The organism is Mycobacterium neglectum, from assembly GCF_002591975.1.
In the GTDB taxonomy this organism is placed as follows: Bacteria; Actinomycetota; Actinomycetes; order Mycobacteriales; family Mycobacteriaceae; genus Mycobacterium; species Mycobacterium neglectum.
The window spans coordinates 56,365-112,433 of sequence record NZ_NVQE01000016.1; the positions used below are offsets into that span (position 1 = coordinate 56,365).

Sequence of the window (56,069 nt, forward strand, 5' to 3'; positions counted from 1 at the left end):
GTGATCGTGCGCAAACGCGCGGAGTCGTCGGCGTTGTTCGCCGCGTTGCTCTTTGCGCACGCCGGTGCACACGGGGCGGTGGAAAACGACCGCGTCAAGGCCGCATCGCATTTCACGGTGGGCGGGGTCGGGCAGACGATCAGCACATGGCTGTCCGGTGACGTCAAGCTCGACCACCACGAACTGGTCGATGTGCTGGCTGCGATGATCGACCAGCTGGCGGCCATGCCGCCACAGACCTAGACGGTCACCCTTGGCCGGCGATCCGCCGCGGTCTTGGGCGTGGTGACGGTGTCGCTCTCGGTGAATTCCTTGGTCCAGCAGGCGAACTCAAGCGTGATGCCGTCAGGGTCCAAGAAATAGAACGACCGCACGTATACGCCCGGGTGCACCGTCGCGGCGACCTGCTGCTTGCTCTCGTCATGATTGAGCACCGGGCCGACGCGCACGCCCTTGTCCTTCAGGCGCTGTCGATAATCGTCGAACTTCTCCGCAGGTACGTGAAACGCCAGGTGATTCATTGTGCTCACCGCGCTGACGATGTCACCGATACCCGGAATCGCCTCGGGTGACGAGATTCCCGGAACACGGTCAGGTGCATCGGCGAACCAGAAGAAGGCCACACAATCACCGTTGCCTGCGTCGAAGAAGAAGTGTTGTCCCATGCCACCAGGCAGGTCGAGCGACTTGATCAATGGCATGCCAAGGACATTGCTGTAAAAGTCGACTGTCTTCGCCATATCCGAGCACACGAGTGCGACGTGGTTGATTCCGCCCAGTTCAAACTCGGAATTCGGATTGTTCGGCTTGATCATTTCCGGCTGCTCCTCTAGTCAAGCTCGATTTCTGAATCTAACATCAGGTTCAGTTTCGATCAAGGTCAAGGAGAGGCCGTGACCGTTAGTCCACGCGTGCAGTTTCCGACGCTACGCGGTCGGCAGACACAGGCGGCGATCGACGCTGGCGCCCGATCGGTGATTGCCCGCAAAGGCATTCTCGCTACGACGATTTCGGACATCGCTGCAGAGGCCGGCAAGTCCACGGCATCGTTCTACAACTATTATGACTCCAAGGAAGCGATGGTCCGCGAATGGGCCCTGCGGTTCCGTGACGAGGCCAGGGAGCGATCCCGCGCAGCCGCCGAACCGGGCCTGTCGAACTGGGAACGCTCCTACCAGGCCACCGCCGCGCACTGGCACACGTATCGTCACCAACTTGCCGAGATCATCAGCATCTCGCAGCTGGCGATGGTCAACGAAGATTTCGCAGAGTACTGGAACGACATCTGTTCGCTGCCGACAGCACTCATCACCCGCATGGTGAAACATGCTCAGCAACAAGGCTTCTGCGCCGACGATGAACCACATCTAGTAGCTGTTGCACTGGTGTCGATGCTCAACCAGTTCTGCTACACACAGCTGGCCGGGAACAATGGCGCTGGGAGCGCCGTCGACGACGAGGCATGCATCATCACGCTTGCCAACGTCTTCTACCGGACGATCTACCACAAGGGGGCGGCATGACCAGGACACCGGCGAGCGGCGGAACTCCGGGTGTCACACGCGAATTCGTCGGATTACCGTCGCCCACCGCGCGCCGTGCAGGCGCGGGCGGGAACCCGTGTCAGGGCGTCTACTACCGCGGCGTTGGGCGCAAACCGAAGGTGGCGATGATCGCCACGCACTATCAGATCGACTTCTCCGAACACTATCTCGCTGACTACATGGCGACCCGCGGCATCGGATTCCTCGGCTGGAACACCCGCTACCGGGGATTCGAGAGCAGTTTTCTGCTCGACCACGCGCTGGTCGACATCGGGGTCGGCGTGCGCTGGCTGCGTGAGGTTCAGGGGGTCGAAACAGTGGTGCTGCTTGGCAATTCCGGTGGCGGCTCACTCATGGCGGCCTATCAGGCGCAGGCCGTCGACCCGCACGTGACCCCGCTGGACGGCATGCGGCCCGCGGCGGGTCTTGGCGATCTGCTGCCTGCCGATGGCTATATCGCGAGTGCCGCGCACCCAGGTCGGCCCGAGGTCCTCACCGCCTGGATGGATGCGGCCGTCGTCAACGAAAGCGATGCGGTCACCAGTGATCCCGCGCTCGATCTGTTCAACCCGGAGAACGGGCCACCGTTCACCGCCGACTTCGTCGCGCGCTATCGGGGAGCACAGATCGAACGCAACAACGCCATCACCGACTGGGCCGAAACCGAGCTCAAGCGCGTCCACGCCGCCGGTTTCTCGGACCGGCCGTTCACGGTGATGCGAACGTGGGCCGACCCGCGCATGGTCGACCCCACCCTGGAACCCACCAAGCGGCCCGCCAACATGTGTTACGCGGGCGTACCGATCAAAGCCAACCGATCAGCACACGGCATCGCGGCGGCGTGCACGCTGCGCAGCTGGATCGGCATGTGGAGCCTGCGGCATGCTCAGACCCGCGCCGAACCGCATTTGGCGCGCCTGACGTGTCCCGCGCTGGTCATCAATGCCGAGCAGGACACCGGCGTGTACCCATCCGACGCCAAACGCATCTACGACGCACTGGCCAGTGACGACAAGTCGCAGTGCTCGATCGACACCGATCACTACTTCGTCAGCCCGGGTGCGCGTAGCGAGAAGGCCGATACCATCGCCAAGTGGATCGCGAAGAGGTGGCGCTAAGAGTCCTCGCCCATTACGTTCCCGGCGAGAAAGTCACGCAGTTCGTTGCACCAGAAGCGGATTGGCTCGATGTTCACTACTGCGCCGAGAATGATGACGAGACGTTCTATTCCGAACTCCCCCACGCCGAGGTGATCTGGCACGTGCTGCGGCCGATATCCGGTGCCGACCTCGAAAAGGCGCAGCGGTGTCGGCTCGTGCACAAGCTCGGCGCAGGCGTCAACACCATCGACGTCGACACCGCGACGCGACTGGGGATCGCGGTGGCGAACATGCCCGGCGCCAATGCCGGATCGGTCGCCGAGGGCGCCGTGCTGCTGATGCTTGCGGCACTGCGCCGGCTCACCGAGCTCGACCGCGCCACGCGCGACGGCAAGGGCTGGCCGTCGGATCCGAGCCTTGGCGAGACCGTGCGTGACATCGGCGGCTGCACCGTGGGACTGGTCGGCTACGGCAACATCGCCAAGGCGGTGGAGCGGATCGTGGTCGCTATGGGAGCCGACGTCCTGCACACCAGCACTCGCGATGACGGCCTCCCCGGTTGGCGGCCACTAGCCGAACTGCTGTCGGCCAGCGACATCGTCTCGTTGCACATACCGCTCACCGACGCCACCGCAGGCATGCTGGACGGTGCCGCGCTGGCTGCGATGAAGGCCGACGCGGTGCTGGTGAACACCTCCCGCGGCGCGGTGGTCGACGAGATCGCACTCGTCGATGCCCTGCGGTCGGGCGGCTTGGCGGCAGCGGGCCTGGACGTCTTCGCCGTTGAACCGATTCCGGACGACAATCCCCTGCTCACCCTGGCCAATGTGGTGCTCACGCCACACGTCAGCTGGTACACCCGCGACACCATGCGGCGATACCTGGCGGTGGCTGTCGACAACTGCCGACGCATCCGGGACGGCCGGGAACTCGCCAATGTCGTGAACGGTATCGTGGTTCCCAACCGACCGGTTAATAGGGAATAACCCCCGCCCCGCAACGCCGCGACAACGAGGTGCAACCGCTATGCCTATCGCCATCAACACTGAGCACAACGACCTGGCCGATTCGGTTCGGTCCCTGGTGGCGCGGGTTGCGCCGTCGGAGGTGTTGCACGAGGCGCTGGAGACCCCGATTCCCAACCCGCCGCCTTACTGGAAGGCCGCAGCCGAGCAGGGTCTACAGGGTGTGCATCTGGCGGAATCCGTTGGTGGACAAGGGTTCGGCGTTCTCGAACTGGCGATCGTCCTCGCCGAGTTCGGCTACGGCGCGGTGCCCGGCCCCTTTGTGCCATCCGCGATCGCCAGTGCCCTGATCGCCGCCAACGATCCCGACACCAAGCTGCTTGGCGACCTGGCCTCCGGTGAGGTCATCGCGACCTACGCCATCGACTCCGGACTCACGGCCACCAGGCAGGGCGATGGCCTGGTCATTCGCGGTGAGGTACGCGCCGTGCCCGCGGCCGGGCAGGCGTCGGTGCTGGTGCTGCCGGTGGCGATCGACAGCGGCGAGGAGTGGGTGGTCCTCGACGTCAGCGAGAACCCGGCGCTGGAGATCGAGTCGGTCCAGAGCGTTGATCCGCTTCGCCCGGTGGCAGACGTGCGCGCCAATGCCGTGGAGGTCGGCGACGACCGCGTGCTGAGCAACCTGAGCCGTGGCCACGCGCGGGCTGTCATATCGACACTGCTGAGCGCGGAGTGCGTCGGCGTCGCCCGATGGGCCACGGATACCGCGACGGCGTATGCCAAGATCCGCGAGCAGTTCGGCAGGCCCATCGGTCAGTTCCAGGCGATCAAGCACAAGTGCGCCACGATGATCGCCGACACCGAGCGAGCAACCGCCGCGGTGTGGGACGCCGCCCGCGCCATCGACGAACACAGCCAGAACCCAACGGATGACACTGCTTTCGAGTTCGCCGCCGCCGTTGCTGCCACACTGGCACCCGCCGCTGTGCTGCACACCACCCAGGACTGCATCCAGGTGCACGGCGGTATCGGCTTCACCTGGGAGCATGACACCAACGTCTACTACCGTCGCGCGCTCCTGCTGTCCGCATGTTTCGGTCGCTCCAGCGACTACCCGCAGCGGGTGGTCGACATCGCGACGAGCACCGGAATGCGCAGTATCGACATCGATCTGGATCCCGAGACGGAAAAACTGCGCGACGAGATCCGCTCGGAAGTGGCTGCGCTGAAAGAGATTCCGAGCGAAGAGCGCACCACCGCGATCGCCGAGGGCGGCTGGGTGGTGCCCCACCTGCCCAAGCCGTGGGGGCGCGCCGCGAATCCGATCGAGCAGATCATCATCGCCCAGGAGTTCAGCACCGGACGGGTACGCCGCCCGACGATGGGCATCGCAACGTGGCTGATCCCGTCGGTGGTGGCGTTCGGCACCGACGAGCAGAAGCAGCGCTTCCTGCCACCGACCCTGCGCGGTGAGATGGTCTGGTGCCAGCTGTTTTCCGAGCCCGGCGCCGGATCCGATCTGGCCAGCCTGACCACGAAGGCGACCAAGGTCGACGGTGGTTGGCGGATCACCGGCCAGAAGATCTGGACCACCGGTGCGCAGTACTCCCAGTGGGGCATGCTGCTGGCCCGGACCAATCCGAGCGCTCCGAAGCACAACGGCATCACCTACTTCCTGCTCGACATGAGCAGTGACGGTGTCGAGGTGAAACCGCTGCGCGAGTTGACCGGCAACGCCATGTTCAACACCGTGTTCATCGACGACGTCTTCGTTCCCGATGACATGGTGCTCGGCGAGGTGGACCGCGGCTGGGAGGTCAGCCGCACCACCCTGACCGCCGAGCGGGTGTCCATCGGCAGCAGCGAGGCGCCGTTCCTACCCAGCCTCGACGGCTTCGTCGACTTCATCCGCGACGGTCAGTTCGATCAGATCGGGCAGCACCAGGCCGGGCACCTCATCGCCGAGGGGCACGCCGCGAAGGTGCTGAACATGCGGTCGACCCTGCTCACGCTGGCCGGCGGCGACCCGATGCCCGCGGCAGCCATCTCCAAACTGTTGTCGATGCGCACGGGGCAGAAGTACGCCGAGTTCGCGGTGTCGTCGTTCGGCACCGATGGCGCCGTCGGCAATGCGGAGACGCCGCAGGGCAAATGGGCCGAGTACCTGTTGGCCAGCCGCGCCACCACCATTTACGGCGGCACATCGGAAGTGCAGCTCAACATCATCGCCGAGCGGCTACTCGGTCTGCCCCGCGATCCATAAATCCTTCGATACCGGGTAACCCACGCTGATGACCAACGATGTCGAGAAGCGGTGGGACCGGCCCGCCACCTTCCGTGCGGCGGCCGTCTACGTCGGTGCCGTCGTCGCGGTGGCGGGCATCGCCTTCGCCGTATACGGGTTGATTGCACGTGAATCGGTCGTGGCGGCATCACTGGTGCCGGCGACCCTGTTCGCCGGTGGTGTGGGTGCTTTCGTCAAGACCTACCGGGTGTGGAAGGCCCAGGGGGCATGGCCGGCCTGGCAGGGCGCAGGCTGGTTTCTATTGCTCCTCATGCTGGTATGCCTTTCGGTCCCAGGCGCCGCGATGCAGGCGACCTAGGGGACGATCGAGTCGACGTAACCACCGTCGACACGAAGCGCACCACCGGTTGTCGCCGACGCCTGCTCCGAAGCCAGGTAGGTGACCATGTTGGCGATCTCTTCGGGCTCGATGAGCCGTTCCAGCAGCGACTGCGGTCGGTATTTGCGCATGAACTCCCGCTGCGCGGTGTCCCACGGCAACGACTCATCCACCAACTGGTAGACGAAATCGCGCACGCCCGCGGTGTGGGTCGGCCCCGCGATGACCGAATTGACGGTGACACCGGTGCCCGACGCATCCTTGGCGAATCCGCGGGACACCGCCAGCAGGGCAGTCTTGGACACCCCGTAGTGGATCATTTCCTCGGGGATCACGAGTGCAGAGTCGCTGGCGATCTGAATCACCCGACCCCAACCGCGTTCCGTCATCGCGGGTAGGTAGCTGCGGATAAGTCGCACTGCGGCAAGGACATTCACCTCGAAGTAGGTGCGCCACTGCTCGTCGGTCACCTGGCGGGCGGGGACCGCCTCGAAAATGCCGAGATTGTTCACCAGGATGTCGACGTCGGGCAACTGCGCCAAGAGTTCGGCCGTGCCGTCGTCGCTTGCCACGTCAGCGGCTACGCCGATGGCGTCACCACCGAGCAAGGCGACGGCTTCGTCGACCCGGTCGGGCGTGCGCCCGTTCACCACGACACGGGCACCGCTGGCGGCCAACCCCTTGGCGATCGCTAATCCGATGCCCTGGGTGGAGCCGGTGACAAGCGCTGTTTTTCCCGCCAGATCAATGTTCACGCTGTGCTACTACCACTGCGACACCAGAACTATTCCTTGGTCTCAGTGTCCATTTCGCGGAGTTCGCGCTTGAGGATCTTGCCGGTCGGATTGCGGGGCAACTCCTCGAGGAAGACGACCTCGCGGGGCACCTTGTAGCGGGCCAGGTTGTCCCGCACGTACGCCTTGATGGCGTCCTCGTCGATCGAGGCACCGTCCACCTTGACCACGAAGCAGCGCAGCCGGTGGCCCCATTCCTTGTCTTCCACGCCGAGCGCGGTGGCTTCGACGACCTCGGGATGGCCACTCACGAGATCTTCTATCTCCGCTGGGAACACGTTCTCGCCGCCGGACACGATCATCTCGTCATCGCGGCCGCTGACGTACAACAGGTCGTGCTCGTCGAAGTAACCGACGTCGCCCGACGACATCAACCCGTCGATGATCTGCTTGTGGCCACCGCCGGTGTAACCCTCGAAGGGAAAGGTGTTGCCGACGAAGATTCGGCCAACTTCGCCCTGGGGTAGTTCGTTGCCGTTCTCGTCGAGGATCTTCACCTTGACACCCTTGACGACAGGGCCGACCGTTCCCGGGTTGATCGACAGATCCTTGGGCCGCGCGATGGTCGCGAACGCGATCTCGGTCGAGCCGTACAAGTTGTAGATGACCGGACCGAGATCCTTGAGCGCACGCGTGGCGAGCTCCGCTCCCAGCTGTGACCCCGACACGAACACGATCCGCAGCGATGACAGGTCCGGTTTGGGCTGGGTCTTCTCGAGCTCGTCGAGCAGCCGCGAAAGCATCACCGGCACGACGACGATCGCGGTGGCCCTGTTCTTCTCGATGTCCGTCAGAACGGTCGCCGGCTTGAAGCGCCGACGCAGCACAAGCGTGGAGCCCAGCATCATCGCGATCGTGGCGTGCAGAAAACCGAGGGCGTGGAACATGGGCGCCGGGAGCGACGTCACCTCGCCTGCCTTGAACGGCACGTGGGACAGCACACCACCGATGGGAGCCAGCGACGGCGGGGTGCTGCGGTTGGCGCCCTTCGGCGTACCGGTGGTTCCACTGGTCAGGATGATGATCGACGAATGTCGGCTCACCTTGGGGGCCTGCGCCGTGCTGTTACGGGCGATCAGATCCGCGATCGTTTCGTCGGTGCTGCCGGACGGCTCGTCTTTATCCGGGTTGGTGGCCAGCGCGCGCAGCTTGCCGAAATCAGGATCCGCCTGCGAAACGGCGGCCGTGTATTCGTCGTCGTAGACGATGACCTTCGCACCCTCGCGCTCGGACACCTCCTTGACCTGGGGCCCGGAGAACTCGCTGTTGAGCAGGATGATCCGGGCACCGGTACGGGCCGCGCCGTACACCGAGACGAGGAACCACCGGTGGTTGCGTGCCAGGATCGCCACCCCGTCGCCGCCCTTGACGCCCATGGCCAGCAGTCCGTTGGCGAGGGCATGGGCCGCGTCGTCGAGTTCTTTGAACGTGAATTCACCGTCGTCGTCGACAACGGCGATGCCATCGGGGGTGCGGCGCGCATTGAGCGCCGGGATCATCCCGAACTCACCCCAGCGCCGGATATCGGCGAGGAACGCGGCGATGTTCTGCGGTGCCTCCAGCTTCAGCGCACCCGCTTCGAACATCTTCCTGGCGTAGTGCAGTTCAGCCGATCCGCGCTCGGCGTACTGCTGAATTTTGGCCGCTGCCTGCAACGGAAGATCAGTTAGCTTGGGCATGAACCCACAATATGTGACGCGGGTCGCATGTCGGGCTCGGAACCTAACATGGACTCATGCCCGCTGCGCTCCACTTGGAGGTCAACGGTCAGCAGGTGCCCATCACCAACCCCGACAAGGTCGTTTTCCCCGCATTCCAGGGCGGCCGGGGCCTGACGAAGATGGACCTGATGCGCTATTACCTGCGGGTCGCGGACGGGGCGCTGCGGGGTGTGGCCGACCGGCCGATGATTCTCAAGCGATTCGTCAAGGGGATCACCGAGGAGGCCATCTTCCAGAAGCGCGCCCCGGCGAAGCGGCCCGATTTCGTCGACGTCGCCGAACTGAAGTACGCATCGGGGACGTCGGCCAAAGAAGCGGTGATCCACGATGCCTGCGGTCTGGTCTGGGCGATCAACCTCGGCTGTATCGACCTCAATCCCCACCCGGTGCGCGCCGACGACCTGGCCCATCCCGACGAACTGCGGGTCGACCTGGACCCGATGCCCGGGGTCGACTGGCCCGAGATTGTTCAGGTGGCGCTGGTCGCGCGGGGTGTGCTGGAGGACTACGGGCTGGCGGCGTGGCCGAAGACCTCCGGTTCGCGGGGCTTTCACATCTACGCCCGCATCGAGCGGCGGTGGCCGTTCAAGCAGGTCCGCCTGGCCGCCCAAACCGTCGCCCGCGAGGTCGAGCGCCGGGCCCCCGACCTCGCGACCAGTCGATGGTGGAAGGAAGAGCGCGAGGGCGTGTTCGTCGACTTCAACCAGAACGCGTTCGACCGCACGGTGGCATCCGCGTATTCGGTGCGATCGCTGCCGGACGCGCGGGTGTCGACGCCGTTGTTGTGGGACGAGGTCGCCGACTGCCGTCCCGAAGAATTCACCGTCGCCACCGTGCCCGACCGCTTCGAGGGTCACGGCGACCCGTGGGAAGGAATTGACGACTCAGCGGGTTCACTCGATTCGCTGCTGGAGCTCGCGGACAAGCTCGGCCCGCCCGAGAAGGCGCCGCGCGGCGCGCGCAGGGGAACGGGTCGACGGGTCTCTTCGATGCCGCTGATCGAGATAGCGCGCACCAAAACCAAAGCCGAAGCGATGGCAGCACTCGACACGTGGCGCGGACGTTACCCGTCAGTAGCTGAAAAGCTCGAAGCTCCAGACGTTCTGGTGGACGGCATGCGCGGCCCCAGTTCGATTTGGTACCGCATCCGAATCAACCTGCAGCATGTGCCTGAAGATCAGCGCCCATCGCAGGAACCGTTGCTCGCCGACTACAACCCGTGGGAAAACTACTCGGGGCCACAGTGGATGCGCGGAGACTGAGCGATATCGCTTTTCGCGTCGGAATATGTTCTTACGAAAGTATTAGCGTTGACACCCCGTTGCCTTACTTTGGCTCACTACCTTGAGGGACAAGTGATCGAGAGGAGGCACACATGTACGGCAATCCAGCTTTCGAATGTGATGGCGCACAAATTCGTACCGTGTGCCGTCAGTTGGCCACCGTGGTGACCATCCAGGGCGTAATTGACGACTCCAATATCGAAAAGGTAGCCGCGCTCGCGCTGCGGTTCATCATTGCTGAGAAGCCCTTTGTGCTTGATCTCGGTGGTGTGGATTCCTTTTCAGCACATGGACTTTCGCTGCTGTCCGCGGTTGACGAGCGCTGCTTCTGCAGCGATGTGGAGTGGTCGTTGATCGCGAGCGGCCCAGTGCTTCGCGAGGCTTCCGGGCTCAACTTCCCGGTCGCCGACTCGGTACCCGATGCCCTCCACCACTTCGCGGAGAGCATCGACGAGCGTCGTCACCTGTTCCCATCGATCAATATGCAGATCGCCTAGCAGGAAAGGACGTCATCGTGCTTCTCGACATTCGTTGGCTCGGGTTCCTGCTCGGCCGCCGGCACCCGGCAAAGCGCGCCGTACGCGTCGCTCACTAGATAGCGCGCTCAGCCGTCCAGTTCGCCAGCAGTCGCAAGGCCGTCTCGGATGGCGATCCCGCCTCCGCGGTGTAGATACACAGCGTCTGATCGGAATCGCCGAGCAGCGCCACGGACTCGTATTGCAGTGTCATCTCACCAACGAACGGGTGGTGGTAGCGCTTCGTCCCGTGGGTACGTTCGCGCACATTGTGATCGGCCCACCACCGGCGAAACTGCGGGCTCTTGAGCTGAGCTGGCGAACCACGTGACCGACGCCGGGGCAGAAGAATGGATCACCAAGACCAAGGGTCAAATCGACGTGCTCGAGTCCGAGGACGTGGCAGAGGCGATCAATTTCCTGGCCGGCCAGCCGGCGCGGGTGAACTTCCAGCAGCTCACGATCATGCCGACGGCGCAGGTTTCATAGCCCCGGGCTCTAATATTCGTCCATGCCTTCTGCGGCCAGGCGTCCCGATCTCGCGGCGATGCTGGCTCCGCTGGTTCGTGAGTTGATCGCAGCGGAGCTTCCGGTGTTGAAGGAACACGATGTGTCGATGTGGGGCTACGCCGTGCTGCTCGCGCTCGACGAATCGCCGGTGCGCACCCAGGCCGCGCTCGCCGAGTCCATCGGCGCCGACAAGACGCGCATCATCCCGACGCTGGACGAGCTGCAGGCGAAGGGATACATCGAGCGGCATGCCGATCCCGGCGATCGCCGCGTACGACTGCTGGCCATCACCGAGTCGGGCCGGAACGTGAAAGACGCGGTGCAGGAGGGCATTCAGCGCGGCGAGGAACGCTGGCTCTCGGTGCTCTCGGCCGACGAGCGTCGAACGTTCCTGCGGGCGCTACAGGACATGGCGCGCGTCGGCGATGCCTCTGGGGTCGACGAGTGAACCGCCTCGATCGGTTCTTCGAGATCTCGGCACGAGGGTCCACCCTCACCAACGAGATTCGCGGCGGCGTGGTCACGTTCATCGCGATGGCCTACATCATCGTGCTGAACCCGATCATCTTGTCCGGCAACGACGATGTGACCGGCAACCAGCTCGAATTCGACCAGGTCTCGGCCGTGACGTCGCTGGCCGCGGGCATCATGACCATCCTGTTCGGCGTCGTCTCCCGGCTGCCGTTCGCGTTCGCCGCGGGGCTCGGCCTCAATTCGTTCGTCGCGACGACCCTTGTCGGCTCTCTGACCTGGCCCGAGGCGATGGGGCTGGTCGTCGTCAACGGGCTCATCATCGTCACCCTGGCGGCGACAGGTCTGCGCAAACTCGTCTTCGACGCCGTCCCCATGCAGCTGAAGATCGCCATCACCGCGGGTATCGGACTGTTCATCCTTTTCATCGGGCTCATCGATGCCGGTTTCGTCGGCTCGACGGCAGTTCCGTCGCCGCCGGTGGGCCTCGGCATCGGTGGCGCCGGAGACATCAGCACGGTCCCCACCGTCGTGTTCGTATTCACGCTGTTGTTGACGGGCATCCTCATCGTGCGGCGGGTCCGCGGCGCCATCCTCATCGGACTCGTCGCGGGAACAGTCCTGGCCGTCGTCATCGAGGCGATCTGGCACCTCGGCTCGGCAGTCGAGCGGCCCGGCGGCTGGAGCCTCTCGGTGCCTGCCCTGTCGGGATCGCCATTCGCGCTGCCGGACCTGTCACTGGTCGGCGACTTCAGCCTCTTCGGCAGCCTCGGCCGCATCGGGGCGATCGCCGTCGTCATGTTCGTCTTCACGCTGGTCTTCGCCAACTTCTTCGATGCGATGGGCAGCTTCACCGGCCTGGCCCGCGAATCCGGCCTGGCCGACGATCAAGGAACCTTCCCTCGTGTGCGTTCGGCGCTGATCGTCGAGGGTGCAGGCGCGGTCGTCGGCGGAGTGACATCGGCGTCGTCCAACACCGTTTTCGTCGAGTCCGGGGCGGGTATCGAGGAGGGCGCGCGCACCGGGTTCGCGAATCTCGTTACGGGTGTGCTCTTTCTGGCGGCCATGTTCATCTCACCGCTGGCGTCGATCGTCCCGACCGAGGTGGCCGCGGCGGCGCTGGTGGTCGTCGGCGTGATGATGGTGGCGCACCTCCGACACATCGACATCTCCGAGTTTTCCGTCGCCCTTCCCGTCGTGCTCACCGTGGCGACCATGCCGTTCTCCTACTCGATCGCCAACGGCATCGGTGTGGGCTTCATCGTGTGGGTGGTCACCCGTTCGGCCGCCGGCAAAGCCCGCGAGATCAGCCCGCTGCTGTGGGTCGTCGCCGCCGGCTTCGTGGTCTACTTCGCCCGCGGTGAGATCGAGTCGCTTCTAGGCATGTAACGCCGCAAGGTCGTGAGGACCCGCGGCCGGATATCCGTGCGCTTCCCGAACGGCGTCGGAGAACCGCCGAAGGAGGGCGACAGCCTTCTCGAAGTCGTCGCCGAGGCTGTCGAGGATCGGCGCGCACTGCTCGTCGGTGCGGACCTCGATCGCCTCACGCTCCTGCCTGCCACGCTCCGTCAGCGCTCCGCCATCGATCAGGCCGCGGTTCTGAAGGCCGGAAATACCCGCGTCGAGCTCGGCGTCCGACCAGCCCCTTGTCCTGACGTACGACTTGGATCGCAAACCCCAGTACAGCTCGGTCATCAATCCGATCTCGACGGCGCTGTATCCCGCCGACGTCCAGGCGGCCGTGTGCGCGTCGCCTCGGAATTCTCGAAGACGGTCGGCAAAGCGCCAGGCCGCGCTGAGTGGGTCGTCGGGCACATCGGCGCCCATCAAGCCCGCATAAAGCGGGCGTCCCGCCACCGGAAGCGACCCGCTGACCGGTCCCAGAAGGTCGGCCAGCTCCACGGCGCCGTCCGGGTTGTCCCCAAGAATCCTTCGCAGCTGACCGACGGCCGCCGCATCACGGGCGGCCATGATCGTCGCAGCTGTCGTCAGCGTCCAACCGTGCTCGACGGCGGGCACCACGATCGCCGGGTTGAACACCGCGAACGCCGACGCCACCACCTCACCCGGCACTTGCCCGAGGATCGCGCAGCGGCTGCAAAAGTAGGCGTGCATATCCGGCATTGCCACCCCACCGGCAACTGCGGGACTACCGGAGAAGCCAAGCTCGTGGTACCCGGCATGGGCCTCGGGAGCGAAATAGACCTGTCCGGCGAACGCTTCGACGGCACCCGCCAGAATTCGCGTTGCGCGAAACGCGCCATCAGCACCGGCCATTCGCCCACGGTAACCTCCAGACCATGGGGAAGCGATGAGCGCGGGACTGTTCGGACTTCTCGACGACGTCGCGGCACTGGCGCGGCTGGCGGCGGCATCGGTCGACGACATCGGCGCCGCGGCCGGGCGGGCGACCGCCAAGGCAGCAGGCGTCGTCATCGACGACACCGCGGTGACACCGCAGTACGTCCACGGCATCACCGCCGACCGCGAACTGCCGATGATCAAGCGGATCGCAATCGGCTCGCTACGCAACAAGCTGCTGTTCATCCTGCCTGCGGCGTTGCTCATGAGTCAGTTCGTGCCATGGCTGGTCACGCCGATCCTGATGATGGGCGCCACCTACCTCTGCTACGAGGGTGCCGAAAAAGTACTGGGCTGGTTCACCGGACACGACGCGCACGCCGCTCCGACCGCGACCGTCGGCGAGGACGCCGAGAAGCAGATGACGGCGGGCGCGATCCGGACGGACTTCATCCTGTCCGCGGAAATCATGGTGATCGCGCTCAACGAGGTGGCCAGCGAGCGATTCTGGTCGCGGTTCGCGATCCTCGTCGTGGTCGCGATTGTCATCACCGCGGCCGTGTACGGCGTGGTCGCGCTGATCGTGAAGATGGACGACATCGGCCTGCACCTCGCGCAGCGCTCGTCGAAGTTCGCGCAGAAGATCGGCCGTGGGCTGGTTGCCGCGATGCCCAAACTGCTGTCGGCCCTGTCGACCATCGGCACCGTCGCGATGCTCTGGGTCGGCGGCCACATCCTGCTGCTGGGGACGGACACGCTGGGCTGGCACACGCTCTACGGCTGGGTGCACCATCTCGAAGACCTGGTGCACCGCGCCGTCGCCGAAGGTATCGGCGGTGTGCTGGCGTGGCTGGTGAACACAGCTGCCTCTGCGCTCATCGGGTTGGTCGTCGGAGCGCTCGTCGTGGCGATCGTGCACGTGCTGCCGTTCGGTAAGAAGAAGCAGGCCGAGAAGCACTGATTCACGCCGCTCTCGTCACGAGTGGATCAGCCGGCTGGACAGGTCTCCGTCGACTTCCGCGGATATCCGCCGGTGGCCCAACCAACCCAGAAATGCCGTCATCGCCCATGTCCCAAAAGAGTCCGAGATCATGGCGGCGCGCTCCAACACCGATTGGCTCTGGGATATCTGCCGCGACGTCACCCAGGACAGGACCGTGAGCCTGCGTCGCCTGGTCTTCTCATACCACCGCAGCGCGCTCGCGAGATCGCTGTTGCCGCGGTTGGATGCCTCCCTGAAATCCGAAAGTGCCTTGCACAACACCATCGTGTCCAGCAGTGCCTGATTGGCCCCCTGCGCCAGGGCGGGCGGCATCGTGTGAGCGGCATCGCCGAGCAGCGTCATCGCACCCAACCGTGGCAAGCGGGGAATCGGATGCCGAAAATGTGGGAACGGCGAGGCCGCCAGGTCGTCGTCGGTCAACGCCGCGAGTACTTGATCGACCGACTCGGACCACCCTGCGAAGCTGGACCGGATCACGTCGATCGGGCGTTCCGGCCTGACGAAGTCGGGCGAGTGCCGCAAGTCGAACCACCACTGCAGATCGGAGCCGCCGGCGGGCCACAAGCCAAGGCTTCCGTGCTCGCCGATGATCTGCACTGCCACATCCTTTTCGGCGATGTGGGGCACGGTGGTCAGTCCCTGCCAGCTGCACCAACCGGTCGGCTTCGCGGGTTTCCCACCGGCGATATGTCGAAGGGTCGAGTGCAGACCGTCCGCACCGATCACCAGATCCCCGTCCGCGCAGGTGCCGTCTTCGAATTGGATCCGCACCCCGTCCGGTGTGTTGAACGCCGCGGCCACACGGGAGTTGCAGTGAACACGATCGGCGGGAAAGCCCTCCAGCAGACGGTCGAGCAGGACGCGGCGAGGCACCATCCGGACGGGTCCGCGCAACCTGTCAACGAGCGTGGTCACTGCGATGTTGACAAGTGGGCGACCAGTTGACGTCGCGATCCGAACAGTGGACAGCAACTGACCTGCCCCGTCCATGTCGACGCCGAGCTGCTCCAAAACCGTTGAGCCATTGGGCCAGATGGTCACCGCACCGCCACCGGGTCGCATATCTGGCCGCTGTTCGAAGACGGTGACGTCATGTCCGTCGCGCAATAAACCCCGAGCGATGGAAATGCCGCCAACGCCGGCACCGACAACGAGAATTCGGAGTGCCATTTCGTCCCCTTGGTGTCGAAGTACGAGATCTGGCGTAGACGCCGGATGGACGTGATACGACTCGCAGGGAGCTTTCGTTCATCGATGGTGGCCGACATCACAGCGGCGCAGACGGCACATCGCGGAACAGTCGAAAGTCACTCTGATAGGCGCGGTTTCATCAAAGGGCGAGGCTGTGCTCACGCAGTGATCGCATCTTGATCGCAGTATCGCTATCGGCCACCGGGATGAAGGTCACCAGGCGCAGGTGCGGATGGTCGGAGGGCGCCAGGATGTGTTGCTCCACGTGAAGGTCGCCGACCTCGGGGTGGCGGAAATGGCGCTCACGGGAGGGCATCGTGTCGATGTCGAAGCTCTCCCACGCGGATCGGAAAGCCTCGCTCGTCTTCAGTAGCCGGCCCACGAGGTCGGCGAAGGGCGGCTCTTCCAGCCGCGTACCGGCCTCGGCCCGAAACGACGCGACGTTGTACATGCTGGTGAGTTCCCAGTCCGGTATCAACGTGCGCAGGTAGGGGTCGGTGAAAAGCAGCCACAGAAAGTTGCGTTCGGCGACAGGAACTTTCGCCATGTTCGGGTACACCGCCTCGTATGCGGCATTCCATGCCAATACGGTCCAGTTGGTGGTGACCGCCATCGCCGGGAAGTCCGCGAAGGCTTCGAGCAGCCGCGCCACATCTGCGGGGACGGTGTCGGGGCTGGGGTCTGGATTAGGATGGGGCGCACCGTATCCGGCCAGCGCCAGTAGATACACATGTTCGGTGTGCGACAGCCGAAGTGTCCGTGCGAGCGAATCGAGAACCTGGCGGGACGGGGTGACGTCGCGTCCCTGTTCGAGCCAGGTGTACCACGTGATGCTCACACCGGCCAGGTAAGCCACCTCTTCACGACGCAGACCCGCGGTTGTCCGGCCAGTGGTGGGCGGAACACCGAGGTCGGCGCGCACCAGCTGCCTCCGGCGGGTTCTGAGGAACTGACCGAGCACGGCCGCGTTGTGCTTCACTTTGCGCCTTAGCGAGGTGGGTAGAACGCGGTTGGTGCGTCCCTGTGTACACAATCGCTCGTTCGGCCGATCGTTGTCGCCCCCGCTGCCATCCGTTTCACCTGCAGGCTAGCTGGAATCGGCCCATGATGTGCCCAGCTCAAAGGTGGTAGTGCCACTACTAGTGTGGGCTCTACCTGCCCTTGGAGCTCGGCCGATGCCACTCTCGGAATATGACGACAGCCGCAGCGACAACCGGGGTGCAGGGGCTCTATGACGAGCACGCACGCGCCCTGTGGCATTACGCCTGGCGGTTGACCGGCGACGCGTCCCGCGCCCAGGACGTCGTGCAGGAGACCTTGCTGCGCGCATGGCAGCACCCCGAGGTGACGAACGACAGCGAGCGCTCGGCACGGTCGTGGCTGTTCACCGTCGCCAGGAACATGATCATCGACGAGAGCCGCACGCTACGCTTCCGCCGCGAGGTGAGCGCGGCAGACGATTCGGGTGTGCCTGAGCGGGCCTGTCCGGACCAGGTCGATGCGGCACTGGATCGGATGCTGATCAATACCGCGTTGGCGCGACTGACTCCCGATCACCGTGCGGTGGTACAGCGCTCGTACGTCAAGGGTTGGTCGACGGCGGATATCGCCGCCGACCTCGGAATTGCCGAGGGCACTGTCAAATCGAGGCTGCACTACGCACTACGCACATTGCGTGACATCCTGAGCGAAATGGGCGTCACAGCATGATCTTTCCGGATGCCGACCGTACTGCCTCGGTGATGGCACCGACCAATGGGCTGTCGAGTTTCCAGCACTGCCAGAACAGCGGCACGTCGAGGTGCGCGGCGGTCACCTGAACGAACGAACCGTCCGCCAACAACGGTTCGGCCAGATTCTCCGGAAACATGCCCCACCCGAGGTTCGCCCGCACGGCGGTCCCGAATCCTTCCGCCGTCGGCACGAAGTGTTGCGGCCTCGCGATGATACGACGGAACACCTTGCGCACCAACATGTCCTGCAGGGCATCATCGCGGTTCCACGCCAGCGACGGTGCGGCCGCCACGGCGTGGGCTGTGAAGCCGTCGGGCAGATGCCGTTCGATGTACGCCGGGCTGGCGACCGGTACGTACCTCATCACGCCAAGCGGCAGCACCCGGCAACCCGGTACCGGCTTGCGCTCGGTCGTCACCGCTCCCATCACCACCCCCTCGCGAAGCAGTCTGGCCGAATGGTCTTGGTCCTCGATGCGGATGTCGAACAGCACGTCGGCCATTGTGGCGAGGACACCGGTGAACCAGGTCGCCATCGAATCAGCGTTGACCGCCAACGCAATACGAGGGGAAGACCCGTCACCGCCGCCCATCTCCGCGAGGGCCTCGGCCTCCAGAAGTGCGGTCTGCGCCGCCAACCGCAACAGCGGAGCGCCTGCCGTCGTGGCGATACACGGTTTCTCCCGCACCACCACGACCTGGCCGACCCGCTGCTCCAGCGCCTTGATGCGCTGGCTGATCGCCGACGGAGTGACGTGGAGCTGGGATGCCGCGGCATCGAACGACCCGTGCTCGATCACCGCCGCGAATGCCGCCAACTGCTGGCCGTCGATCTGCACATTAGCGATGCTAATGCATCTGCCGAAACATGAACTGTGCTGTTACTGGTTCGCTCTGTTTCGAGCGTGCGATGCGATCCCGTCGTCGAGCCATCCCCGCGCCGCCAGCGCCGCAACGAAGTCGCGGTAGCGCTCAAGCAAGGCCGGGGCTCGAGTCGGGTCAGGCGTGAGTTCGAGTTCACTTCGCACCATGGCGCGCGCCGCCTCGACGACAGATCGTCCCGCAAGTGTTGAGGCTAGGACCGCCATGCCCATTGCGGGTTCCGCTTGGGCCGGAATCGAGGCCGGTCGACCGAGCAGATCAACCCGAAGCTGCGACCAGAAACGGTTGCGGGTGCCGCCGCCGGTCATCGTCAGCGGGCCGTCAGTGGGCGTCTCAAGCAGGTCGAGGTAGTCCATGCAGAGCCGCTCTACGCATGCGACTCCCAGCAATAGCGCTGCGAACATCGCCGCATCGTCTTGAGCGTCACCGATGACGAACGCTTCCACGTTGCGCGCCACGAACGGAAATCGTTCTGCCTCGGCCACCAGCGGATACGCCACGGCACCTACAGGGATTCGCGCCGCGTGAGCGGTCAGTACGTCGAGATCCTTATCACCGAACCGCCGCGCAATGACACCGGCGCCACTATTTGACGCCGCGCCGGGTAGCCACGTGTCGTTCGGCCCTCGATGGCAGTACACAACTCCGCTAGGGTCGCGAATCAGTTGTTCCGAAACGCCCTTGAGTACCAGCGTGGTGCCCAACACCGAGTTCCACGAGCCTGTTTCGACGGCGCCCGCGCCTAATTGTGCCGCGCAGCCGTCGGTCATGCCGGCGACCACTGGTGTACCGGCGGGGATCCCCGTGAGCGACGACGCCGCCGCACTGACGACGCCGAGAACAGTTCCCGGCCTCACCACTTCCGGCAACATACGCGTCGGCACACCGAGCCGGTCGAAAACCTCACTGGGCCATCGCTCCTCGATCACGTCATAGCCTGACTTGAGAGCGTTGGTGGTGTCGGTGGCGACAGGATGTCCGATCAGCCGAGCGGCGATGAAATCAGACTGATGGAAGAGCCGCAGATTCCCTGCCTTCAGTTCCTGCCGGTGCCGCAGCAACCAGACGAGCTTGGGCAAAGCCCATGATGGCTGCATTCGAAAATAGCCCAACGAGGCCCATATCGGTCCCCCCGCCTCATCAACGAGACGTGCCTCCTCCGTCGCCCGGTCGTCGTCGTACATCAGACCGGCCGTCCGCGGACGTCCCGCTTGGTCGGCGATCAGGATGGTTCCCGATGTCGCATCGACGGCGAGCCCCGCGACGGCACCGGCATCGAGACCGTTCAGAGCCGTGATACATGCCCCGATCACCGCCTGCCACCATTTCTCGGCATCCTGTTCGTGTCGCCGACCTCGGCGTTCACCACCAAGTGTGGCCCAACCGGATCCAGCTACGTGGCCATCATCGTCGATGACAAACACACGGACGCTCTGCGTGCCGACGTCGATACCAAGCCATATCCTGTCGTACACGACTGCGGTCCTTCACTTTTCGAGCAGATCCCGGGCGTAGTGGGCCAAACAACCTGAACTTCCCCCCTCCTGGGGGATGGCGGGCCTGGTCAGTTTCTCAAGGGTTAGGTGCATGGTTGCGCAACCCGCGATGACGCATCTTTGCGCAGCCTCGACTCTAGGGATCATGAGGGGGAGGCGCTCCGAAACCATCGGAACACACCGATTGACTCCCGCCGGACAGCGAGGAAACAACTTGTGACCGCCACGCGGAAGAACGCCGCACCAACCAGCGGGAACCACTCGGACGACTGGACCAAGCTGCATTGCGCGGCGATCAGTCCTGCGCCAGTGGTGCATTCGCAGCTTCGGCACCGCTTCGTGCCGAACACCGGGAACGCGTAATCGTGATCGAAGCATCGTCGCCGCCATACCGCCAATCGATGCGGGCGCTCCCCCCCAACGATGGATCGCGGCTGCCAGTGACAGTCTCCGGTCCGGTCAGGGGCGGGGTCGTCATCATGATTGCCCAGGCGCCACACGGCGCCCAATACTGCGACATCGTGCGCGAGCGCCTGCACGTCGCGATGTTCAAAACGGTTGTTATTCCCGCGCACACCCGGCTGACCACAAAGTCGGTCATCGGATTTCTCGATCAGCTGAAGATCGCCGGTGGGCTGCTCGTGGCCGACGGAGTGAGTGGCGAGCTGGCTTGGGACCTGGTCGCCACCGCCCGCGAGCGGTTCACCGGCCTGGTCGCCATCGATAGTGGGCACGCACGGGTTCCCAACGTCAAAGGGGTGATCCGCGACAGGGACTGCCCGGCTGTGCAAGTCGACACGACAGTGCTTTTCAGCACCAAAGCGGCACGCGACGTTGCCCACGCGAGCAGACGACATGTGCACGCGGAGTTTCGGCTCGTAGAGGTTGCGGGTCCCCGAAGATCTCGCCACTTCACTGCGCAGCTGGCCACCGAGATAGTCGTGCGCGCACTTTCACGCTGAGGGCACCCGATGACCGAGCGGCCGTCAGTGCCCGAACATTTCCGAGGAGTACCGATGCGCACAGAGCGCGAGCCCCTGGTTGCCCAGTACGTCGCGGTGATCTGCGATCTGGATGGTGTCGTGTACCGCGGCGCCACACCCGTACCCGGCGCCGTGGAAACTCTGAACCGGCTATCAGCGCAAGACATTCCGGTCGTATTCGCGACCAACAACGCATCTCGCTCACCCGACGCCGTCGTCGCTCATCTCCACGACCTCGGCGTCGGGCCGGACGGGTGGACGGTGGTAACCAGCTCCCAGGCCGCCGCGGCATACCTCGCGGCGCGCCTGCCCGAGCAGACCGTCGTACTTGCCGTCGGGGGGCCGGGTGTTGTGCAAGCACTCGCTGAGGTCGGACTGGTCCCGGTTCGCGTCTCTGAGTTGGCCGGTGCAACCGTGCCGGCGGTAGTCCAGGGGCTTGGGGTCGACGTCACGTGGACTGAACTCGCGGAGGTCGGATACCACGCAGAGGCCGGCGCGACCTGGGTTGTCACCAATCTCGACATCATGCTCCCGACGTCGCGCGGCCGAGCACCGGGCAACGGCGCGTTGGTCGCAGCCGTGCAGGCGGCGACGACCGTGATCCCGCACGTGGTCGGCAAGCCGGGTCCGGAACTTTTCGACTTGGCTCGCTCCACGATGGGCACCGAGAAAGCGGACACTCTTGTGTGCGGCGACCGACTGGACACCGACATCGAGGGTGCCAACGCCGCCGGTCTGGACTCCCTGCTGGTGCTGACCGGCGCCTCAGATCTGAAGGACCTTGCGTTCGCTGCGCCGAGCGCACGTCCGACATATGTGGCCACGGCCCTGACGGGACTGCTCGAGCCGGGCGTGCGCCTGCGTGCGACTCCGGAGGACGGAGTCAGCGGCCGATCTTTGCGGTCCGTCATTACGGCGACGTGGGCAGCACGCGACGCCGGTCAGGCGGTCTCCGAAGACGCCGGTAGGTGGCGCCGCCTCGAGGACCAGCTTGGTCTGGAGCGCACCCGACCCACCTCAGAAACCGGAGGACAACGATGACCACATTCGTCTGCGCGTTCACCGACAGCCAGACCTGGATCGTCCCCGGACTGCGGGACTGCGACATCTACGGGTGCAGCCAGGAAGCTGCGATCATCGCCTACACCAGCAACTACGCCCGGTTCTGCATCGTTCACTCGCAAGAAGGAGTCGGCATCGCGCTGCGCGACCCCGATTTCGAGGGCTGGTACCGCATCACCGCCAGTCACCACGACACCCGGCACCGCCTCATCGTCACCGTGCATCCGCTCTAACCATCCAGGCGGTCGCGGAACCATTCGATGAGCGCCGGGTCGGTGAGCCCGTCTGCGACGAGCGTCGCCCCGGACAGGTCGTCTGTGCGGGTGTATGAGTTGTACGCGGCCAGGCAGCACAGGCCGGCGGCGACCGCTGCCTGCACGCCATTAGCGGAGTCCTCGACGGCGACCGCGCGCCCGGGTGGGCAACCAGTCCGGTTGAGCACCTCGAGGTACACCGCCGGGCTGGGCTTCAAGTCAGAAACCTCGGTTCCGGTGATCACGGTGTGAAACCTGTTGCCGAAGACCTGATCCAAAAGCGGTTCGACCCAGGCGCGGGTGCCTGTTGTCGCCACGTGCATTGCCACACCGTTCGCGGCAAGCGAATCGATCAACTCGCGGGCTCCGGGCCGCGCACCCACGCGCCCGTCCGCAACGAGACGACGCATGATCTCCGTCTTTCGTATGTGCAGCCGTTCTGCGAGCTGCGTTGCCTCGGCGCGTGACCGACCGCGGTCCTGGAGCCAGAACGCCAGCCGCCTCGCGCCTCCGGTGATCTTGAGCAGCTGCCCGTACGTGTCGATGTCCCAGTGATCGGGCAGCCCTGCCTCCGCGAATGCCTCGTTGAAGGCAACCCGATGACCATCTCGCTCGCTGTCGACGAGCGTGCCGTCGACGTCGAAGATCACTGCCTCCGGGCGGCTCACCCGGTCACGGGTCATCGCTGGAGCGCTCCTGGTGGGGTGCTCTCGCGGGCGCGTGCAATCAGCTCTTTGACCGCGGCCGCCTTACCATCCGGATACGCATACATCCACGAGCCGGAGATGAAGACATCGGCACCGGCGGCGGAGGCTCCCTGGATGGTTTGGTCCGTGATGCCGCCGTCGACCTCGAGTTCGATCGCCAGCCCGGATTCGTCGATCATCCGTCGCAGCCGTGCGATCTTCGGCTCCACGGCACGTATGTAGGACTGGCCGCCGAATCCCGGATTGACGGTCATGGCCAGAACGAGGTCGGTTTCGGCCAGAACGTGCTCGACGACCTCGACGGGGGTGTGCGGATTCAGCGCAACGCCACTGCGCGCGCCGAGGTCGCGAATGCGCGCCAGGGTGCGATGCAGGTGCGTGCACGCCTCGGCATGCACGATGACCAGCTCGCATCCTGCGTCGACGTAGCGCCCCAACAGCTCGTCGGGGTTGACGACCATCAGATGAGCCTCGAACTCGACGGTGCTGTGCCTGCGAGTTGCCGCGATGACGTCAGGGCCGAAGGTGAGGTTGGGGACGAAGACACCGTCCATGACATCCCACTGGATCCGGTCGACGCCCGCCTCGCACAACTCGCGCACCTCCTCGCCGAGGCGGGCGAAGTCAGCGGGCAACACCGACGGCACGATGAGCGGGTGGTTGACGCTGTCCATCCTCGTTGGCGTTGTCATGGGCGCGGCCTTTCCGATCGGGTGCGTCCATCCGATCGCATCACGCGCGCGGCGCACTCACCTACGTGGGTGGAGGACCGGGTGATATCGGCTCAGCGCCCCTTCCGTAGTAGCGGAAAGACGGCTTCGGCCAACCGGATTGGGTCGATCGGGTGTGGCACCGCGGCGTCCGCCCGTGACCACCGCGCAAGCCACGCGTCGTCGGGACGGCCGGTCAGGACCAGCACCGGCGGGCAGCAGTCCATCTCGTCCCTGAGGCGTTTGGCAATGCCCATTCCCCCTTCGGGCGTGGCTTCGCCGTCCAGGACGGCCAGATCGACGTCGCCTGCGTCTACACATGCGATGACCATCGAGCCCGTGGCCACTTCGCGGTAGTCGATCTCGGGCAGGTCGGCGGACGGACTCGGGCCCAGCGCCTGGATGACCTGCCGGCGAGTTCGGGTGTTGTCGCTGTAGACCAGGACACGCAAGCGCGCTCGGCATTCGGCTGGTGTCACCTCGGTCACCGGGCCGATGCTAGTGCGGTTTTGCCGGTGTTTCGGCGTGACGGCCGTTGTCCCCCCGTCTATCCACCCACCGGGGGGATGGTCCACGCCGCGGCCGCACCCAGCATGTGATTGGGCCTTGGGTGTCTTAGGTCTGCACGCTGGAACGAGGGAAGAGTGATGCTGACCAACCACACGACGCTGGTGCGGTTTCTCATCGAGGAGCGCCAGCATCACCCTGGCGCCAGCGGGGAATTCAACGCACTCATCCTCGACGTCGCTTTGGCATGCAAATCGATCGCCAACCGGATTGCGTTGGGCGAACTCGGCGGAGCGCTCGGCTCTGCCGATGCGGTAAATGTGCAGGGCGAAGTCCAGCAGAAGCTCGACGTCCTGGCCAACGATTACTTCCTGCGCAACAACGAGTGGGGCGGACAAGTCGCGGGGATGGCCTCCGAGGAACTCGATGAGCCCTACCGGTTGCCGATCGAATACCCAAGGGGCAAATACCTTCTGGTCTTCGACCCGCTGGATGGATCCTCCAACATCGACGTCAACGTCTCCGTCGGCAGCATCTTCTCCATCCTGCGCGCCCCCAATCCCGGTGTCGACCCCAGCCCGGAGGACTTCCTGCAGCCGGGAACGTCGCAAGTCTGCGCCGGCTACGCTCTCTACGGCCCGTCGACATTACTTGTTCTCACGGTAGGGACGGGGGTCCACTGCTTCACATTGGATCCCCGATTGGGTGAGTTCATTCTCACCCGCCAGGACCTGCAGATCCCCTCCTGTGCAAAAGAGTTCGCGATCAACGCGTCGAACCGACGATTCTGGGAACCGGCAGTGCGGCGCTACATCGACGAGTGTCTGGCCGGCCGGTCCGGGCCGCGCAAGCGGGACTTCAACATGCGCTGGGTCGCCTCGCTGGTGGCCGAGACTCACCGCATCCTCACTCGCGGAGGCGTTTTCCTCTATCCGCGTGACTCGAAGGATCCGGCCAAACCGGGCCGTCTTCGGCTGATGTACGAGACCAACCCGATGGCATTCATCATCGAGCAGGCGGGTGGCCTGGCGAGCACCGGCCGGGGGCGAATGCTCGACGTTGTACCCGATCATCTTCACCAGCGCGTGCCGTTCATCTTCGGTGTGAAAGAGGAAGTGGAACGGATCGAGGCCTACCACCTCGACAACAACGACCGCCCTGACGATTCGCCGCTCTATGGCCGCCGCGGGCTGTTCCGGTCCGCGATTGGTTGACGAAGGAGAACAATGTCCCGTCTGCACCCGATCATCTCGGTCACCGGTTCTTCGGGGGCCGGCACCACGTCAGTGATGCGCACCTTCGAACAGATCTTCCGGCGCGAGGCGATGAACGTCGCTTTCGTCGAGGGTGACAGCTTCCACCGCTTCGACCGCGCGGAGATGAAGGCCGCGATAGCGGACGCTCATGTGCGCGGCGACCACAACTTCAGCCACTTCGGGCCGGAGGCGAACCTGTTCAACGAGCTCGAGGAACTGTTCAGATCGTACGGAGAAACCGGAACCGGCAAGATTCGTCGCTACCTCCATGACGACAAGGAGGCAGAGCCGTACGGACAGCAACCGGGCACATTCACCCCGTGGGAGGCCATTCCCGACGAGACCGACATGCTGTTCTATGAGGGGCTACATGGCGCCATCGTCACCGATGACGCGAATGTCGCCCAGCATGCCGATCTGCGGATCGGGGTGGTCCCGGTGATCAACCTGGAGTGGATTCAGAAGTTGCACCGCGACAAGGTGGCCCGCGGCTACAGCTCCGAGGCGGTCACCGACACCATCCTCCGCCGGATGCCGGACTATCTGAACTACATGTGTGGTCAATTCTCGCAGACGGACGTCAATTTCCAACGGGTACCCGTCGTCGATACGTCCAATCCTTTTGTGGCAAGGTCTATCCCGACGGCGGATGAGTCAATGCTCATCATTCGGTTCCGCGATCCACATGGTATCGATTTTCCGTATCTACTCTCGATGCTGCACGATTCGTTCATGTCGCGGCCCAACACGATCGTGTGTCCCGGCGGGAAGATGGACTTGGCGATGCAACTCATTTTCACCCCGATGGTCCTGCGATTGCGGGAGCGACGGAACGCCGAACTCAGCATTCGGTGAGCCAAGGCACGGCAGCTCACCGCAGGAACGCACCGGCACTCTCCGCCAGATCCAGCATGGGCTGCGGCAAGATGCCGAACAACACCGTTGCCGCGACCGCCACCACAATTGCCGCGCCCGTAGCGGAACTGGGCGCCACCACCTGCGGCCTGTCATCCGGTGGTGGCGCGAAGAACATCAGCAGGATCACCCGCGCGTAGGCGAATGCGGCGACGGCACTGGCGATGACGCCGACGATGACCAGCGGGACCGCACCTCCTTCGGCTGCGGCCGTGAACACCGCAAACTTGCTGACAAAGCCGCCCGTGAGCGGGACCCCGGCGAACGCGAGCAGGAAAAGCGCGAACGCCGCGCCTAGAAGAGGCGCCCGTCGCCCCAGCCCGGCCCACCGGGCGATGTCGGTGTCCTCCGCACCCCCGCCCGCGCGGACGAGTGTGACGATGGTGAACGCACCAAGCGCGCTGGGGCCGTAGACAACAAGATAAAACAGCGTCGAAGAGATCCCGGCGGCGTTGGCTGCGATCACGCCCATCAGAATGAAACCGACCTGAGCGACCGCGGAGTAGGCAAGCATTCGTTTGATGTCGGTTTGGGTGACTACCAACACCGAACCCGCGACCATTGTCAGGATGGCGATTGCCCACAGGATCGGTCGCCAGTCGTCACGCAGGCCCGGCAGCGCGACGTAGAAGATGCGCAACATGGCCCCGAAAGCTGCGATCTTGGTGGCGGCGGCCATGAATGCGGTGATCGGTGTCGGTGCGCCTTGGTAGACGTCCGGGACCCAGGAATGGAACGGCACGGCGCCGACCTTGAACAGGATTCCCACCGACAGCAGACCCGCGCCGACGATCGCAAGCGATACGTTGCCGGATCCGGCGGTGATCGCGTCACCGACGCCCGTCAAACTCAGGGTGCCGCAGAACCCGTACAGCATCGCTGCGCCGTACAGGAAGAATGCAGACGAGAAGGCCCCCAGCAGAAAGTATTTCAACGCGGCCTCCTGGGAAAGCACGCGTCGATGGCGAGCCAGCCCACAGAGCAGATACAGGGGTAGCGAGAACACTTCCAACGCGATGAACATCGTCAGCAAGTCGTTGGCGGCGGGAAAGAGCAGCATCCCGCCCACCGCGAACATCGTCAACGGGAACACCTCGGTCTGGATGATCTTCGCTTCGGTAGCTTCGAGTTGCGCGACACTGCCGGGAACTGCGGAAGCCTGCGGGGTGAAGCCTTCCAAGCCGGTGGAGGGGCCACGCTCGGCGATGAGGAGCACCGCGAGTAGGCCGACCAGCAGGATGACGCCCTGCAGGAACAGGGCAGGCCCGTCCACGGCGACCGCGCCTGCCACCGCAGCATGTTTCGTCCCCGCCAGCATGATGACCGCCGCCAGGGCGGTGGCCAACGCGGCCACACTGAGCACCAACTGGACCCTATAGCGGCGGTCACGCGGCACGAACGCCTCCACGACTACCCCGGCAACCGCGATACCGAAGACGATGAGCATTGGCGAGAGCTCGCCGTATTCGACGCTCGGAGTAGGCATACTCATGGATGCGGTCCTTCGGCTGTCATCGGTGTTGTGGGCGCAGCGGCCGGATCGTGCTGGCCGATGGTTATCAAGGTGCGGTCGACCGCCGGATTGATCACATCGAGTGCGGGTTTGGGATAAATACCCAGCATCAGCAGCAAGGCGATGAGCGGTGTGACGACCGCGAGCTCACGGGGTAGCAGGTCACGCAGCTTGTCGTTCCCGTCGGTGACCGGACCTGTCATCATCCGCTGATAGAGCCACAAAATATACACAGACGACAGCACCAGCGCTATAGAGGCCAGCACCGCGAATGCCGGGTATCGGGTGAAAGTGCCTATCAGCACGAGGAATTCGCTGATGAATGGTGCCAGACCCGGTAGGGCGAGCGTCGCCAGTCCCGCGACCATGAAGGTGCCGGCCAGTACCGGCGCGACCTTCTGCACCCCGCCGTAGGCAGCGATCATCCTGGTGCCCCGCCGCGACACCAGGAATCCGGCGATCAGGAACAGCGCCGCGGTCGAAATCCCGTGGTTGACCATGTAAAGCGTGGAGCCGGACTGCCCCTGGCTGGTCATCACGAAGATGCCGAGGACGATGAATCCGAAGTGTGATATCGACGTGTAGGCGATCAGCCGCATCACGTCGGTCTGTCCGATCGCGACAATCGCCCCATAGATGATCGCAATCACGGACAGGGTGATGATGAACGGCCGAAACGTCACTGATGCGTCGGGGAACAACTGCAGGCAATAGCGAAGCATGCCGAAGGTGCCCACCTTGTCGACGATCGACATCATCAACACCGCGGCAGCCGGGGTGGCTTCCACCGCGGCGCCCGGCAACCAAGTATGAAAAGGCCAAAGCGGCGCTTTGACGGCGAAGGCGAACATGAAGCCGAGGAACATTGCGTTGAGCGCAGCGGGATTGATGCCGAGTTGGCCGGAGGACACTGCGGTGGCGATGGCGCGGAAGTCAAACGTCCCCGACCCGAAGATGCCGCTCTGAGCGGTCACCACATACAGGCCGATCACCGCGGCCAGCATGATCAACCCGCCGAAAAGGTTGTACAGCAGAAACTTCAGCGCGGCTCTCGAGCGACCCGTGTCGCCGAAGCTCCCGATGAGGAAGTACAGCGGGATGAGCATCGCCTCGAAGAACATGAAAAACAGCAGCACGTCGAGGGCGATCAGCGATATCAGCACCATGCCCTCGACAGCCAGAATCAGCGCGATGTAAGTGTGGACCAATCGCCCGCGACCGCCCGCGTCGTTCCAGCCGGCGAGCAGAATCAGCGGCACCAGCACCGCGGTGAGCAGTACCAACGCCAACGCGATGCCGTCGATACCGAGGATATAGCCGGCGCCGAATGACGGTATCCAGATATGCGATTCGACGAACTGATACTGGTTGCCCTGAGGTTGGAACTGAACAGCCAATGCAACCGCGATGGCCAGGACGGCGATCGAAGTCATCAGTGCGGTGCACTTCGCGAGATGCCGTTGTGTCGCAGGCAGCACCATGACCACGCCGGCGCCGATCAGCGGCACCGACCACAGCGCGCTCAGCCATGGAAAGTGACTCACCACATCCTCACCAGGGCCATGGCCACGACCACCAGCGTGGCGCCGACGAAGATGGATAGCGCGTATGACCGCGCGAACCCCGTCTGGAGCAGCCGGATCCGAGCCGAGGTTGCACCGATCAATCCGGCCAATCCCTCTACGAGCCCATCGATACCTTTCCTGTCGACGGCGACCAAAGAACGGCTCAAAGTGCGGCCGGGACGCATGAAGATCGCCTCGTTGATCGCATCGCCGTAGAGGTCGTCGCGGGCAGCGGCGGTCGCACCCGAAACCCATGAAGTGGCAAATGCTTTCACGGGGCGGGTGGCGTACATCCGGTAGGCGATCGCCACGCCGATGGCGACGACCGTGAGAGTGATGACGGTCATCACCCACACCGGGGTCGCGTGTTCGGCTTCGTGATGACCGACGACGGGTTCGAGCCAGTTCTGCAACGTGCCGCCGATCGCGAGCAGACCGCCGCCGGCGACCGAACCCGCCGCAAGCGCGATCATCGGCCAGGTCATCACCGCGGCGGGTTCGTGCGGATGCCTGACGGGGCCATCACCAGCTGTGTCTGCGGTACCGTCGTTCCAGCGGCGGTCCCCGAAGAACGTCATGAGCATGACACGACTCATGTAGAAGGCGGTGATCCCCGCTCCCAGCAATGTGGCACCGCCGAGGATCAGCCCTTTGAGTCCTCCTGCGGCAAAAGCTGTTTCGATGATCGCATCCTTGGAGAAGAACCCCGCGAACGGAGGCACGCCGATGATCGCCAGATAGCCGAGCCCAAAGGTGACGAAGGTGATGGGCAGGAACTTCCGCAGACCGCCGTAGCGACGCATGTCGACGTCGTCGTTCATGGCGTGCATCACCGACCCCGCCCCCAGGAAAAGGCCTGCCTTGAAGAAGCCGTGGGTCAGCAGGTGCATGATCGCCACCGCGTACCCGGCTGGGCCGAGACCGGCAGCCAGCACCATGTAGCCGATCTGGCTCATGGTCGATGCGGCGAGGGCCTTCTTGATGTCGTCCTTGGCGCAGCCGACGACAGCCCCGAACAGCAATGTGACCGCGCCGACGATCACGACGCCGAGTTGGGCGTTGGGAGCCAGGTTGAAAACGGGACCGGACCGCACGATCAGATAGACCCCGGCGGTCACCATCGTCGCGGCATGGATGAGCGCCGACACGGGTGTGGGGCCCTCCATGGCGTCGCCGAGCCATGACTGCAGCGGCACCTGCGCGGATTTGCCGCACGCGGCAAGCAGCAACAACAAACCGATGGCGGTCAAGGTGCCCTGCGACAACGCCGCGGCCGCGCCGAACACACCAGCGTAGGAAATGGACCCGATAGAAGCGAACATCACCATCATCGCAATCATCAGTCCGGCATCGCCGACCCGGTTCACGACGAACGCCTTCTTGGCCGCGGTTGCCGCCGACGGCTTGTGGGACCAGAACCCGATGAGCAGATACGACGCCAAACCGACGCCTTCCCAACCCACGTACAGGCCAAGGTAATTGTCGGCCAGCACCAGCAGAAGCATCGCCGCCACGAACAGGTTCAGGTAGGCAAAGAACCGGCGCCGCTCGGGGTCGTCGGCCATGTAGCCGATCGCGTAGATGTGAATGAGCGAGCCGACTCCGGTGATCAGCAGCACGAAGCACATCGACAGGGCGTCGAGCTGCAGGCCGAAATCAATTTGGAGGCCCGCAACCGGCACCCAAGGGGTGAACAGGCTTTCGTGAATCACCCGGTCGGCGGCGTCCCGACCGAGCAGATCGACGAACAACGCGAATCCGAGCGCGAACGCGCCCAGCGAGGTCGCGCAAGCGAGCAGATGGCCCCAGCGGTCGCTGCGCCGTCCGGCCAGAAGCAACACGACCGCACCTGCCAACGGCAGGACGACCAACGGCCACACCAGAGTCGCCATGTCAGTTCCGCAAAAGGTTGGCGCCGTCGGCCGAAACCGATCGGCGGGTGCGGAAGATCGTCATGATTATCGCGAGGCCCACCACGACCTCGCAGGCGGCGACCACCATCGTGAAGAACGCCACCACCTGACCATCCAGGTGGCCGTGCATCCGCGAGAACGCCACGAACGCCAGGTTGGCGGCATTCAGCATCAGCTCGATGCACATGAACATGACAAGCGCATTGCGCCGCAACAGCACTCCGGCCGCACCAACGGTGAACAGCAACGCCGACAAGTGGAGATAGTTGACCGGATTCACTGCACACCCTCTTCCACTGTCGAAGTCGATGTCGATGTCGTGCGAGATGATGTCGTACGAGATTCAGAGACGAGCAGCGTCAGCACGAGTCCCCTTCGCTTCAGGGTCCTGCTGACCGAGAGGTCGCAGACGCCGCCATCGGGGAGCCGGGCCGGAATGTCGACGGCGTTGTGGCGCGCGTAGACGCCGGGTGCCGGCAACGGGGTGGGGTGTCCGCCGGGCTGGAACCGTTGCCGCGCCAGGTCACGTTGACTCTTGCGTCTCGTCAAACGTTCGCGGTGGGCCAGCATCATCGCAGCCAAGGTGGCGGTGATCAGCAGTGCACCGGTGAGCTCGAAGGCCCAGAGATATCTGGTGAAGATCGATGCCGCCAGCCCCTGCACGTTACCGCCGGCGTTGGCATCGGCCAAGCCCGTGAACCCGGTGGTCGCGATGTTGCCGAATGTGCCGGTCAAGACAATTGCGAAACCCGCTCCCGCGACAATGGCGGCAATGCGTTGCCCGCGTAGGGTTTCGACCAGAGATTCGGACAGGTCGACCCCGACGAGCATGACCACGAACAGGAACAACATCATCACCGCGCCGGTGTAGACGATCACCTGCACGACACCGAGGAACAGCGCGTCCTGGGCGATGTAGAGAACGGCCAGATTGATCATCGTGGTTGCCAGGAAAATCGCGGAGTACACCGCACTTGGTGCCACGACCACGCCTAGGGCCGCGAGCGCTGTCACCGACCCCAGAATCCAGAACACCACCGCCTCGGCGGTCGAGGTCTGCGTGAGGGGCTCGGCCGCAAGGAGCGCCGTCGATGCGGCAACGTTCACGAGTCCACACCCCCGTCGGCATCGGCATCAGTGGCACCGGCGATCTTGCCGCGGTAGTAGTCCTCGTCGGTGGTGCCTTCGGCCATGGGGTGTGGTGGAGGCGCCATTCCGGGTTGCAGCGGTGTCAGGAGCTTGTCCTTGCCGTAGATGAGGTCCGCGCGATTGTCGTCGGCCATCTCGAATTCGTTGGTCATCGTCAGTGCACGGGTGGGGCACGCCTCGATGCACAGGCCACAGCCGATACAGCGCAGGTAGTTGATCTGATACACCCGGCCGTACCGTTCGCCGGGTGAAAAGCGCTCTGTCTCAGTATTTTGCGCGCCTTCTACATAGATGGCGTCGGCCGGACATGCCCACGCACACAGCTCACAGCCGATGCACTTCTCCAGCCCGTCGTCATAGCGGTTCAACTGGTGGCGGCCGTGGTAGCGCGGCGCGGTCGGCTCCTTGTGCTCCGGATACTGTTCAGTGATCGGCCTTTTGAACATCGTCGAGAACGTGACTCCGAAACCGGCGACCGCTGCGAGAAACTTAGGCATCGTGACTATTCCCCTTGCTCAGCACAGCGTCGATCGAGATCGAGTTCCCGTTGTGGATTGGCTCGACGACAGGCTCTTGTCCTGGCAGTGGCGGGACCGGGAATCTGCCGTGCATCGGATCGAACGACTGGTCTGTCGTCTCTGGCTCGTGTGTGCGTTGGACTCGGTTCCACCGCAACACAATCAGTGCCAGCGCGATTAGCACGAGGCCGGCGATAGCTGCCGAGAGTTCTCCCTCGGTGTCGAGGGTGCGCAAGGTGGCCACGGTCATGATCCAGGCCAGTGAAACCGGGATGAGCAGTTTCCAGCCCAACGCCATGAACTGGTCGTAACGCAATCGCGGCAGGGTCGCACGCAGCCAAATGAATGCGAACAGGAGGATCCAGACCTTTGCGGTGAACCAGATCAGGGTCACCCAACCGGAGTCGGCACCGTCCCACACGCTGAACGGCCACGGCGCCTGCCAGCCACCGAGGAAGATGGTCGTCGCGAGCGCGGAGACGGTGGTCATGTTGACGTACTCGGCGAGCATGAACATCGCGAACTTCAGCGACGAGTACTCGGTGTGGAAGCCGCCGACCAGTTCACCTTCGGCCTCGGGCAGATCGAATGGTGCGCGGTTGGTTTCGCCCACCATCGCTGTGACATAGATGAGAAACGACGGCAGCAACAGAAAGATGTACCAAGTCCCGCTCTGCGCCGCCACGATCTCCGAGGTCGACATGGTGCCCGCGTGCAGGAACACCGCGGCGAAGGAGAGCGCCATCGCAATCTCGTAGGACACCACCTGGGCGCTGGAGCGCAGTCCGCCCAGCAGTGGATAGGTGGAGCCGGACGCCCAGCCTGCCAGCACGATCCCGTACACCCCGATCGAGGTGACCGCGAGGACGTAGAGCACCGCGACGGCGAGATCGGTCATCTGCAGCGCAGTGCGATGTCCGAACACCGAAACCGCCCCGCCCATGGGGATCACCGCGAACGCCATGAACGCCGGGATCACCGCAATGATGGGCGCGAGCAGGTATATCGGCTTGTCGACCCCTGCGGGAACCAGTCCCTCCTTGAGGGCGAGCTTTACGCCGTCGACCAGCGACTGCAACAATCCGTAGGGGCCCACCCGGTTCGGACCGAACCGCATCTGCATCCGCCCAAGGACTTTGCGCTCCAGCAGGATCGCTACCAGGACGGTCACCAGTAGGAATGCGAACACCCCGAGTGCCTTGGCCACAACCAACCACCAAGGGTCATGGCCGAACCAGGAGAGGTCGGGTTGGTGCGTCACACTGTCCTCCGGATTCGTACCACCGCGCCGGTGGTGACTCCGAGCTGGGCGTGGACCGCCGACCCGGCCGAGTTGAGCGGCAGCCAGACGACGCGATCAGACATCTCGGTGATCGACAGCGGTAGGTGGACCGCCCCATCGACGGTGCTGATAGTCACTGAATCACCTGGGACTAGTCCGATTTCACTGGCCGTCGCCGCCGACAACCGGGCAACGGGACGCCGCGCGGTGCCGGCCAGATTCGGTTCGCCGTCCTGGAGTCGGCCACCGTCGAGCAGCATCCGCCAACCCGCCAGCACCGCCTGGCCTACATCGAGCCGCGGAGGCTCGGCGGGTGGATCTTGCGGTGCGGCGCTGCGGCGCCCTACCCACACCCCGAGCCGCGCCATCTCGGCGGCCGCCATCGCGGCGGTAGGGCAACCGAGGTCGACACCGAGCTCGTCGGACAGCCCGTGCAGGACCCGCAGGTCCGCGACCGCGTTGGTGGTCAGCGCGGCCTCGAATGACCGAAACCGGGCCTCCCAGTTCAGGAATGCTCCAGCTTTCTCGGCGGCGGGTGCCACCGGGAAAACGACGTCGGCGAGCTCGGTGACGGCGCTCTCCCGCAGTTCGAGACTCACGACGAATCGCGCAGCAGCGATGGCGGCGAGCGCGGCACCCGGGTCGGGTAGGTCCGCGGTATCGATTCCGCCAACGAGCAGGGCACTGAGTTCACCGGCACGGGCGGCGGCCAGGATCTCGGTTGTGTCCTTCCCGGGCACCGCGGGCAGGTCGGTATGGTTCCAGGCCGCGGCGGTCTGTTCGCGGGCCCGGTTATCGGCGACGGGCCGACCGCCGGGCAGCAGGTTGGGCAGGCAACCTGCCTCGAGTGCGCCACGATCGCCGGCCCGCCGCGGAATCCACGCCAGGCGTGCGCCGGTCGCGGCGGCAAGTTGAATCGCGGCGGACAGCGCCCCGGGGCTGGTCGCCAGTCTCTCGCCCACCAAAATGAGAGCACCGGGCTGGCACAACAGCGGGTCGCCCGACAGGCCGGCGAGGGCGGCGGCCTCGGCTCCTGGCGCCGTCATGACGACGCGTCTGCCCATTTTCTTCAGGCCACGGCTCGCGAACGGCGCGATCGAAACCACCTGTGTGCCGTGCTTTCGCGCGGCTTTGCGTAGCCGCAGGAACACGATCGGTGATTCCTCTTCGGGGTCGAACCCGGCGATCACCACCACCGGTGCCTGTTCGAGATCGCCGTAGCTGACCGTCATCGGTTGCCCGGCGACGTTCGCGGCAAGGAACTGTGCCTCCTCGCTCGAGTGAGGCCGGATGCGGAAGTCGATGTCGTTGGTGCCCAGCACCATCCGCGCAAACTTGCTGTAGGCGTAGGCATCCTCGACGGTGCACCGTCCGCCAACCAGGACTCCGGCATTTCCTTTCGCCGCAGCCAGCCCGGCAGCAGCCAGCCTGAGCGCTTCCGGCCAGGAAGCCGGGCGCAGCGCGCCGTCAACGCCACGGATCTGGGGCGTGGTTATGCGATCGCCGACGTCGGCATACCGGAAGGACCAACGCCCCTTGTCGCAGTTCCACTCTTCATTGACAAGTGGGTCATCACCTGCGAGGCGGCGTAACACCTTTCCGCGGCGATGGTCGGTGCGCTGCGCGCATCCGGATGCACAGTGTTCGCACGCAGTCGGCGAGGAGATGAGATCGAAGGGCCGGGCCCGGAAGCGGTAACTGCTGCCGGTCAATGCGCCGACCGGACAAATCTGAACGGTATTACCCGAAAAGTAGGAGTCGAACGGTTCATTGGCCGCGATGCCGACCTGTTGGAATGCGCCGCGTTCCAAGAGCTCGATGGTCGGATCGCCCGCGATCTGCTGCGAGAAGCGGGTGCACCGGGCGCACAACACACAGCGCTCGCGATCCAGCAGCACCTGCGTCGAGAGGTTGATCGGCTTGGGGAAGGTCCGTTTGGTGTCGGTGAAGCGGCTTTCGGACCTTCCGTTGGACATGGCCTGGTTCTGCAGTGGGCACTCCCCACCCTTGTCACACACGGGGCAGTCGAGTGGGTGGTTGATCAGCAACAGCTCCATCACGCCCAGTTGAGCCGTGCCGGCGGTCTGCGAGGTGTGCTGCGTGCGCACCACCATGTCGGGAGTCACGGCCATAGTGCACGACGCCACCGGTTTACGCTGACCCTTCACCTCAACAAGACACTGACGGCATGCTCCCACCGGCTCCAACAACGGATGGTCACAGAAGCGCGGTATCTGCACACCGATCAATTCAGCGGCCCGAATCACCAAGGTGCCCTTGGGCACGCTGAGTTCTACATCGTCGATGGTGAGGCGCACCCGCTCCGCGTCAGCTTCCTTGCGGTGGTCGGCGAGGGTCATATCAGGGCCTCGGGTGGCGCGAGCATGGAGGCCGACGGGTCGAACGGACAGCCGTCGCGCAGGTGTGCTTCGTATTCCGCCCGGAAGAATTTGACCGAGGAGATTATCGGGCTTGCGGCGCCGTCACCCAACGCACAGAACGACTTCCCGAACAGGCTGTCTGAGATGTCGAGCAACTTCTGGATATCCGACTGGGTGCCCGACCCGGTCTCCAGTCGTCGATAGATCTGTGTAAGCCAGTACGTGCCTTCCCGGCACGGAGTGCACTTGCCGCAGGACTCGTGCGCGTAGAACTGGGTCCAGCGCCGCACAGCGCGCACCACGCACGTGGTTTCGTCGAAAATCTGGAGCGCCTTTGTGCCCAGCATCGAGCCGACGCCGGCAACTCCCTCGTAATCCAACGGCACATCAAGGTGTTCGGCGGTCAGCAACGGTGTCGACGAACCACCCGGGGTCCAGAACTTCAACTCGTGCCCCTCACGTACACCGTCCGCGTATGCCAACAACTCACGCAGGGTGATACCCAGCGGTGCCTCGTACTGGCCGGGCTGTTTCACATGCCCGGACAGTGAATACAGTGTGAAACCCGGTGATTCGTCTGACCCCATGGAGGCAAACCAGTCGATGCCGTTCAGCAGGATCGGTGGGACGCTCGCGATGGTCTCGACGTTGTTGACGACCGTGGGGCAGGCATACAGGCCCGCCACCGCAGGGAACGGCGGTCGCAACCGGGGCTGGCCGCGGCCACCCTCGAGCGAATCCAGCAGAGCGGTCTCCTCTCCGCAGATGTAGGCCCCCGCGCCGGCGTGTACCACCACGTCCAGGTCAAATCCGGACCAGCCGATGTCCTTGCCCAGATAACCCGCCGCATACGCCTCGGCCACCGCGGACTGCAGTCGGCGCAGCACAGGAACGACCTCCCCGCGCACATAGATGAATGCCTGGTGTGCACGAATCGCGTAGGCGGCGATGATGGCGCCCTCTATCAGCGCATGCGGGGACATCAACATCAGCGGAATGTCCTTGCACGTACCAGGTTCGGACTCGTCGGCATTGATGACCAGAAAGTGCGGCTTGGCGCCGACCCCGGTGTCGTCCTGTGGAATGTAGGACCACTTGGTGCCGGTGCGGAAGCCCGCGCCGCCGCGGCCCCGCAATCCCGATTTCTCGACCAGGGCGATCACGTCATCGGGTTCCATACCCAGCGCCTTGTCCAGGGCGCGGTAGCCGTCGTGGCGTCGGTAGGTCGCCAACGACCAGGACTCCGGCTCATCCCAGAACCGGCTCAGCACCGGCGTCAGGGGCGTCGGCTGGGCTTGCGCAGGTACCATTACTGCCCCGAATCTGTTGTGACGTCGGGTATATCGGGCGCGGTCAGCCCCAGCTCGCGCGCCACGCGCAGCCCGGCTAGCGTCGCCACACAGGCCTGTTCGGCATCGGCGTCCGGGCGGTCGACAGGCGCCCCGGCCAGCATGCGGGAAGTGTCTCTGAAGCTGCATGGCGCTGCACCACGCGTGGGCAGCGGTGGTTGGCCGCCGCGCAGGGCGTCAACGAGTTCACATGCGCTATCTGGTGTTTGGTTGTCGAAGAACTCCCAGTTGACCATCACCACCGGCGCGTAGTCACACGCGGCATTGCATTCGACCTGCTCGAGCGTCACCCGTCCGTCATCGGTGGTCTGCCCGACATCGACACCGAGATGATCCTGGAGGGCGCCAAGAATCGCATCGCCGCCCATCACCGCGCACAACGTGTTCGTGCACACGCCGACCAGGTACTCACCGGTCGGACTGCGCCTATACATCGAGTAGAAGGTGGCGACCGCCGTCACCTCTGCATCGGTCAGATCCAATTGCTGCGCACAGAAATTGATGCCGACGGTGGTGACGTAGCCGTCCTGAGCCTGCACCAGATGCAGCAGCGGCAGGAGCGCAGAGCGGGGCTTCGGGTACTTCGCGATGATCGCAGCGGCGTCGGCGGCCAGTCGCGCCGTCACGTCGGGGGGATACGTGGCGCCATTACCAATCGGCGGGCCGGGATCATCGGGCCGTGGCCCCAGTTGCAGGTCCACCGTCATCGGTTGTGCCTCTTCGCGCGAGCGCTCATCAGCGGTCCACCCCGCCCATGACCGGGTCGATACTCGCGACGGCGGCGATGACGTCGGCGACCAAGCCGCCCTCACACATGGCGGCCACGGCTTGGAGGTTGGTGAACGAGGGGTCGCGGTAATGGATCCGGTAGGGCCGGGTGCCGCCGTCGGACACCATGTGCACACCCAGGTGGCCCCGAGGACTTTCGACGGCGACGTAGACCTGTCCGGCCGGAACCCGGATTCCCTCGGTGACGAGCTTGAAGTGGTGGATGAGCCCCTCCATGGAGCCGCCCATGATCGTGGAGATGTGCTCAGCAGAGTTGCCGAGGCCGTCGGCCCCCAGCTTCAGGTCCGCCGGCCAGGCCAGTTTCTTGTCGGTGATCATCACCGGACCGGGCTCCAGGCGCTGCACACACTGCTCGACGATCTTCAGTGATTCCTTCATTTCTTCGACCCGGATCAAGTAGCGACCGTAGGCGTCGCATCCGTCGTCGGTGACGACATCAAAGTCGAATGTCTCGTAGCCGCAATAGGGTTGGGTCTTACGAAGGTCGTGCGGAAGTCCGGTGGACCGCAGCACCGGTCCGGTGATCCCGAGTGCCATGCACCCCGTCAGATCCAGGTATCCGACGCCCTTGTTGCGGGCCTTCCAGATCGCGTTCTCGCGCAGCAGGTCCTCGAGATCGCTCAGCTGGCCCGGCAGGGTCTTGCACAGCGCTCGGATTCGGTCGATGCCGTCGTCGGGCAAGTCGGCGGCCAGCCCGCCCGGCCGGATGTAGGCGTGATTCATCCGTAGGCCGGTGATCGCCTCGAAAACCTTCAGGATGTCTTCGCGACCGAGAAATCCGAAGAACATCGCGCTCATGGCTCCCAACTCCATGCCGCCGGTCGCCAGGGCGACCAGATGACTGGAGATGCGGTTGAGTTCCATCAGGAGCACCCGAATCACGCTGGCGCGCTCAGGAATGTCATCCGTGACGTCGAGCAACTTCTCGACACCCAGGCAATAGGCGGTCTCGTTGAAGAACGGGGACAGGTAGTCCATTCGGGTAACGAACGTCACGCCCTGGGTCCAGTTGCGGTACTCGAGGTTCTTTTCGATGCCGGTATGCAGGTAGCCGATACCGCAGCGGGCCTCGGTCACCGTCTCGCCCTCGATCTCCAGGATCAGCCGCAAGACGCCGTGCGTCGACGGGTGCTGGGGTCCCATGTTGACGACGATGCGTTCCCCGGACGGTGACCCAGCCGCGGCCGCCGCCACGATCTGGTCCCAATCCTGCCCAGCCACCGTGATCACGGTCTCGGCCGTCACCGGTAGGCCCTGCGCTCGTCGGGTGGCGGAATCGAAGCGCCGCGGTACTCGACGGGGATGCCGCCCAACGGATAGTCCTTGCGTTGCGGATGGCCCTGCCAGTCATCGGGCATTTCGATACGGGTCAGCGAGGGATGCCCATCGAAGACGATCCCGAAGAAGTCATAGGTTTCGCGCTCGTGCCAGTCCGTCGTCGGATAGACCGAAAAGAGCGACGGCACATGCGGATCAGCGTCGGGGCAGCTCACCTCGAGCTGGATGCGACGGTTGTGGGTGATCGACGTCAGCGGGTACAGCGCGTGCAGCTCACGGCCGCCGTCGTCGGGGTAGTGCACCCCCGACACCCCGAGGCACAGCTCGAACCGCAACCCTGGTTCATCCCGCAGCACCTGTGCCACCGCAAGCAAGTGCTCCCTTCGTACTTCCAGTGTCAGTTCTTTGCGGAAGACGACAACGCGCTCGATGGCGTCAGCGACGCCGGACTTCGCAAGCGTGGCTGTCAGCAGGTCGACGACTTCGTCGAAGTAGCCGGAGTACGGGCGAGAGGAGCTCGGCCGCTTGGGAAGTGGCTGCAGTAGCCGCCCATAGCCGGACGTGTCGCCGCTGCCCGCAACGCCGAACATTCCGTGGCGCATGCCATTCACGCCGAATGTCCCGCTCATCGGAGCAGGCCGGTGAGTTCGATGGTGGGGGGCGATGACAGCGCGGCCTGTTCGGCCGCGGCGATGGCCTCGGCGCGGTGCACACCCAGCGGCATCTTCTGAATCTGTTCGTGCAGCATCAGGATGGCGTGTAACAGCATCTCCGGACGCGGCGGGCACCCCGGTAGGTAGATGTCCACCGGCACGATGTGGTCGACGCCCTGCACGATTGCGTAGTTGTTGAACATCCCGCCCGAGGACGCGCACACGCCCATCGCCAGAACCCATTTCGGCTCAGCCATCTGGTCGTAAACCTGACGAAGCACCGGTGCCATCTTCTGAGAGACCCGGCCGGCCACGATCATCAGATCGGCCTGCCGCGGTGTCGCCGAGAACCGCTCCATTCCGAACCGCGCGATGTCGAACCGCGGTGACGCCGTGGACATCATCTCGATGGCACAACACGCCAATCCGAACGTCGCAGGCCACAAGGAGCCCTTCCGTACGTACCCGGCCACCCTTTCCAGAGTGGATAACAAGATCCCACCCGGCAGCTGCTCTTCTAGTCCCAATTGAGGCCACCTCGCCGCCACACGTAGGCGTAGGCCACAAAGACCGTCAGCATGAAGAGCAACATCTCGACCAACGCGAATACACCCAATGAGTCGAACGACACCGCCCACGGGTACAGAAACACGATTTCGATGTCGAACACGATGAACAACATCGCGGTCAGATAGAACCTGATCGGGATCCGCGCCGACGCCGTCGGTCTCTCGGCCGGTTCGATACCGCACTCGTAGGCATCGAGCTTGGCTCGGTTATACCGGCGCGGACCGATCGCCAGCGCCATCCCCACTGAGCTGACCGCGAACGCGGCGGCGATCGCGGACAGGACGAGTATCGGCGAATAGATACCCATGCCTGCCTCCCTGCTCGCTGTAGTGCCGCAACGTAAAACGGTGTCGCCGAGGACCACTGGGTCTTACCGGTAACCGCATGTCTACTGACCTAAGGCAAGCGGGTAGACCCCGATATGGGGGATATGCCAGGTGATTGGCGAGTACGAGCTCTCAGCGCTCTATCGGCAGGGCCAGAAGCCCTGGGTCGACCGTGGCCCGCGCCGCGACCGATGCGGCGGCGGCGGTGACGATCACCGCAGCGTCGCCGTCTCTGCCCTTGGGGATTTCGATCGCCGCGCTGTCCGGCCCGTCGCGATTGGCCATCAGCCAGTCGTACAGCAGCCAGTCCAGGGCGCACGCCGTCGCTAGCGGGTCGGCTTCGGGCGCGCCGGCGGCGGTCACCACCGCCAACAGAGCGTCTCGATGCTCGTTACGCGCGGCGTCCTTGTTCACCCCGGAGCTGTCGAACAGCATCATCGACAGCGTGAGCGGGAATCGCAGTCCCGACTCGGTACGGACGATCCAGCGCCCGCCCTTCCACGGCGCATCCGAATCCGCCTGACACATCTCGCCGTATCCGCTGACCACACCGAGTGAGGGGTCGTCGAGTTCGCCGTCGAAGGGGGCGGGTCCCAGTAGGCCCAGGGGTTCTCGGGCACATATCGAGAACAACGCAGCGGTCCCGATGATCTTGCCGGCCCGCACATCGGCATCGATGCCCGTCATCTCGGTCGCCGTCGCGTATTCGTGGCAGAGTCGGTCCAGAGCGCGGTGCAGTTGGACCAGGTCGTCCCTCTCGCTTTCCGTGTCCGGTCGACGGCCGCCGCCTAGCAGGTCACCGAACCGTGCTGCGGCGATGATCAATGCATCGTCGAGGGCCTCCAGATGAGTCGCCACAAGTCGATCGGCCTCATCATCGTCGATGACCAACTCGGACAACGTCGCCGGTGTGCCCGCCGGCGTCGCCCAATGGAATCCGATCTGACCGTCGGCCTGCACGATCCGAGGTCTCATTGCGCCTGCGCAAGACGGTGATTGGTGAGCCTGAGCTGCCGGGCCGTACTGTCCTGAAGCGTCCGAACCTGATCGGCCGACAGCCGACCGCACAATCGACCCCAGTGCACGGCGACTTCGTCGCCGGCAGCGGCATCGGGCACAGCACTGTACCCGTCCTCCCAGATTTCCAGTCGCCGTACCGACGGTTCGGACATCCCCAGGGCGTGGCCGTCCCAGACCAGCTCGGGGGCTGACACCTCGACCTGATGATCGGCACGGGACAGCACGGTGGCCCACGTTATTCGGCAGCCGTCGAGAACCCGCAGCGGATGTTCGTCCATTCCGCGGCCGAGCAGCCGCGACCATGGATACACCCCGAATACGTGGAAGCAATGGTTGCCAGCCGCTTCGGCACCGAGATCCGAGGTGAGGTGCGACCAGTAGTGGCCCGCCCGCGGGCCGATCACCGCAAGCAGTTCGTCGGCGAACTCCCTCGGGTCGAGATCGGCGGCGACGCCGCCACCAAGCCAGTATGACTCGACGAGTCGATGGTCCAACGGATCTGCGATACCGGTCATCCGGGACAACACCTGCAGGTACGGCCAGGCGCCGGAAAACCCCTTCGCGACTTCTCGCACCTCGTCGGCCGAGCCGCCCCGCAAGGTGCCCGCTTCCGGCGGGCCGCAATAGCCGAGTCGGTTCGGGGCGTAGGCGTAGCGCGCGAACATCTCGACGCCCTCGGTGTCAAGGGATCGCTGGGCTGCCGACGACGGGGTCACCCCCGTGCACCGAGCCCCACGAGCTTGGCGGCGTCGCGGTGCATCCGGCCGAAGTTGTAGTACGCCGCGCAGGCGCCCTCGGCGGACACCATGCAGGTCCCGATCGGTGTCTCCGGGGTACACGCGGTGCCGAAAACCTTGCACTCCCATGGCTTCAGGACGCCCTTGAGCACCTCGCCGCACTGACACGCCTTCGGATCGGCCACGCGGACACCGGGCATCGCGTATCGCAGTTCGGCGTCGAACTGCGCGAAGTCGTCATGCAGTTTCAACGCGCTTTGGGAGATGAAACCCAGCCCGCGCCACTCGAAGTGCGGACGCAGCGCGAAGACCGTCGCCATCAGTGTGAGGGCGGCGACATTGCCCTCCTCGTGCACCACGCGCGAGTACTGGTTCTCAACCTCGCAGCGACCCTCGCGGATCTGCGTCAACAGCATTGCCACCGATGCCAAGATGTCAAGTGGCTCGAATCCCGCTACCACCAGGGGTTTACCGTAGACCTCGGGGACGAACCGGTACGGCCTGTTCCCGACGACGGTCGACACGTGGCCGGGCCCGAGGAAGCCGGACAGTCGAAGATCGGGCGAATCGAGGATGGCCTTGATCGGCGGCACGATCGTGACGTGATTGCAGAACACTGCGAAGTTCTCGACGCCCAGCTCGCGGGCGCGCACCAGGGTGACCGCGGTGGACGGCGCGGTGGTTTCGAAGCCGATCGCGAAGAACACCACCTGCTTGTCGGGATTGTCGAGAGCCAGCTTGAGCGCGTCCAGCGGGGAGTAGACGAACCGCACATCGGCCCCGCGCGCCTTCGCGTCCAAAAGGCTGCCGTTCGACCCGGGCACGCGCATCATGTCGCCGAAACAGGTGAAGATGACATCGGGCTGCTGCGCCAGCCACATCGCGTCATCGATACGGCCCATGGGGATTACGCAGACCGGACAGCCGGGGCCGTGCACCAGCTCGACGTTATCCGGCAACAGGTGCTCGATACCATGCCGGTAGATGGTGTGAGTGTGTCCGCCGCACACCTCCATGAACTTGAAGTGTTCGGCGCCGTCGCCCGCGAGCCTTTCGATGGCACCGAGGAGCTTGCGGGCGGCCGCGGGATCACGGAACTCGTCAACGAAACGCATGGCGTGTCCTCCTTTTTCAGATGATTGATGACGAATCGAAGGCTTCTATCTCTTCGACGTAACTGGTGCCGAGCTTCTGGACAGCCGCAAGCGTCAGCAACGCCTCCGTCTCGTCGATCTTGGCCATCGCGAAACCGACGTGAACCAGCACCCACTCGTCCGGTTCAGGCGGGTCCTTCTCGAGCAGCCGGATGCTGATCGTCCGCCGTACGCCACTGACATCTACCTTCGCCAGATAGTTGGCTGTGTCGGTGATCTCGACAATCCGGCCGGGAATTCCAAGGCACATTTCCCACTCCTTTATCAGCAGATGCGCGGTAAGGGGTCGCCGACGAGCATGTCCACGATCCGGGTGCCCCCGAACCCGGTGCGCACCACGACCGTCGCCGCCGGTTCCTCGGTGATTTCGCCGACCTCGGCGGCATCGACTCCCAGCGGATGGCTGCGCAACGCCGCAAGTCCGGCCTCGGCTTCCTCGGCTGCCACCACCGCAATGAACTTGCCTTCGTTGGCGACGTACAGCGGATCGATGCCGAGCATTTCGCATGCACCGTTGACCGTCGGGCGGATCGGCAGGTGTTCCTCGTCGAGCACCACGCCGAGACCACTGGACTGGGCGAGTTCGTTGCAGACGGTGCCGACGCCACCGCGGGTGGGGTCGCGCAGCCAGCGGGTGGACGGTGCTGCTGCCAGTAGGAGTTCCACCAGCGGGCTGACTGCCGCGGTGTCGGATTCGATGTCGGCCTCGAGGTCCAGATCGCCGCGCGCCAGCATCACCGCCATGCCGTGGTCGCCCATCGATCCGGACAAGAGCACCTTGTCCCCGGCACGCACCGATTCCGCGGACAGGGTCCGGCCCACCGGAATCACACCGGCGCCCGTGGTCGTGATGAACAGTCCATCGGCCGCGCCCCTTGGCACCACTTTCGTGTCGCCGGTGACGATCTGGACGCCGGCGGCGGTGGCCGCCTGTGCCATATCCGCGACGATCTCCTGCAGTTCGGCGATCGGGAAGCCCTCCTCGAGCACGAATGCCGTCGAGATCCAGGACGGCACCGCGCCGACCATGGCCAGGTCGTTGACAGTGCCGTGCACGGCGAGGTGGCCGATCGAGCCGCCCGGGAATCGCAAGGGCTGCACAACAAACGAGTCGGTGGACATCGCGAGTCGCTCCCCACTGGGCAGCGTGAGAATCGCACCATCGCCCAGCGACTCGAGTTGCGGATTACGGAAGGCCTCCAGGAACACCGCGTCGACCAGCGCCGCCGACGCCTTACCGCCCGCTCCGTGGGCGAGCGTCACCACCTCGTCGCGCAACCGGGGACGACGCCGGCGAAACAGCTCGATCCGCTCGATCACCTCACCTTCGGCGAAGCTCGGCCCGGAGGACAGGTACTCACTTGCTGCCTTGCTCATCAGATCTCAGTCCCTTGCTCGTGCACGGCCGACCACAGTTGGTATCCAAGCAGCGCCTGCGATTCCTGGATCCGATGGACGCTCTGCGAGTGAACGATGAAGCAGGTGTCGACATCCGGGCTGGTCGCAAACGTCCCGCCGTCGTATCCGGCGAAGCCGACGACATACATGCCGCGCTTGCGCGCCTCCCGTATGGCAACCGTCAGATCCGCGGAGCTGCCGCTGGTGGACATCGCGACTGCGATGTCCCCGGAATCCGCCCGCGCCATCAGCTGTCGGGCGAACACAAGCTCGAAACCGACGTCATTGCCGAGCGCGGTGAGTATCGCTTCATCGGCGGTCAACGACCAGGCCGGCAGGGCACGTCCGGCCGGTGGCCGAGCGAAGAGCGTCGCCAGCGTCGTCGCATCCGTGGAACTGCCGCCGTTGCCGAAGGCGAACAGCCGGCCGCCCGCGGCGAACCGAGCCGCCATCTCGGCCGCCGCCTTTGCCACCTTTTCCGCGCTCGACTCCACAGTGGATCGGCGCAGGGCCGCGCTTTCGGCGGCCTTGGCTTGCGCCGACGCCGCGAGATCGACAAGCAGTGAATTCAGGTCGTGTTCCTGAGCATCGATGAAGGGATAGAGAAAGTTGGTCGGCTCATGGCCCGAATCGAGACCGGGTTGGTTCCTCATAGGTCACCGACCTTGCTGATGGCCATCCCCGCATGAACGAGGACGAGTTCGCCGGCGTCAACGGGGTCGACGAGCATGGTCGACACGGTCTCCACCCCCTCCGCGGTGCGCACCCGAGCCGACCCTTGCGCCGACGCACAGAGCACTTCGCCGAGGCGGCCCTCATCGCTGCAGGTGATGCAAACCTCCTCGGTGCATTCGGTGGGCTTCAGCAGACCCGGGTGCTCGAAGCAGACATGGGTGAGTTCCCACAGCAGGTGATACAGCAGCACGAAAGCTCCGGTCGCGGGCGCTTTCGGATCGGGGTCATCGAGCCAGAGAACGTGGTCGGCCGCACCCGCGTGGGGACGCTGTCCGTTGCCGATCCAAATCGTGGTCGCGCCCCAGGCCGGCGCCCTGCGCATCACCGACCGGACGTCGGCGTCGTCGGCGTCGGCAACCGCGATCACGACGTCGCCGGCGCGAACGGACACCCGCACCACGTCGACCAGGTCTGGTCCGGCGAGCGCCACCGCGGGCAACGCCGGTTTGCCGACGATCACCGGATGCACGAACTCGACCGCAATGTGCTGGGCGTGCGGCTGCCACGACGGCGCGAGGGACCACATCGTGGCGCCGGCGGAAAATCGTCGCGCCAACGACAGTGCGGTCGTGGCGAGATCGGCAGCCAGGTCCGCCCCGAGCCCGTGTTCGACGTCAGTCGTGTTCATAGCGAAACTCCCCTTGTTTGGCCGAACGCGGCGTCACCGTCGGGATCCAGCGCGGTCAGCATGGAAACCGCCGCCTGCCCCAACGCGAGCCCACCGTCGTTGGGCGGAACGATGTGGTGGGTGAGCACCGTGAACCCGGCCGCTTCCAGGTGCCGCCGGCACGCCCGCAACAACAGGACGTTCTGGAACACGCCGCCTGTGAGTCCCACCAGCGCAACCGAACCGGCCACCAGAGAAACCACCTCGGCGACGGCGACCGCGACCGCCTCATGGAAGGCCGCCGCCAACACCGCGGCGTCGACTCCGACCCGCAGCGCCGACACGATCGCCTGCATCAACCCCGCGGAATGAATCCGGCCGTCCGAGCCCACGGCCAGCCGTAGCGCCGGATCACGCGGCGTATTGCTCGCGGACTCGGCCAGCATCTCGAGTTCGATCGCGGCCTGGCCTTCGTATTCGATCCGCTGCCGCACGCCGAGCAGCGCGGCAACCGCGTCGAACAGGCGCCCCATGCTCGAACAGGGCACACATCCCGTTCCGCTGCGGAACTGGGAGCGGAGCATCCGCAGTTCCGTGGGCGAGGCCGCGGCAACGGGAGCCAGGTCCTGGTCCCAGTCGATGCCGGCCGCCCACAGTTGTGACAGCGCCATTCGCCACGGATTCCGGACCGCCGCGTCGCCACCGGGCAGCGGCACGGGCACCAGGTGGCCTACGCGCGTGAAGCGGTGCGTGTCGGGTCCGATTGCGAGAATTTCGCCGCCCCATACAGTTCCGTCGCAGCCGTAACCGGTGCCGTCGAAGGCGACCCCGATGATCGGTTCGCATAATCTGCCGTGCTCGGCAAGTAGCGACACCACATGTGCATGGTGGTGCTGGACGAGGTCCAACGGGCGCCCGTCGGCGTGACGCTCGGCCCATGCCCGCGTGTGATAGCCGGGATGCAGGTCTGCGGCCAACCGCTGCGGCTTCCGACGGATTCCGCAGAGCTGGTCGACGGCGTGTTCGAATGCACGCAGCGTGTCGAGGGTGGCCATGTCGCCGATGTGACCCGAGCAGAAGGCACGATTCTCCTCGACGAGGCAGAAGGTGTTCTTCAGCTCACCGCCGACGGCCAGCACCGTGGCAGTGCTTCGCCCGGCCGGCGTCGGGATCTCAACGGGCAGTGGCGCATAGCCGCGGGACCTGCGTATCGGCAGTTCCCTGCTGTCGACAATGCGGACCACCGAGTCATCGCACGGTACATGAATCGGCCGGTCGTGGTCGAGCACCGCGTCAGCGAGCGCCGAAGAACCCGAAAGTCGCTGTGCAGCATCTTCATCGGTGAAGCAGATCGGTTCGTCCGAGCGGTTGGCGCTTGTCATCACCAACGCATCCGGCACCGGCGTCTGGACACCCGGGATGGGCGCGAAGAGCAGATGGTGAACAGGAGAATACGGCAGCATCAGCCCGATCAGCGCACTGCGCGGTGCAACCAGCTCAGAGATCCGGGTGCCGGATCTGCGGCGCAACAGCACGATCGGGCGCGCAGGGCTGGACAACACCGCGGCCGCGGCGTCGTCAATTTCCGCGAATCGACGCGCGACCTCGAGATCGCGGACCAGGATCGCGAACGGCTTGCCGCCCCTAGCCTTTCGGGCACGCAGTGCGGCGAGCGCATCGTCGTCGTCGACAGCACAACTCAGGTGATACCCGCCGATCCCCTTGATCGCGACGACGGCGCCCCCACCAAGTGCTCGCTGGGTTGCCTCCAGCGCGGGGTCCGATCCGCGGACGAGTTGGTTGCCGGACCGGAACCACATCGAAGGGCCACAGTCCGGGCATGCGACCGGCTGAGCATGAAATCGCCGGTTCGCCGGGTCCTCGTATTCGGCGGCGCACCTGGCGCACATCTGGAAGCCGGCCATCGTGGTGGTTGGGCGGTCATATGGCAGCTCGCGGATGATCGTAAACCTCGGCCCGCAGTTCGTACACGTGACGAACGGGTGCCGGTAACGCCGGTCGCGGGGGTCGAACAACTCGGCGACGCATTCGTCACACACCGCGATGTCAGGTGGAATCGCGGATGCGGCACCGTCGACCATCTCGCTGTCCACGATCCGGAAATCAGGCGCACCTGGGTCGGCAGCCATTTGAACCGCCGATACCGTGCTGATCGTCGCAAGGGGCGGCGCCTCGGCGCGAAGCAGTCGGGCGAACACATCAACGGTGGCCGTCGGTCCCTGCACCTCGATGAATACGGCCCTGGAATCGTTGCCGACGAATCCGGCCAGCCCCAGCGCGGTGGCAGTCCGATGCACAAACGGGCGGAAGCCGACGCCCTGGACCACACCGGTCACCGTGAATCGATATCGGACGTCCTCGGATTTCAGGATCAGCGATGTCTGGGTCACCGACACCGCCAGACCACGACCCTGTTGTTGCCCGAATCCGCCACCGCCAGCCGATCGCCACGAAGAGAGATGCCGTACGGCCAGCACAGGGTGTCTCGTTGAACCGACGTCCACCGGTTCTCACCGTTGGATGCGAAATTCGGCTGCCCCAACACATGGTCAGCGGCGCGACCGTCGCGGGGCATGCCGTCCCACAACAGGATTCGGTTGTTCGCGGTGTCAGCCACCGCCAGCCGCTCGTTCGGGCCGCCGCAGCCGTCGAATTGAGCCGCGTAGGGGAAGCGAAATCGGTCCCCGGTGTGCGGACCGTAGGGCCATTCGTCGGCCGACGTGAAATCGACCTGTCCGAGAACGATATCCGCATCGCGGTCCGAGTCGGGTTCAGGCGACCAGCCCAGCAGTCGATGGTCCCCCGCGTCTGCGATCAGCAGCAGGCCATCGGTGCCGGTGATGTCATGGGGCCAGCGAAAGCTGGCGGGGCCAACAGCACCACCGCGGTTCTCGTCGCGGTGGGCCGCGTCGGGTTGACCCAGGATGATGTCGGCCGGCTGCCCGGGGTCGGGGATACCGTTGTCCCAGCCGAGGACTCGTCGATTGCCGGTGTCGGCGACCCAGAATCGGGAGCCCACGACCGCGATGCCGAACGGCCAGTAGAACGTCGATGCCGAGCAGTCGCCACCGCGATTGGGCTCTACGGCTGCCGCATCATCCTGTCCGAGGATGATGTCCGGCGCGACATCGCTGACCTCGGGGACCGAGTTCCACACCAGGATCCGGTGGTGCCAGGCGTCGGCGACGACAAGCCGCCCGTCATGCACGAGCACACCGGTGGGCAGGTTCATTCCCCGTTCTGGTCCGCGGCCGGCGGCGGCCCTTCCTTCGGTATGGCCGTCCGGCTGACCGAGGACGATGTCGGCGGGCTGCTCATCGTGGTCCGGAACTCTGTGCCACACGAGCACCCGGTGGTTGCCGGAATCGGCGACCACGAGATGGTCATCGCCGAGGAAGACTCCTCGCGGCGAATACATCCACGCCATCGACGGACTGGCGGACGGCAAGGCCAATCCGCCGGGTGCCGGAGCACCGAGCCACACATCGGGTGACCACCCTGCGGTCAGGTCGTCCCCCGGTTCGGGATCGGCCCGACCCCGGAACGTGCCGATGTTGTGGCGGACGGTGAACTGGGTCATGTCCCGACTCGAACCCAGACGTCACCGGAATCGACCCTCAGTGGCACCTGCTCCAGCTGCGCCCCTGGGGCGCTCAGGCACTCCCCCGATGTCGCGTCGTAACAGAAGCCGTGCCATGGGCACGTCAGCGTGCCGTTGGCGATGTCGAGCACAGCATTGTCCAAAGGCAAGCCCTCATGGGCACATTCGTTACGGTAGGCCGAAAGCCGTCGACCGGCGCTCACCACAATGATGTCGACAAGGTCACCGGACGCCGAGGACAGGCTCAACGTGGTGAGGTCGTCGTCGGGCAGGCTGGCGGTGGGACCCACCTTCACCCAACCCTCACTGGCGGGGTCCGGCCCGATGCGCAGCGACTCCAGCGGGATCAGCGTGGGTGACGGCTCATTCGGCAGCACCTCCACACCGGTGATCGACGGCACACCCTCCACAAGTGCGCTTTCGACGAGATTTCGAAGCGTTACCGAGGACATCGAGCAGCCGTTGCAGGCGCCGTCGAGCCGCACGAAAGCGGTGCCATCTTCGATCCGCACCAGGACGACATCCCCACCGTGGCTCTGCAATTGGGGCCGCACCGTGACCAGTACGCGATTGGCGTGTGTCATCGGATCGGGCCGCACGATCCCGTGCAGCGACAGGAGCATGTGCACGACCGGGTCGTCGACGAGTTCGAACAACACCGCCCGGGCGGCGTCGTCGGACCGCAGCCGCTGGACGATCGTCACCAGCCCGGCGCGGTGAATGGCCTCGACGGCAGCCTTGACCTCGTCTGCGACCGCCCGCGACGACTCATCCAACCCCTCAAGAGCGGCCATCGCGTCATCGACGCGCCTGGCGAGGTTCTCGAAGTCGGCGTCGCCATCGGTGGCCGGCACTTGGCCTGCCGGCGCTTCCACGGCCGTGGTTGACATGTCGGCTCCCTAATCGGCTTCGGGTGCGGTTCGGGCCAAAGCGTGCTCGCGGGCGATCTCGTCGAGGACGCCGCGCACGGCGCGCACCGAATCGACATCGCCGAGATCCTCGAACAGGAACCGGGATTCGTACAGTTTCGCCTTGGCCTGATCGAACATCCCAAGATGGGCCAGCGCGTTGCCCTGGTTGGCCAGCACCCTGGCCCTGCCCAACGGATCGGTGTCGCGATCCCTGGCCTCGAGCACACCCTCGTAGAGTTCGACCGCCTCGACCAGGTTGTCTGCTTGATGTTTGGATGGGGTGTAGACCAGCGAGTTCGCCAGATTGAGTTGAACGCTCGCCCATTGCTCGGGATACGTTTCACGGGTGTAGACCTTCAACGCCGACCGCAACGATTGTGCGGCGACCCCGAGCCGCAGCTGCCCCGAGGCCTCCACCATCGGCATCGTCAGGTAGGCGGTGGCGAGATTTGCGTGTGTGGCCGCCCACAGCAGCGGCGCCTCATCGCGCAGCACCAGCTGCAGGGCGGAGTGATAGTGCGGAATCGCCTGGGCAAGTAGATCGGGACGGTCCTCGGCCTGCTCGTGCAGCAATCCGGCAAGGTTCAGATGCAGTTCGGCGCGTCCGATGCGGAGACCGTCCGCGCCGTCCAGAAGGCGCAAGGCCTGCTCGAGTCGCTGGGTCGCGTCCGGTTCGCCAAGATCCCGGCAGATCGACGCCGCTGCGCCCACGAGGACACCCTGCAACCGCCCCGAATGTGGGCCTGCGGCGGCGGCGGCGCGCTCGAGCAATGCGACGGCGCCCGACGGGTCTCCATCGTCGAGTGCCTGACTTGCCTGTGCCGAGAGAGCGACCGCAGCCAGCTCACCGTCGGTGTCACCAGGTTCGGGCGGGGTGTCGGACCGACCGAGGACGAACAGGACGAGGTCGACGAGCGTGCCGAATTCCCCGAGGCTCGACCGTAACTCGTCGACGTCCTCGCTGTCGGGGTCGAGGACGAACCGGTTGTAGCGAGTCACCGGATCGGTCCCAACCAACGCCGCCAGCGCCGCTGTACGGTCCCCTGCGAGGGCGAGTTCGTGTGCCGCCATGCCGTCGGGCCAGTCCTGCGGCAGGTTGCCGGCCAGCAGCGCCAGGCGCACTGCTTCGGTGTCCGCACCCGTTGTCGACACTGCGGGTATCAGCATGTAGCCCAAGGGAAGCGGAAAGGTGCCAAGGGGTTGCGGACGGACCGCGGCCGCGGTCGAAGCGGTGATTTCGGCATCGGTGGGAAGTGCGGTCATCGGTTCACGATCCTCTGTTCGTCGGGGCGGGCACGCATCCGGCGGTCATGGCCGCGGACCCTCACGTTCTGCGGCTCGCTTGATCAATTGCGCCGCGAGCTCGGCGCGGGCCTTGGTCGGGTAGGTGTCGATGCGGGTCCGCACGACGCCGTCGGCGAACACGACGACGACCTCGACCGCCCAGCGGCCACGTTCGGAGACCACGACGGTCTGGACGTCGTCCGCGTGTTCGGTCGAGCTGTCGTTGGGAGCCGTGAATTTCGGCCGGGCCGGCGGGTCGTCACACATGACAGTCACTCGCCAGGCCCCAGCGGAATCCGTAGGGCCGCTTCGTCATCGTCCCAGAATGCACGCTGGACGCCTGTCGGAATGTGGTCTTCGAGGACTTCGCGCACCAGTGTGGCCCGGTCACCGGCCGGGTTGCGTTGCTTGAGCAGCAGACCGCCGCTGCGTGGCCCACGCAGTGGCATCAGCCAGAGTGCGTCGGCACGCACAAGGGCGACGACCGCATCGGATGGGAACCGGCTGGCCGCCAATGCTGCGTCCAGGCGGATATAGCCGTCTGCGGTGAATTCGACCTGTAGATCCGCCGATGCCGCAGGGCGCAGGGCAGCGAGATAGTCACGTTCGATGATCTCGATCACCTGGTTCATCGACGCCTCGACCGCCTCCGTGAGGTCAGCATCGAGCTCGACTCCCGCCACCTCGATGAGGAAAACCGTGATGTCGGTGGGACAGTCCTCACCAAGTGCCCAGCGCGCGAACGCAATTGCGTGATCCCAACGAAACGAGTGCGTATGCAGCCCCTGAAGGGGCGGCAGGTCCTCGAGCTCGGCACCCGGCACCCGGTATACGGTGCCGGGCGCCGCCCCGGTGGCTGCGGCATCGACGATCACGACCCGCGCAGCGCCGCGCATCTGGAACGCCACATCCATCCCTGCGGTGCCGCCGTCAACCAGTCGGGCACCGTCGGGTACGCCGCGCTCCCACAGATGACGAACCAGGATCGGGCCGACGCCGTCATCGCCGCGCAACAGATTCCCGCACCCGACGACGAGCACCGCACAACCCGGCGGCTCGATGTCGACATCGGCTCCGTCGCTGTCAGGGCGCGCTTGAGAAGTCGTGGCGATCACACCATTCCGTTGATCACAAACTTGGACAGTTCGCGGCCGGACTTGCCGTCGTAGGCGTGCACCGTGCACACCAGGCAGGAGTCGAAGCTGCGGGCCACGTGCCCGAGTTCCACCGGATCCTCCGGATCGACTATCGGTGAGCCGATCAGCGCCTTCTCGATCGGACCCACGACACCTTCACCGTCGCGGGGCCCGATGTTCCATGCCGTCGGAGTGACCACCTGGTAGTTTTTGATCTTGTTGTCCTCGATCACGATCCAGTCGGACAGTGAACCGCGCGCAGCTTCGGTTGAGCCAAAGCCCATCCCCTCGGCATGTTCGACCGGCTTGCTGTAGAAGCTCTCCTTGAGGTTGAGCTGATCCAGCCAGCCGCGCACCCAGTTGTAGTACTTGGGCGCCTCGTGCATCCGTGCCAACTGCCGCACGAAGACACTGGGACCGATCTTGTTGATCAGGTCGACGAACAGCGGGTCATTGTCCTGGTGCGGTGCGGCGTTCGGTCCCCCGGCCGCCACCCGGCGCGCCAGCGGACCCGCCTCGAGCGGGATGTTGCCAAGGCCGGGCACCTCGTAGCGCGGCGCCTTCGCCCAGCTGTACTTGCCCTGCCCCCTACCCACTTCGGGGTCGATGGGGATGGTCTCACCCTCGAACGGGTGCAGGGGTCGGCTGCCCTCGTAGAAGGAGTGCGTGACGTCCTCCCGGACCAGGGCCTGGTCGAAGTCGTGCCACTGGCCGCGCGCGTATATGCCCTGCCGGCCGATGAGCGCACCGTTGCGGCTGTCGATCGTCGGGTTCTCATACAGCGAGGGTTCGAAATAGGTGCCGGTGGCGAGGTAGTTGCCCACGCCCTGGCCGTACTTGTCGAGACCGATATCCAGGCTGTAGCGGATGAAGAACCCGCAGTCGCTGTTGTACTGGGCCTCGTTCTCGTTCACCCACTCGAGCACGTCGTCCCAGGACCTGTTCTGCAGCCAGCGGTCGACCGAGCATCCGAGCCACTGCTTTTCGAGCCAATTGTCCTTCCAGTGTTCGAAGATCGCGATCGACCGGGTGACGTCGGCCAGCGATGGCGCACACATGACACCGCCGGGGACCATGAAACTGGAGTGCGGCCACTGACCCCCGAAGATCGCGTACACCTCCACCGGCTTAGCCGAAAGAATCACGCCCGGTTGATAACTGGTGCCGACGTACGGAGCGAACCGGCGGACCGCCTCAGCATAGAGCTTTGATTTGGCGTAGTTCTTGTTCGTGAAGTCGATGGCGAACAGCGCATAGAAGTAGCGCGGAATCGACTGCAATGTCTCTGCGGCTTGGCAGATGTTGCGGATCAGGGTGGCGTTGTGCGGCACGTGGGTGCGCCACGCCGTGTCCAACGCATACGCCGACTTGTAGAGATGGCTGCCACCGCAAATGCCGCAGATGCGCGGGCAGACCACTAGGCCGGCCTGCGGATCCTTTCCGCGCAGGATGATTTCGAAGCCGCGGAACATCGCGGCCTCCGTCCATGCAGAGGTGACGACACCGTCATCGATGGTGACGCGGACGTCGAGGTCACCCTCGACGCGCCCCAAGGGACTGACGAATAGATCGAGAGAGGTCATGGTGGGTCCTTTCAGAACCTGGGCTGATGGTTTGGCCGCACGATGTTTCGCCATTGCTAGACCACGAAC

59 protein-coding genes (2 of these 59 only partly in view) are annotated in these 56,069 nt (G+C 64.9%); 18 read left to right on the top strand and 41 right to left on the bottom strand.

What is annotated here, in order from left to right; genetic code table 11:
- Positions 1-243: the final stretch of a TetR/AcrR family transcriptional regulator gene (locus CSQ99_RS14620; protein ID WP_099039824.1), read on the top strand. It extends 375 nt beyond the left edge of the window; the window shows 243 of its 618 coding nt (coding positions 376-618); its start codon lies beyond the left edge, outside the window; it ends in the stop codon at positions 241-243.
- Here the strand turns inward: CSQ99_RS14620 and CSQ99_RS14625 are convergent.
- Positions 240-815: a VOC family protein gene (locus CSQ99_RS14625; RefSeq protein WP_099039765.1), complete on the bottom strand. Its 576-nt coding sequence runs from the start codon at positions 813-815 to the stop codon at positions 240-242. The genes CSQ99_RS14620 and CSQ99_RS14625 overlap by 4 nt on opposite strands.
- 78 nt (positions 816-893) lie before the next feature.
- Here CSQ99_RS14625 and CSQ99_RS14630 point away from each other — a divergent pair, with 78 nt between their 5' ends.
- From CSQ99_RS14630 to CSQ99_RS14650, 5 genes are read left to right on the top strand one after another with little or no spacing between them, the layout of a single operon-like run.
- Positions 894-1,523 (top strand): TetR/AcrR family transcriptional regulator, encoded by a 630-nt coding sequence (locus tag CSQ99_RS14630; protein WP_099039766.1) that lies wholly within the window; start codon positions 894-896, stop codon positions 1,521-1,523.
- On the top strand, positions 1,520-2,662 hold the full coding sequence (locus CSQ99_RS14635; protein WP_099039767.1) for an alpha/beta hydrolase: 1,143 nt from the start codon (positions 1,520-1,522) through the stop codon (positions 2,660-2,662). The genes CSQ99_RS14630 and CSQ99_RS14635 overlap by 4 nt, the downstream gene beginning before the upstream one ends.
- A complete protein-coding gene (locus CSQ99_RS14640) occupies positions 2,638-3,630 on the top strand; it encodes an NAD(P)-dependent oxidoreductase (RefSeq protein ID WP_245908911.1) in 993 nt (330 codons plus the stop codon). The genes CSQ99_RS14635 and CSQ99_RS14640 overlap by 25 nt, the downstream gene beginning before the upstream one ends.
- Before the next feature lie 40 nt (positions 3,631-3,670).
- Positions 3,671-5,872 (top strand): acyl-CoA dehydrogenase family protein, encoded by a 2,202-nt coding sequence (locus CSQ99_RS14645; protein WP_099039768.1) that lies wholly within the window; start codon positions 3,671-3,673, stop codon positions 5,870-5,872.
- 28 nt (positions 5,873-5,900) lie between these two features.
- Entirely contained in the window at positions 5,901-6,212 is a 312-nt protein-coding gene (locus tag CSQ99_RS14650; RefSeq protein ID WP_099039769.1) for a hypothetical protein, read from the top strand.
- On the opposite strand, the gene CSQ99_RS14655 is transcribed toward CSQ99_RS14650, so the two are convergent.
- On the bottom strand, positions 6,209-6,988 hold the full coding sequence (locus CSQ99_RS14655; protein ID WP_099039770.1) for an SDR family NAD(P)-dependent oxidoreductase: 780 nt from the start codon (positions 6,986-6,988) through the stop codon (positions 6,209-6,211). The genes CSQ99_RS14650 and CSQ99_RS14655 overlap by 4 nt on opposite strands.
- Before the next feature lie 29 nt (positions 6,989-7,017).
- Positions 7,018-8,706 carry a long-chain-fatty-acid--CoA ligase FadD2 gene (gene fadD2, locus CSQ99_RS14660; RefSeq protein ID WP_099039771.1) on the bottom strand — a complete coding sequence of 563 codons (1,689 nt, stop codon included), beginning with the start codon at positions 8,704-8,706 and terminating at the stop codon, positions 7,018-7,020.
- A 56-nt stretch (positions 8,707-8,762) separates the two neighbouring features.
- On the opposite strand from fadD2, the gene CSQ99_RS14665 reads away from it, so the two are divergent.
- Positions 8,763-10,010 carry a DNA polymerase domain-containing protein gene (locus tag CSQ99_RS14665; protein ID WP_099039772.1) on the top strand — a complete coding sequence of 416 codons (1,248 nt, stop codon included), beginning with the start codon at positions 8,763-8,765 and terminating at the stop codon, positions 10,008-10,010.
- Positions 10,011-10,123: 113 nt separating this feature from the next.
- Positions 10,124-10,528: an STAS domain-containing protein gene (locus CSQ99_RS14670; protein ID WP_099039773.1), complete on the top strand. Its 405-nt coding sequence runs from the start codon at positions 10,124-10,126 to the stop codon at positions 10,526-10,528.
- Positions 10,529-10,622: 94 nt separating this feature from the next.
- Here CSQ99_RS14670 and CSQ99_RS14675 read toward each other — a convergent pair whose 3' ends face one another.
- Positions 10,623-10,898 carry an MmyB family transcriptional regulator gene (locus tag CSQ99_RS14675; RefSeq protein ID WP_342746703.1) on the bottom strand — a complete coding sequence of 92 codons (276 nt, stop codon included), beginning with the start codon at positions 10,896-10,898 and terminating at the stop codon, positions 10,623-10,625.
- On the opposite strand from CSQ99_RS14675, the gene CSQ99_RS14680 reads away from it, so the two are divergent.
- Genes CSQ99_RS14680 through CSQ99_RS14690 form a run of 3 tightly spaced genes read left to right on the top strand, consistent with a single transcriptional unit; the run spans position 10,874 to position 12,916 of the window.
- Complete coding sequence (locus CSQ99_RS14680) at positions 10,874-11,035, top strand: hypothetical protein (RefSeq protein WP_176561034.1); 162 nt, start codon at positions 10,874-10,876, stop codon at positions 11,033-11,035. The two genes, CSQ99_RS14675 and CSQ99_RS14680, sit on opposite strands and share 25 nt — an antisense overlap.
- Before the next feature lie 22 nt (positions 11,036-11,057).
- Entirely contained in the window at positions 11,058-11,504 is a 447-nt protein-coding gene (locus CSQ99_RS14685) for a MarR family winged helix-turn-helix transcriptional regulator (RefSeq protein ID WP_099039774.1), read from the top strand.
- Positions 11,501-12,916: an NCS2 family permease gene (locus tag CSQ99_RS14690; RefSeq protein WP_099039775.1), complete on the top strand. Its 1,416-nt coding sequence runs from the start codon at positions 11,501-11,503 to the stop codon at positions 12,914-12,916. Before CSQ99_RS14685 ends, CSQ99_RS14690 begins: the two co-directional genes overlap by 4 nt.
- Here the strand turns inward: CSQ99_RS14690 and CSQ99_RS14695 are convergent.
- A complete protein-coding gene (locus tag CSQ99_RS14695) occupies positions 12,905-13,804 on the bottom strand; it encodes an SCO6745 family protein (RefSeq protein WP_099039776.1) in 900 nt (299 codons plus the stop codon). The two genes, CSQ99_RS14690 and CSQ99_RS14695, sit on opposite strands and share 12 nt — an antisense overlap.
- 34 nt (positions 13,805-13,838) lie before the next feature.
- On the opposite strand from CSQ99_RS14695, the gene CSQ99_RS14700 reads away from it, so the two are divergent.
- Positions 13,839-14,789, top strand: a complete 951-nt coding sequence (locus tag CSQ99_RS14700; RefSeq protein ID WP_099039777.1) for a DUF808 domain-containing protein — start codon at positions 13,839-13,841, stop codon at positions 14,787-14,789.
- A 15-nt stretch (positions 14,790-14,804) separates the two neighbouring features.
- Here the strand turns inward: CSQ99_RS14700 and CSQ99_RS14705 are convergent, their stop codons facing one another.
- Together CSQ99_RS14705 and CSQ99_RS14710 are read right to left on the bottom strand one after the other, a co-directional pair.
- Entirely contained in the window at positions 14,805-16,001 is a 1,197-nt protein-coding gene (locus tag CSQ99_RS14705) for an FAD-dependent oxidoreductase (RefSeq protein ID WP_099039778.1), read from the bottom strand.
- 160 nt (positions 16,002-16,161) lie between these two features.
- Complete coding sequence (locus CSQ99_RS14710; RefSeq protein WP_099039779.1) at positions 16,162-17,001, bottom strand: helix-turn-helix transcriptional regulator; 840 nt, start codon at positions 16,999-17,001, stop codon at positions 16,162-16,164.
- A gap of 212 nt (positions 17,002-17,213) precedes the next feature.
- Here CSQ99_RS14710 and CSQ99_RS14715 point away from each other — a divergent pair, with 212 nt between their 5' ends.
- A complete protein-coding gene (locus CSQ99_RS14715; protein ID WP_099039780.1) occupies positions 17,214-17,732 on the top strand; it encodes a sigma-70 family RNA polymerase sigma factor in 519 nt (172 codons plus the stop codon).
- On the opposite strand, the gene CSQ99_RS14720 is transcribed toward CSQ99_RS14715, so the two are convergent.
- Positions 17,722-18,594 carry a LysR family transcriptional regulator ArgP gene (locus CSQ99_RS14720; RefSeq protein ID WP_099039781.1) on the bottom strand — a complete coding sequence of 291 codons (873 nt, stop codon included), beginning with the start codon at positions 18,592-18,594 and terminating at the stop codon, positions 17,722-17,724. The two genes, CSQ99_RS14715 and CSQ99_RS14720, sit on opposite strands and share 11 nt — an antisense overlap.
- Before the next feature lie 42 nt (positions 18,595-18,636).
- On the bottom strand, positions 18,637-20,112 hold the full coding sequence (locus CSQ99_RS14725) for an FGGY-family carbohydrate kinase (RefSeq protein WP_099039782.1): 1,476 nt from the start codon (positions 20,110-20,112) through the stop codon (positions 18,637-18,639).
- Between the two features lie 461 nt (positions 20,113-20,573).
- Between CSQ99_RS14725 and CSQ99_RS14735 the strand changes: the two genes are divergently transcribed.
- The 3 genes from CSQ99_RS14735 to CSQ99_RS14745 are packed head-to-tail and all read left to right on the top strand — an operon-like array spanning position 20,574 to position 22,411.
- The gene (locus tag CSQ99_RS14735; RefSeq protein ID WP_245908913.1) at positions 20,574-21,095 is read left to right on the top strand and encodes an alpha/beta hydrolase; all 522 of its coding nucleotides are present in this window, start codon (positions 20,574-20,576) and stop codon (positions 21,093-21,095) included.
- A gap of 54 nt (positions 21,096-21,149) precedes the next feature.
- Positions 21,150-22,157: an HAD-IIA family hydrolase gene (locus CSQ99_RS14740; RefSeq protein ID WP_099039784.1), complete on the top strand. Its 1,008-nt coding sequence runs from the start codon at positions 21,150-21,152 to the stop codon at positions 22,155-22,157.
- A complete protein-coding gene (locus CSQ99_RS14745; protein ID WP_099039785.1) occupies positions 22,154-22,411 on the top strand; it encodes a hypothetical protein in 258 nt (85 codons plus the stop codon). The genes CSQ99_RS14740 and CSQ99_RS14745 overlap by 4 nt, the downstream gene beginning before the upstream one ends.
- Here CSQ99_RS14745 and CSQ99_RS14750 read toward each other — a convergent pair.
- The 3 genes from CSQ99_RS14750 to CSQ99_RS14760 all read right to left on the bottom strand — a co-directional run bounded on the left by CSQ99_RS14750 (position 22,408) and on the right by CSQ99_RS14760 (position 24,337).
- Entirely contained in the window at positions 22,408-23,115 is a 708-nt protein-coding gene (locus tag CSQ99_RS14750) for an HAD family hydrolase (RefSeq protein WP_245908914.1), read from the bottom strand. The two genes, CSQ99_RS14745 and CSQ99_RS14750, sit on opposite strands and share 4 nt — an antisense overlap.
- The gene (gene rpe / locus CSQ99_RS14755) at positions 23,112-23,831 is read right to left on the bottom strand and encodes a ribulose-phosphate 3-epimerase (protein ID WP_245908915.1); all 720 of its coding nucleotides are present in this window, start codon (positions 23,829-23,831) and stop codon (positions 23,112-23,114) included. Before rpe ends, CSQ99_RS14750 begins: the two co-directional genes overlap by 4 nt.
- Positions 23,832-23,923: 92 nt before the next feature.
- Positions 23,924-24,337, bottom strand: coding sequence for an Rv3143 family two-component system response regulator (locus CSQ99_RS14760; RefSeq protein WP_245908916.1), 414 nt, complete (start codon positions 24,335-24,337; stop codon positions 23,924-23,926).
- 159 nt (positions 24,338-24,496) lie between these two features.
- Here CSQ99_RS14760 and CSQ99_RS14765 point away from each other — a divergent pair, with 159 nt between their 5' ends.
- Together CSQ99_RS14765 and CSQ99_RS14770 are read left to right on the top strand one after the other, a co-directional pair.
- Complete coding sequence (locus tag CSQ99_RS14765; protein WP_099039787.1) at positions 24,497-25,570, top strand: class 1 fructose-bisphosphatase; 1,074 nt, start codon at positions 24,497-24,499, stop codon at positions 25,568-25,570.
- Between the two features lie 12 nt (positions 25,571-25,582).
- Complete coding sequence (locus CSQ99_RS14770; RefSeq protein ID WP_099039788.1) at positions 25,583-26,467, top strand: phosphoribulokinase; 885 nt, start codon at positions 25,583-25,585, stop codon at positions 26,465-26,467.
- 16 nt (positions 26,468-26,483) lie between these two features.
- Here CSQ99_RS14770 and nuoN read toward each other — a convergent pair whose 3' ends face one another.
- From nuoN to CSQ99_RS14915, 29 genes are all read right to left on the bottom strand, one after another.
- Entirely contained in the window at positions 26,484-28,019 is a 1,536-nt protein-coding gene (gene nuoN, locus CSQ99_RS14775) for an NADH-quinone oxidoreductase subunit NuoN (RefSeq protein WP_099039789.1), read from the bottom strand.
- Positions 28,016-29,587, bottom strand: coding sequence for an NADH-quinone oxidoreductase subunit M (locus CSQ99_RS14780; RefSeq protein ID WP_099039790.1), 1,572 nt, complete (start codon positions 29,585-29,587; stop codon positions 28,016-28,018). The genes nuoN and CSQ99_RS14780 overlap by 4 nt, the downstream gene beginning before the upstream one ends.
- Positions 29,581-31,497, bottom strand: coding sequence for an NADH-quinone oxidoreductase subunit L (gene nuoL / locus CSQ99_RS14785; protein ID WP_099039791.1), 1,917 nt, complete (start codon positions 31,495-31,497; stop codon positions 29,581-29,583). Before nuoL ends, CSQ99_RS14780 begins: the two co-directional genes overlap by 7 nt.
- A gap of 1 nt (position 31,498) precedes the next feature.
- Complete coding sequence (gene nuoK, locus CSQ99_RS14790) at positions 31,499-31,798, bottom strand: NADH-quinone oxidoreductase subunit NuoK (RefSeq protein ID WP_099039792.1); 300 nt, start codon at positions 31,796-31,798, stop codon at positions 31,499-31,501.
- Positions 31,795-32,625 (bottom strand): NADH-quinone oxidoreductase subunit J, encoded by an 831-nt coding sequence (locus tag CSQ99_RS14795; RefSeq protein ID WP_099039793.1) that lies wholly within the window; start codon positions 32,623-32,625, stop codon positions 31,795-31,797. Before CSQ99_RS14795 ends, nuoK begins: the two co-directional genes overlap by 4 nt.
- Complete coding sequence (gene nuoI, locus CSQ99_RS14800) at positions 32,622-33,164, bottom strand: NADH-quinone oxidoreductase subunit NuoI (protein WP_099039794.1); 543 nt, start codon at positions 33,162-33,164, stop codon at positions 32,622-32,624. The genes CSQ99_RS14795 and nuoI overlap by 4 nt, the downstream gene beginning before the upstream one ends.
- Entirely contained in the window at positions 33,157-34,446 is a 1,290-nt protein-coding gene (gene nuoH, locus CSQ99_RS14805; protein ID WP_099039795.1) for an NADH-quinone oxidoreductase subunit NuoH, read from the bottom strand. The genes nuoI and nuoH overlap by 8 nt, the downstream gene beginning before the upstream one ends.
- Positions 34,443-36,827: an NADH-quinone oxidoreductase subunit G gene (locus CSQ99_RS14810; RefSeq protein ID WP_099039796.1), complete on the bottom strand. Its 2,385-nt coding sequence runs from the start codon at positions 36,825-36,827 to the stop codon at positions 34,443-34,445. Before CSQ99_RS14810 ends, nuoH begins: the two co-directional genes overlap by 4 nt.
- Positions 36,824-38,158: an NADH-quinone oxidoreductase subunit NuoF gene (nuoF, locus tag CSQ99_RS14815; RefSeq protein WP_099039797.1), complete on the bottom strand. Its 1,335-nt coding sequence runs from the start codon at positions 38,156-38,158 to the stop codon at positions 36,824-36,826. The genes CSQ99_RS14810 and nuoF overlap by 4 nt, the downstream gene beginning before the upstream one ends.
- On the bottom strand, positions 38,158-38,904 hold the full coding sequence (gene nuoE, locus CSQ99_RS14820; RefSeq protein ID WP_099039798.1) for an NADH-quinone oxidoreductase subunit NuoE: 747 nt from the start codon (positions 38,902-38,904) through the stop codon (positions 38,158-38,160). Before nuoE ends, nuoF begins: the two co-directional genes overlap by 1 nt.
- Positions 38,905-38,932: 28 nt before the next feature.
- Complete coding sequence (gene nuoD, locus CSQ99_RS14825; RefSeq protein WP_099039799.1) at positions 38,933-40,231, bottom strand: NADH dehydrogenase (quinone) subunit D; 1,299 nt, start codon at positions 40,229-40,231, stop codon at positions 38,933-38,935.
- On the bottom strand, positions 40,228-40,893 hold the full coding sequence (locus CSQ99_RS14830; RefSeq protein WP_099039800.1) for an NADH-quinone oxidoreductase subunit C: 666 nt from the start codon (positions 40,891-40,893) through the stop codon (positions 40,228-40,230). Before CSQ99_RS14830 ends, nuoD begins: the two co-directional genes overlap by 4 nt.
- Positions 40,890-41,444 (bottom strand): NuoB/complex I 20 kDa subunit family protein, encoded by a 555-nt coding sequence (locus CSQ99_RS14835; protein WP_099039801.1) that lies wholly within the window; start codon positions 41,442-41,444, stop codon positions 40,890-40,892. The genes CSQ99_RS14830 and CSQ99_RS14835 overlap by 4 nt, the downstream gene beginning before the upstream one ends.
- A complete protein-coding gene (locus CSQ99_RS14840) occupies positions 41,435-41,794 on the bottom strand; it encodes an NADH-quinone oxidoreductase subunit A (RefSeq protein ID WP_099039802.1) in 360 nt (119 codons plus the stop codon). The genes CSQ99_RS14835 and CSQ99_RS14840 overlap by 10 nt, the downstream gene beginning before the upstream one ends.
- A gap of 151 nt (positions 41,795-41,945) precedes the next feature.
- Positions 41,946-42,788 (bottom strand): hypothetical protein, encoded by an 843-nt coding sequence (locus CSQ99_RS14845; RefSeq protein ID WP_099039803.1) that lies wholly within the window; start codon positions 42,786-42,788, stop codon positions 41,946-41,948.
- Positions 42,785-43,498 carry a DUF6390 family protein gene (locus CSQ99_RS14850; protein ID WP_099039829.1) on the bottom strand — a complete coding sequence of 238 codons (714 nt, stop codon included), beginning with the start codon at positions 43,496-43,498 and terminating at the stop codon, positions 42,785-42,787. The genes CSQ99_RS14845 and CSQ99_RS14850 overlap by 4 nt, the downstream gene beginning before the upstream one ends.
- A 47-nt stretch (positions 43,499-43,545) precedes the next feature.
- Positions 43,546-44,685 (bottom strand): hydrogenase formation protein HypD, encoded by a 1,140-nt coding sequence (hypD, locus tag CSQ99_RS14855; RefSeq protein ID WP_099039804.1) that lies wholly within the window; start codon positions 44,683-44,685, stop codon positions 43,546-43,548.
- A 16-nt stretch (positions 44,686-44,701) separates the two neighbouring features.
- Entirely contained in the window at positions 44,702-44,974 is a 273-nt protein-coding gene (locus CSQ99_RS14860) for a HypC/HybG/HupF family hydrogenase formation chaperone (RefSeq protein WP_099039805.1), read from the bottom strand.
- A 14-nt stretch (positions 44,975-44,988) separates the two neighbouring features.
- Entirely contained in the window at positions 44,989-46,101 is a 1,113-nt protein-coding gene (gene hypE / locus CSQ99_RS14865; RefSeq protein ID WP_099039806.1) for a hydrogenase expression/formation protein HypE, read from the bottom strand.
- Positions 46,101-46,775 carry a D-sedoheptulose-7-phosphate isomerase gene (locus CSQ99_RS14870; protein ID WP_099039807.1) on the bottom strand — a complete coding sequence of 225 codons (675 nt, stop codon included), beginning with the start codon at positions 46,773-46,775 and terminating at the stop codon, positions 46,101-46,103. The genes hypE and CSQ99_RS14870 overlap by 1 nt, the downstream gene beginning before the upstream one ends.
- Positions 46,772-47,485: a HypC/HybG/HupF family hydrogenase formation chaperone gene (locus tag CSQ99_RS14875; RefSeq protein WP_099039808.1), complete on the bottom strand. Its 714-nt coding sequence runs from the start codon at positions 47,483-47,485 to the stop codon at positions 46,772-46,774. The genes CSQ99_RS14870 and CSQ99_RS14875 overlap by 4 nt, the downstream gene beginning before the upstream one ends.
- Positions 47,482-49,875, bottom strand: a complete 2,394-nt coding sequence (gene hypF, locus CSQ99_RS14880) for a carbamoyltransferase HypF (RefSeq protein ID WP_099039830.1) — start codon at positions 49,873-49,875, stop codon at positions 47,482-47,484. Before hypF ends, CSQ99_RS14875 begins: the two co-directional genes overlap by 4 nt.
- Positions 49,872-51,065 carry an NHL repeat-containing protein gene (locus CSQ99_RS14885; protein ID WP_099039809.1) on the bottom strand — a complete coding sequence of 398 codons (1,194 nt, stop codon included), beginning with the start codon at positions 51,063-51,065 and terminating at the stop codon, positions 49,872-49,874. Before CSQ99_RS14885 ends, hypF begins: the two co-directional genes overlap by 4 nt.
- Complete coding sequence (locus tag CSQ99_RS14890; RefSeq protein WP_099039810.1) at positions 51,062-51,976, bottom strand: NifU family protein; 915 nt, start codon at positions 51,974-51,976, stop codon at positions 51,062-51,064. Before CSQ99_RS14890 ends, CSQ99_RS14885 begins: the two co-directional genes overlap by 4 nt.
- Positions 51,977-51,985: 9 nt before the next feature.
- Positions 51,986-53,260, bottom strand: coding sequence for a tetratricopeptide repeat protein (locus tag CSQ99_RS14895; RefSeq protein ID WP_099039811.1), 1,275 nt, complete (start codon positions 53,258-53,260; stop codon positions 51,986-51,988).
- A 45-nt stretch (positions 53,261-53,305) separates the two neighbouring features.
- Positions 53,306-53,548 carry a hypothetical protein gene (locus CSQ99_RS14900; RefSeq protein ID WP_245908917.1) on the bottom strand — a complete coding sequence of 81 codons (243 nt, stop codon included), beginning with the start codon at positions 53,546-53,548 and terminating at the stop codon, positions 53,306-53,308.
- 5 nt (positions 53,549-53,553) lie between these two features.
- Positions 53,554-54,396 (bottom strand): hydrogenase maturation protease, encoded by an 843-nt coding sequence (locus CSQ99_RS14905; RefSeq protein WP_245908918.1) that lies wholly within the window; start codon positions 54,394-54,396, stop codon positions 53,554-53,556.
- Complete coding sequence (locus CSQ99_RS14910; protein ID WP_099039832.1) at positions 54,393-56,000, bottom strand: nickel-dependent hydrogenase large subunit; 1,608 nt, start codon at positions 55,998-56,000, stop codon at positions 54,393-54,395. Before CSQ99_RS14910 ends, CSQ99_RS14905 begins: the two co-directional genes overlap by 4 nt.
- 56 nt (positions 56,001-56,056) lie before the next feature.
- A protein-coding gene (locus tag CSQ99_RS14915) for an NADH-quinone oxidoreductase subunit B family protein (protein WP_099039813.1) crosses the window boundary here: on the bottom strand, positions 56,057-56,069 show its 3' portion. 959 nt of this gene lie beyond the right edge of the window; the window shows 13 of its 972 coding nt (coding positions 960-972); its start codon lies beyond the right edge, outside the window; it ends in the stop codon at positions 56,057-56,059.

What these genes read in the sequence shown, in the direction of transcription:
- CSQ99_RS14625 (WP_099039765.1), bottom strand. Translation starts at nt 815, where the DNA reads ATGATCAAGCCGAACAATCCGAATTCCGAGTTTGAACTGGGCGGAATC.
- CSQ99_RS14635 (WP_099039767.1), top strand. Translation starts at nt 1,520, where the DNA reads ATGACCAGGACACCGGCGAGCGGCGGAACTCCGGGTGTCACACGCGAA.
- CSQ99_RS14645 (WP_099039768.1), top strand. Translation starts at nt 3,671, where the DNA reads ATGCCTATCGCCATCAACACTGAGCACAACGACCTGGCCGATTCGGTT.
- CSQ99_RS14650 (WP_099039769.1), top strand. Translation starts at nt 5,901, where the DNA reads ATGACCAACGATGTCGAGAAGCGGTGGGACCGGCCCGCCACCTTCCGT.
- fadD2 (WP_099039771.1), bottom strand. Translation starts at nt 8,706, where the DNA reads ATGCCCAAGCTAACTGATCTTCCGTTGCAGGCAGCGGCCAAAATTCAG.
- CSQ99_RS14665 (WP_099039772.1), top strand. Translation starts at nt 8,763, where the DNA reads ATGCCCGCTGCGCTCCACTTGGAGGTCAACGGTCAGCAGGTGCCCATC.
- CSQ99_RS14670 (WP_099039773.1), top strand. Translation starts at nt 10,124, where the DNA reads ATGTACGGCAATCCAGCTTTCGAATGTGATGGCGCACAAATTCGTACC.
- CSQ99_RS14685 (WP_099039774.1), top strand. Translation starts at nt 11,058, where the DNA reads ATGCCTTCTGCGGCCAGGCGTCCCGATCTCGCGGCGATGCTGGCTCCG.
- CSQ99_RS14695 (WP_099039776.1), bottom strand. Translation starts at nt 13,804, where the DNA reads ATGGCCGGTGCTGATGGCGCGTTTCGCGCAACGCGAATTCTGGCGGGT.
- CSQ99_RS14700 (WP_099039777.1), top strand. Translation starts at nt 13,839, where the DNA reads ATGAGCGCGGGACTGTTCGGACTTCTCGACGACGTCGCGGCACTGGCG.
- CSQ99_RS14705 (WP_099039778.1), bottom strand. Translation starts at nt 16,001, where the DNA reads ATGGCACTCCGAATTCTCGTTGTCGGTGCCGGCGTTGGCGGCATTTCC.
- CSQ99_RS14715 (WP_099039780.1), top strand. Translation starts at nt 17,214, where the DNA reads ATGACGACAGCCGCAGCGACAACCGGGGTGCAGGGGCTCTATGACGAG.
- CSQ99_RS14740 (WP_099039784.1), top strand. Translation starts at nt 21,150, where the DNA reads ATGCGCACAGAGCGCGAGCCCCTGGTTGCCCAGTACGTCGCGGTGATC.
- CSQ99_RS14745 (WP_099039785.1), top strand. Translation starts at nt 22,154, where the DNA reads ATGACCACATTCGTCTGCGCGTTCACCGACAGCCAGACCTGGATCGTC.
- CSQ99_RS14750 (WP_245908914.1), bottom strand. Translation starts at nt 23,115, where the DNA reads ATGACCCGTGACCGGGTGAGCCGCCCGGAGGCAGTGATCTTCGACGTC.
- rpe (WP_245908915.1), bottom strand. Translation starts at nt 23,831, where the DNA reads ATGACAACGCCAACGAGGATGGACAGCGTCAACCACCCGCTCATCGTG.
- CSQ99_RS14765 (WP_099039787.1), top strand. Translation starts at nt 24,497, where the DNA reads ATGCTGACCAACCACACGACGCTGGTGCGGTTTCTCATCGAGGAGCGC.
- CSQ99_RS14770 (WP_099039788.1), top strand. Translation starts at nt 25,583, where the DNA reads ATGTCCCGTCTGCACCCGATCATCTCGGTCACCGGTTCTTCGGGGGCC.
- nuoN (WP_099039789.1), bottom strand. Translation starts at nt 28,019, where the DNA reads ATGAGTATGCCTACTCCGAGCGTCGAATACGGCGAGCTCTCGCCAATG.
- nuoL (WP_099039791.1), bottom strand. Translation starts at nt 31,497, where the DNA reads ATGGCGACTCTGGTGTGGCCGTTGGTCGTCCTGCCGTTGGCAGGTGCG.
- nuoI (WP_099039794.1), bottom strand. Translation starts at nt 33,164, where the DNA reads ATGCCTAAGTTTCTCGCAGCGGTCGCCGGTTTCGGAGTCACGTTCTCG.
- CSQ99_RS14810 (WP_099039796.1), bottom strand. Translation starts at nt 36,827, where the DNA reads ATGACCCTCGCCGACCACCGCAAGGAAGCTGACGCGGAGCGGGTGCGC.
- nuoF (WP_099039797.1), bottom strand. Translation starts at nt 38,158, where the DNA reads ATGGTACCTGCGCAAGCCCAGCCGACGCCCCTGACGCCGGTGCTGAGC.
- nuoE (WP_099039798.1), bottom strand. Translation starts at nt 38,904, where the DNA reads ATGACGGTGGACCTGCAACTGGGGCCACGGCCCGATGATCCCGGCCCG.
- CSQ99_RS14830 (WP_099039800.1), bottom strand. Translation starts at nt 40,893, where the DNA reads ATGAGCGGGACATTCGGCGTGAATGGCATGCGCCACGGAATGTTCGGC.
- CSQ99_RS14840 (WP_099039802.1), bottom strand. Translation starts at nt 41,794, where the DNA reads ATGGGTATCTATTCGCCGATACTCGTCCTGTCCGCGATCGCCGCCGCG.
- CSQ99_RS14845 (WP_099039803.1), bottom strand. Translation starts at nt 42,788, where the DNA reads ATGAGACCTCGGATCGTGCAGGCCGACGGTCAGATCGGATTCCATTGG.
- CSQ99_RS14850 (WP_099039829.1), bottom strand. Translation starts at nt 43,498, where the DNA reads ATGTTCGCGCGCTACGCCTACGCCCCGAACCGACTCGGCTATTGCGGC.
- hypD (WP_099039804.1), bottom strand. Translation starts at nt 44,685, where the DNA reads ATGCGTTTCGTTGACGAGTTCCGTGATCCCGCGGCCGCCCGCAAGCTC.
- CSQ99_RS14860 (WP_099039805.1), bottom strand. Translation starts at nt 44,974, where the DNA reads ATGTGCCTTGGAATTCCCGGCCGGATTGTCGAGATCACCGACACAGCC.
- hypE (WP_099039806.1), bottom strand. Translation starts at nt 46,101, where the DNA reads ATGAGCAAGGCAGCAAGTGAGTACCTGTCCTCCGGGCCGAGCTTCGCC.
- CSQ99_RS14870 (WP_099039807.1), bottom strand. Translation starts at nt 46,775, where the DNA reads ATGAGGAACCAACCCGGTCTCGATTCGGGCCATGAGCCGACCAACTTT.
- CSQ99_RS14875 (WP_099039808.1), bottom strand. Translation starts at nt 47,485, where the DNA reads ATGAACACGACTGACGTCGAACACGGGCTCGGGGCGGACCTGGCTGCC.
- CSQ99_RS14885 (WP_099039809.1), bottom strand. Translation starts at nt 51,065, where the DNA reads ATGACCCAGTTCACCGTCCGCCACAACATCGGCACGTTCCGGGGTCGG.
- CSQ99_RS14890 (WP_099039810.1), bottom strand. Translation starts at nt 51,976, where the DNA reads ATGTCAACCACGGCCGTGGAAGCGCCGGCAGGCCAAGTGCCGGCCACC.
- CSQ99_RS14895 (WP_099039811.1), bottom strand. Translation starts at nt 53,260, where the DNA reads ATGACCGCACTTCCCACCGATGCCGAAATCACCGCTTCGACCGCGGCC.
- CSQ99_RS14900 (WP_245908917.1), bottom strand. Translation starts at nt 53,548, where the DNA reads ATGTGTGACGACCCGCCGGCCCGGCCGAAATTCACGGCTCCCAACGAC.
- CSQ99_RS14910 (WP_099039832.1), bottom strand. Translation starts at nt 56,000, where the DNA reads ATGACCTCTCTCGATCTATTCGTCAGTCCCTTGGGGCGCGTCGAGGGT.